52 protein-coding genes and 1 pseudogene (1 of these 53 only partly in view) are annotated in these 55776 nt (G+C 63.1%); 24 read left to right on the top strand and 29 right to left on the bottom strand.

What is annotated here, in order from left to right; all coding sequences use genetic code 11:
- Positions 1 to 73: 73 nt before the first annotated feature.
- Both NKH49_RS12290 and NKH49_RS12295 read left to right on the top strand, forming a co-directional pair.
- Positions 74 to 349 (top strand): annotated as a pseudogene (locus NKH49_RS12290) (TOBE domain-containing protein); the annotation flags it as partial.
- A gap of 246 nt (positions 350 to 595) precedes the next feature.
- The gene (locus NKH49_RS12295) at positions 596 to 877 is read left to right on the top strand and encodes a hypothetical protein (protein WP_352474067.1); all 282 of its coding nucleotides are present in this window, start codon (positions 596 to 598) and stop codon (positions 875 to 877) included.
- A 12-nt stretch (positions 878 to 889) separates the two neighbouring features.
- On the opposite strand, the gene NKH49_RS12300 is transcribed toward NKH49_RS12295, so the two are convergent.
- Entirely contained in the window at positions 890 to 1870 is a 981-nt protein-coding gene (locus tag NKH49_RS12300; RefSeq protein ID WP_352474069.1) for an AraC family transcriptional regulator, read from the bottom strand.
- Positions 1871 to 1961: 91 nt separating this feature from the next.
- On the opposite strand from NKH49_RS12300, the gene NKH49_RS12305 reads away from it, so the two are divergent.
- Positions 1962 to 3185, top strand: coding sequence for an MFS transporter (locus NKH49_RS12305; RefSeq protein WP_352448398.1), 1224 nt, complete (start codon positions 1962 to 1964; stop codon positions 3183 to 3185).
- On the opposite strand, the gene NKH49_RS12310 is transcribed toward NKH49_RS12305, so the two are convergent.
- The gene (locus NKH49_RS12310) at positions 3182 to 3529 is read right to left on the bottom strand and encodes a GFA family protein (protein WP_023675184.1); all 348 of its coding nucleotides are present in this window, start codon (positions 3527 to 3529) and stop codon (positions 3182 to 3184) included. The genes NKH49_RS12305 and NKH49_RS12310 overlap by 4 nt on opposite strands.
- A 120-nt stretch (positions 3530 to 3649) precedes the next feature.
- On the opposite strand from NKH49_RS12310, the gene NKH49_RS12315 reads away from it, so the two are divergent.
- A complete protein-coding gene (locus NKH49_RS12315; RefSeq protein WP_352613143.1) occupies positions 3650 to 4945 on the top strand; it encodes an amidase in 1296 nt (431 codons plus the stop codon).
- Between the two features lie 14 nt (positions 4946 to 4959).
- On the opposite strand, the gene NKH49_RS12320 is transcribed toward NKH49_RS12315, so the two are convergent.
- From NKH49_RS12320 to NKH49_RS12340, 5 genes are read right to left on the bottom strand one after another with little or no spacing between them, the layout of a single operon-like run.
- Positions 4960 to 5343 (bottom strand): hypothetical protein, encoded by a 384-nt coding sequence (locus NKH49_RS12320; RefSeq protein WP_352613141.1) that lies wholly within the window; start codon positions 5341 to 5343, stop codon positions 4960 to 4962.
- Between the two features lie 42 nt (positions 5344 to 5385).
- Entirely contained in the window at positions 5386 to 6366 is a 981-nt protein-coding gene (locus NKH49_RS12325) for a hydroxyacid dehydrogenase (RefSeq protein ID WP_352613139.1), read from the bottom strand.
- A gap of 1 nt (position 6367) precedes the next feature.
- On the bottom strand, positions 6368 to 7084 hold the full coding sequence (locus NKH49_RS12330) for a FadR/GntR family transcriptional regulator (protein ID WP_292661187.1): 717 nt from the start codon (positions 7082 to 7084) through the stop codon (positions 6368 to 6370).
- Between the two features lies 1 nt (position 7085).
- The gene (locus NKH49_RS12335) at positions 7086 to 8255 is read right to left on the bottom strand and encodes a mandelate racemase/muconate lactonizing enzyme family protein (RefSeq protein ID WP_352474076.1); all 1170 of its coding nucleotides are present in this window, start codon (positions 8253 to 8255) and stop codon (positions 7086 to 7088) included.
- 55 nt (positions 8256 to 8310) lie between these two features.
- The gene (locus NKH49_RS12340) at positions 8311 to 9198 is read right to left on the bottom strand and encodes a sugar phosphate isomerase/epimerase family protein (protein ID WP_352448392.1); all 888 of its coding nucleotides are present in this window, start codon (positions 9196 to 9198) and stop codon (positions 8311 to 8313) included.
- 393 nt (positions 9199 to 9591) lie between these two features.
- Here NKH49_RS12340 and NKH49_RS12345 point away from each other — a divergent pair, with 393 nt between their 5' ends.
- The 3 genes from NKH49_RS12345 (at position 9592) to NKH49_RS12355 (ending at position 13070) form a co-directional block, all read left to right on the top strand.
- A complete protein-coding gene (locus NKH49_RS12345; protein WP_352613137.1) occupies positions 9592 to 10647 on the top strand; it encodes a sugar phosphate isomerase/epimerase family protein in 1056 nt (351 codons plus the stop codon).
- Between the two features lie 156 nt (positions 10648 to 10803).
- Positions 10804 to 11991: a Gfo/Idh/MocA family protein gene (locus tag NKH49_RS12350; protein WP_352613135.1), complete on the top strand. Its 1188-nt coding sequence runs from the start codon at positions 10804 to 10806 to the stop codon at positions 11989 to 11991.
- A gap of 227 nt (positions 11992 to 12218) precedes the next feature.
- Entirely contained in the window at positions 12219 to 13070 is an 852-nt protein-coding gene (locus NKH49_RS12355; protein WP_352613133.1) for a sugar phosphate isomerase/epimerase family protein, read from the top strand.
- Between the two features lie 24 nt (positions 13071 to 13094).
- On the opposite strand, the gene phnE (NKH49_RS12360) is transcribed toward NKH49_RS12355, so the two are convergent.
- The 11 genes from phnE (NKH49_RS12360) to phnG all read right to left on the bottom strand — a co-directional run bounded on the left by phnE (NKH49_RS12360) (position 13095) and on the right by phnG (position 23239).
- On the bottom strand, positions 13095 to 14462 hold the full coding sequence (phnE, locus tag NKH49_RS12360; protein WP_352613131.1) for a phosphonate ABC transporter, permease protein PhnE: 1368 nt from the start codon (positions 14460 to 14462) through the stop codon (positions 13095 to 13097).
- Positions 14463 to 14529: 67 nt separating this feature from the next.
- Positions 14530 to 15486 (bottom strand): phosphonate ABC transporter, permease protein PhnE, encoded by a 957-nt coding sequence (phnE, locus tag NKH49_RS12365; protein WP_352613129.1) that lies wholly within the window; start codon positions 15484 to 15486, stop codon positions 14530 to 14532.
- Between the two features lie 159 nt (positions 15487 to 15645).
- Positions 15646 to 16554 carry a phosphonate ABC transporter substrate-binding protein gene (gene phnD, locus NKH49_RS12370; RefSeq protein WP_352474085.1) on the bottom strand — a complete coding sequence of 303 codons (909 nt, stop codon included), beginning with the start codon at positions 16552 to 16554 and terminating at the stop codon, positions 15646 to 15648.
- A gap of 90 nt (positions 16555 to 16644) precedes the next feature.
- Positions 16645 to 17493, bottom strand: a complete 849-nt coding sequence (phnC, locus tag NKH49_RS12375) for a phosphonate ABC transporter ATP-binding protein (RefSeq protein WP_352613127.1) — start codon at positions 17491 to 17493, stop codon at positions 16645 to 16647.
- A gap of 233 nt (positions 17494 to 17726) precedes the next feature.
- Complete coding sequence (locus NKH49_RS12380) at positions 17727 to 18344, bottom strand: DapH/DapD/GlmU-related protein (RefSeq protein WP_352613125.1); 618 nt, start codon at positions 18342 to 18344, stop codon at positions 17727 to 17729.
- A complete protein-coding gene (gene phnL / locus NKH49_RS12385; protein WP_352613123.1) occupies positions 18341 to 19048 on the bottom strand; it encodes a phosphonate C-P lyase system protein PhnL in 708 nt (235 codons plus the stop codon). Before phnL ends, NKH49_RS12380 begins: the two co-directional genes overlap by 4 nt.
- Before the next feature lie 175 nt (positions 19049 to 19223).
- On the bottom strand, positions 19224 to 20000 hold the full coding sequence (gene phnK, locus NKH49_RS12390; protein WP_352613121.1) for a phosphonate C-P lyase system protein PhnK: 777 nt from the start codon (positions 19998 to 20000) through the stop codon (positions 19224 to 19226).
- Positions 20001 to 20009: 9 nt separating this feature from the next.
- On the bottom strand, positions 20010 to 21059 hold the full coding sequence (locus tag NKH49_RS12395) for an alpha-D-ribose 1-methylphosphonate 5-phosphate C-P-lyase PhnJ (RefSeq protein ID WP_352926248.1): 1050 nt from the start codon (positions 21057 to 21059) through the stop codon (positions 20010 to 20012).
- Positions 21056 to 22168, bottom strand: coding sequence for a carbon-phosphorus lyase complex subunit (locus tag NKH49_RS12400; protein ID WP_352613119.1), 1113 nt, complete (start codon positions 22166 to 22168; stop codon positions 21056 to 21058). The genes NKH49_RS12395 and NKH49_RS12400 overlap by 4 nt, the downstream gene beginning before the upstream one ends.
- Position 22169: 1 nt before the next feature.
- Positions 22170 to 22778 (bottom strand): phosphonate C-P lyase system protein PhnH, encoded by a 609-nt coding sequence (gene phnH, locus NKH49_RS12405; RefSeq protein ID WP_352613117.1) that lies wholly within the window; start codon positions 22776 to 22778, stop codon positions 22170 to 22172.
- A complete protein-coding gene (phnG, locus tag NKH49_RS12410) occupies positions 22778 to 23239 on the bottom strand; it encodes a phosphonate C-P lyase system protein PhnG (protein WP_352613115.1) in 462 nt (153 codons plus the stop codon). Before phnG ends, phnH begins: the two co-directional genes overlap by 1 nt.
- Before the next feature lie 134 nt (positions 23240 to 23373).
- Here phnG and phnF point away from each other — a divergent pair, with 134 nt between their 5' ends.
- Positions 23374 to 24117, top strand: a complete 744-nt coding sequence (gene phnF / locus NKH49_RS12415; protein ID WP_352613113.1) for a phosphonate metabolism transcriptional regulator PhnF — start codon at positions 23374 to 23376, stop codon at positions 24115 to 24117.
- Between the two features lie 18 nt (positions 24118 to 24135).
- On the opposite strand, the gene NKH49_RS12420 is transcribed toward phnF, so the two are convergent.
- From NKH49_RS12420 to NKH49_RS12440, 5 genes are all read right to left on the bottom strand, one after another.
- Positions 24136 to 25152: a zinc-binding alcohol dehydrogenase family protein gene (locus tag NKH49_RS12420; protein WP_352613111.1), complete on the bottom strand. Its 1017-nt coding sequence runs from the start codon at positions 25150 to 25152 to the stop codon at positions 24136 to 24138.
- A gap of 70 nt (positions 25153 to 25222) precedes the next feature.
- Positions 25223 to 26188 carry an ABC transporter permease gene (locus NKH49_RS12425; RefSeq protein WP_352448376.1) on the bottom strand — a complete coding sequence of 322 codons (966 nt, stop codon included), beginning with the start codon at positions 26186 to 26188 and terminating at the stop codon, positions 25223 to 25225.
- Positions 26185 to 27738 carry a sugar ABC transporter ATP-binding protein gene (locus NKH49_RS12430; RefSeq protein WP_352613109.1) on the bottom strand — a complete coding sequence of 518 codons (1554 nt, stop codon included), beginning with the start codon at positions 27736 to 27738 and terminating at the stop codon, positions 26185 to 26187. The genes NKH49_RS12425 and NKH49_RS12430 overlap by 4 nt, the downstream gene beginning before the upstream one ends.
- 104 nt (positions 27739 to 27842) lie before the next feature.
- On the bottom strand, positions 27843 to 28838 hold the full coding sequence (locus NKH49_RS12435) for an ABC transporter substrate-binding protein (protein WP_023675208.1): 996 nt from the start codon (positions 28836 to 28838) through the stop codon (positions 27843 to 27845).
- Positions 28839 to 29153: 315 nt separating this feature from the next.
- Positions 29154 to 30659 carry a UxaA family hydrolase gene (locus tag NKH49_RS12440; protein ID WP_352613107.1) on the bottom strand — a complete coding sequence of 502 codons (1506 nt, stop codon included), beginning with the start codon at positions 30657 to 30659 and terminating at the stop codon, positions 29154 to 29156.
- Positions 30660 to 30913: 254 nt separating this feature from the next.
- Here NKH49_RS12440 and NKH49_RS12445 point away from each other — a divergent pair, with 254 nt between their 5' ends.
- The 7 genes from NKH49_RS12445 (at position 30914) to NKH49_RS12475 (ending at position 40211) form a co-directional block, all read left to right on the top strand.
- Positions 30914 to 31816, top strand: coding sequence for a GntR family transcriptional regulator (locus NKH49_RS12445; RefSeq protein ID WP_023675210.1), 903 nt, complete (start codon positions 30914 to 30916; stop codon positions 31814 to 31816).
- A 119-nt stretch (positions 31817 to 31935) separates the two neighbouring features.
- A complete protein-coding gene (locus NKH49_RS12450) occupies positions 31936 to 32292 on the top strand; it encodes a DUF2946 family protein (RefSeq protein WP_352613105.1) in 357 nt (118 codons plus the stop codon).
- A gap of 98 nt (positions 32293 to 32390) precedes the next feature.
- Complete coding sequence (locus NKH49_RS12455; protein WP_352613103.1) at positions 32391 to 32927, top strand: copper chaperone PCu(A)C; 537 nt, start codon at positions 32391 to 32393, stop codon at positions 32925 to 32927.
- 25 nt (positions 32928 to 32952) lie between these two features.
- Entirely contained in the window at positions 32953 to 33471 is a 519-nt protein-coding gene (locus NKH49_RS12460; RefSeq protein ID WP_352456800.1) for a YcnI family copper-binding membrane protein, read from the top strand.
- A 58-nt stretch (positions 33472 to 33529) separates the two neighbouring features.
- Complete coding sequence (locus tag NKH49_RS12465) at positions 33530 to 35155, top strand: copper resistance CopC/CopD family protein (RefSeq protein ID WP_352613101.1); 1626 nt, start codon at positions 33530 to 33532, stop codon at positions 35153 to 35155.
- 140 nt (positions 35156 to 35295) lie between these two features.
- Entirely contained in the window at positions 35296 to 36720 is a 1425-nt protein-coding gene (gene gnd, locus NKH49_RS12470; protein WP_352613099.1) for an NADP-dependent phosphogluconate dehydrogenase, read from the top strand.
- 236 nt (positions 36721 to 36956) lie between these two features.
- On the top strand, positions 36957 to 40211 hold the full coding sequence (locus NKH49_RS12475; RefSeq protein ID WP_352926253.1) for a hypothetical protein: 3255 nt from the start codon (positions 36957 to 36959) through the stop codon (positions 40209 to 40211).
- A gap of 155 nt (positions 40212 to 40366) precedes the next feature.
- On the opposite strand, the gene NKH49_RS12480 is transcribed toward NKH49_RS12475, so the two are convergent.
- Positions 40367 to 41416, bottom strand: a complete 1050-nt coding sequence (locus NKH49_RS12480) for a LacI family transcriptional regulator (protein ID WP_352613095.1) — start codon at positions 41414 to 41416, stop codon at positions 40367 to 40369.
- A gap of 394 nt (positions 41417 to 41810) precedes the next feature.
- Here NKH49_RS12480 and NKH49_RS12485 point away from each other — a divergent pair, with 394 nt between their 5' ends.
- The 7 genes from NKH49_RS12485 to mgrA all read left to right on the top strand — a co-directional run bounded on the left by NKH49_RS12485 (position 41811) and on the right by mgrA (position 49261).
- Positions 41811 to 43049, top strand: a complete 1239-nt coding sequence (locus NKH49_RS12485) for an ABC transporter substrate-binding protein (RefSeq protein WP_352613093.1) — start codon at positions 41811 to 41813, stop codon at positions 43047 to 43049.
- Positions 43050 to 43156: 107 nt separating this feature from the next.
- A complete protein-coding gene (locus NKH49_RS12490) occupies positions 43157 to 44050 on the top strand; it encodes a carbohydrate ABC transporter permease (RefSeq protein ID WP_352613091.1) in 894 nt (297 codons plus the stop codon).
- The gene (locus NKH49_RS12495) at positions 44043 to 44972 is read left to right on the top strand and encodes a carbohydrate ABC transporter permease (protein WP_023675222.1); all 930 of its coding nucleotides are present in this window, start codon (positions 44043 to 44045) and stop codon (positions 44970 to 44972) included. The genes NKH49_RS12490 and NKH49_RS12495 overlap by 8 nt, the downstream gene beginning before the upstream one ends.
- A 5-nt stretch (positions 44973 to 44977) precedes the next feature.
- Positions 44978 to 46090, top strand: a complete 1113-nt coding sequence (locus NKH49_RS12500; protein WP_352448362.1) for an ABC transporter ATP-binding protein — start codon at positions 44978 to 44980, stop codon at positions 46088 to 46090.
- An 87-nt stretch (positions 46091 to 46177) separates the two neighbouring features.
- Positions 46178 to 46924, top strand: a complete 747-nt coding sequence (locus NKH49_RS12505) for a sugar phosphate isomerase/epimerase family protein (RefSeq protein WP_023675224.1) — start codon at positions 46178 to 46180, stop codon at positions 46922 to 46924.
- Between the two features lie 12 nt (positions 46925 to 46936).
- A complete protein-coding gene (locus tag NKH49_RS12510) occupies positions 46937 to 48085 on the top strand; it encodes a Gfo/Idh/MocA family protein (protein WP_352613089.1) in 1149 nt (382 codons plus the stop codon).
- 129 nt (positions 48086 to 48214) lie between these two features.
- A complete protein-coding gene (gene mgrA / locus NKH49_RS12515) occupies positions 48215 to 49261 on the top strand; it encodes an L-glyceraldehyde 3-phosphate reductase (protein WP_352502630.1) in 1047 nt (348 codons plus the stop codon).
- A gap of 82 nt (positions 49262 to 49343) precedes the next feature.
- Here mgrA and NKH49_RS12520 read toward each other — a convergent pair whose 3' ends face one another.
- The gene (locus NKH49_RS12520; RefSeq protein ID WP_352613087.1) at positions 49344 to 49640 is read right to left on the bottom strand and encodes a DUF2934 domain-containing protein; all 297 of its coding nucleotides are present in this window, start codon (positions 49638 to 49640) and stop codon (positions 49344 to 49346) included.
- Positions 49641 to 49830: 190 nt separating this feature from the next.
- On the opposite strand from NKH49_RS12520, the gene NKH49_RS12525 reads away from it, so the two are divergent.
- The gene (locus tag NKH49_RS12525; RefSeq protein ID WP_352613085.1) at positions 49831 to 50181 is read left to right on the top strand and encodes a hypothetical protein; all 351 of its coding nucleotides are present in this window, start codon (positions 49831 to 49833) and stop codon (positions 50179 to 50181) included.
- 91 nt (positions 50182 to 50272) lie between these two features.
- On the opposite strand, the gene NKH49_RS12530 is transcribed toward NKH49_RS12525, so the two are convergent.
- Entirely contained in the window at positions 50273 to 51361 is a 1089-nt protein-coding gene (locus NKH49_RS12530) for a S1 family serine peptidase (RefSeq protein ID WP_352613083.1), read from the bottom strand.
- Positions 51362 to 51751: 390 nt separating this feature from the next.
- Here NKH49_RS12530 and NKH49_RS12535 point away from each other — a divergent pair, with 390 nt between their 5' ends.
- Positions 51752 to 52834 (top strand): trypsin-like serine peptidase, encoded by a 1083-nt coding sequence (locus NKH49_RS12535; protein WP_352613081.1) that lies wholly within the window; start codon positions 51752 to 51754, stop codon positions 52832 to 52834.
- A gap of 84 nt (positions 52835 to 52918) precedes the next feature.
- Here the strand turns inward: NKH49_RS12535 and NKH49_RS12540 are convergent, their stop codons facing one another.
- The 3 genes from NKH49_RS12540 to NKH49_RS12550 form a co-directional block, all read right to left on the bottom strand.
- Positions 52919 to 53623: a DUF4760 domain-containing protein gene (locus NKH49_RS12540; RefSeq protein ID WP_352613079.1), complete on the bottom strand. Its 705-nt coding sequence runs from the start codon at positions 53621 to 53623 to the stop codon at positions 52919 to 52921.
- Positions 53620 to 54000 carry a hypothetical protein gene (locus NKH49_RS12545; RefSeq protein ID WP_352613077.1) on the bottom strand — a complete coding sequence of 127 codons (381 nt, stop codon included), beginning with the start codon at positions 53998 to 54000 and terminating at the stop codon, positions 53620 to 53622. Before NKH49_RS12545 ends, NKH49_RS12540 begins: the two co-directional genes overlap by 4 nt.
- 102 nt (positions 54001 to 54102) lie before the next feature.
- Positions 54103 to 55776 carry the 3' portion of a caspase family protein gene (locus NKH49_RS12550; RefSeq protein ID WP_352613075.1) on the bottom strand. 528 nt of this gene lie beyond the right edge of the window, so the window shows 1674 of its 2202 coding nt (coding positions 529-2202); its start codon lies beyond the right edge, outside the window; the stop codon is at positions 54103 to 54105.

Raw genomic sequence — 55776 nt, forward strand, 5'->3', positions numbered from 1 at the left:
CCCCCCCCCCCCCCCCCCCCCCCCCCCCCCCCCCCCCCCCCCCCCCCCCCCCCCCCCCCCCCCCCCAAAGACGGGCGCGGCGACCGACGGTCGCCCGCTCGTCTTCGGAATTCGCCCTGAAGACGTCTATCTCGAGACCGGCGCGCCGGTCGAGGCGCGGGTCCACGATGTCGAGAACCATGGCGTCGAAAAGATCCTGACGCTGCGGGTCGGCGACACCATGCTGCGCGCCACCGTGCCGGCCAGGACCGACGTGCAGATAGAGCAGCCGGTGCGCTTTGCCTGGAACCCGGACAAGGTGGTGCTGTTCGACAAGGGCAGCGGAATAAGCCTGCGTCACGCCGGCTAAGTACAAGCCTCTTTGCTGCAGCTAGAACGGATGCGTTCAAATCGAGCCGTGCATACCGCTCTAAACCATGTGTTTTAGCCGCATTTGTGCGACGTCGAGTGATTCCCTTGGCTGCTAAATGCTCGAGTCTTCCCGTCATCCCCCATACGGGGGATGCGGATGCTCCGATTTGTCGAATAGGCTGATCCTTTGGTCCCAAACGGGCTTTGCAAGCCCAATTTGGAGGCCCAAAACGGAGGGTTGGCTATGGGAACTCTATTTCGCGGTTTTGCGACGATCCTACTCGTCGCCGGTATGGGATTGTCGGCGGCGCATCTGGGCGAGGCGCAGGCAGCCAAGAAAGTTGTCGCCGGCGCGAAGGTCGACGCCAAAAAGATCAAGGATCTCAACGGCACGGTCAATCTGTCCACCAGCGACTGCAAGCTGTTGTTGAGCGGCACCGTCGTGGAAGTCTCGGATGGCAGGTGCGGGGCTTCCGGCAAATATTGCAAGAGCAGCGCCGGCTCGGCCTGCATCACCGAGCAATAACCCGGCCAACGTTTAGCCGGCCTGGCGGATATCAGCCTGTTCCTCGGCCCGGAAATGGCTAGGCGGCGATCCGATGACCCGTTTGAAGGCGCGGCTGAAGGAGGCGTCGGATTCGTAGCCGAGACGAGCCGCGACGACGGAAATCTTGAGCCGGTCGCGGACCAGCCATTGCCTCGCCTGGTGCATCCGCACCTGCGTGACGTACTTTGCCGGTGTTTCGCCGACAATGGTTGCGAAGCGCTCGGCGAAACCTGATCGCGAGGCACCCATCATCTTCGCCAGAGCTTCCACCGTCCAGTCGCGGTTCGGTTCCAGATGGATCGCGGCCAGCACCCGGCCGATCTCGCGGTCCCTGACCGCCGCAATCCAACCGGAAGAGTCGCCGCAGCCGCGCTCGACCCATGAGCGGATGACGGTCGCGGCGAGCACATCGGCCAGCCGCGCCAGGATGCCGCCGGAGCCGACGCGCTCCATCGTCACCTCGCGGGCCATCGCTTCCAGCAAATGCGGGATACCTGGCTCATAGGCCTCCAACTCATGTGCGCGCATCACGTCCGGCATCATGCCGAGCAAGGGGTGCAAGCCATCGAGATTGAAATACATGCTGCCGAAAAACAGCAAGGTCCCCGGACGGCAGCCGGGCATGCCGTCATTCGACATGCAATAGACACCCTTGCAGATTTCCTCGACCTCATAGCCGTGGATCGGCGCCGCCTCGGTACCCGGCTCGCTCGCCAGCGTGTGGGCTGAGCCGCGCGGCAACAATACCGCGTCGCCAGCCTTCAGTTCCACCCATTCGCCGGACGGCTGCAGCAACCAGCAGCCTTTGCGGCCGATGAAATGAAACCGTGCCGCCGCCTGAGCCGGAAAATGGATGCCCCAGGGTTCCTTCATCTCGCAACGGCCGTAATCGACGCCTTCGAGGCGCAATCCGCGCAATATGTCTGTCAGCGGATCACCGGTGACGGGGATTTTGGACGAACGGTCAAGCATAATGGTGTTTCTAGCATGGAAACTCCAGACAGTCACTCCCTATGTTGCACTGCAGCCAGATGCTGCGCTGCAACCAGATCGGAGATCCCTCATGACCGAACCCGCGACAGGCGTCATGGACGCCGTTCTCGACCCATCGGAAACCGGCGAACGATCCGAGCCCGCATGGGGGGCAGTGGTCTCCCTGGCGCTCGGAGTCTTCGGCCTGGTGACCGCGGAATTTCTGCCTGCCAGCCTGCTGACGCCGCTTGCGCAGGATCTCGGCATCACCGAAGGCGCCGCCGGGCAGGCGGTAACGGCAACCGCCGTCATTGGCGCGATTGCGGCGCCGACCATGGCCATTGTCACCAAGCGGCTGGACCGCAGGTTGGTCATGTGGGCGCTGACGGTGCTGCTTGTGCTGTCAAACCTGGTGGCGGCGTTTGCGTCCTCGCTTCCCGTTCTTCTGATTGCCCGCATCATGCTCGGGATCAGTCTTGGCGGCTTCTGGTCGATGTCGGCAGCCATGGCGATGCGGCTCGTTCCGATGCGGCTGATGCCGCGCGCCATGTCGATCATTCTCACCGGCGTTTCGGTGGCGACGGTCTGCGCGGCTCCGGTCGGCGCCTATGTCGGCGACATCTGGGGCTGGCGGACGGCGTTCATGATCGCCGCCGTGGTCGGAGCGCTGGCGCTGCTGGTGCAGGTGGCTACCATTCCGAAGCTGCCGCCTGCAGGTACGGCAGGTTTTCGCACGCTGCTGGAGGTGATGAAGCGGCCGATGATCAGGGTGGCACTGCTGGTGGTACTACTGGTCGCCTCGGGACATTTTGCCGGCTTCACCTATGTCCGCCCGTTTCTCGAGAAGGTGCCCGCGCTGGACATCGAGACGATCTCGCTTGTGCTGCTCGCCTACGGCATTGGTGGCTTCTTCGGCAATTTTGCCGGCGGCTTCATTGCCGAACGCAGCCTCAAGGCAGCCGTCAGCCTGGCGCCCCTGCTGATCGCGTTTTCGGCGCTCCTGCTGCTGGTGGTCGGAGGTTCACCCGTCGTGGCTGCAATAGCAGTGGCCAGCTGGGGCTTTGCCTTCGGCGCCGTCCCAGTCGGGCTGCAGACCTGGCTGGTGCGGGCCGCCCCCGATCAGGCGGAAAGCGCCGGTGGGCTCATGGTTATGACGTTCCAGGTCGCCATTGCGTTGGGCGCCGTCTTCGGCGGCCTGCTTGTCGACAATACCGGCGTTGCCACCGCCTTCGCCTATTGCGCGGCGGCGACGTTGCTTGCGGCACTGGCGGCGTTCTTCCTTGGCCCCAAGCCGATCGACGACCCCAAGGCCTAAACGGAACGGCCGTCGAAGTCGAAGACCGGCACGGCGGCGACGTCCAACGCCTCGATGCAATTAATATTGATATAGGCACTTCGCCCGCTCCCTTCGCCGACATCCTCGGCGAAGGGGTGAATGCCGCAGCTGCGGCAGAAGCGGTGGGCGATGACATGGTTGCCGAAGCTGTAGCGGCCGAGATCATCGCCCCAGGCAAGCACCCGCATGCTCTCATGCGGAACTGCCCATAGCAGTGCACCCTTGCGCGAGCAGATCGAGCAATTGCACCGAACGGCTCCGGTCAGCTCGCCTTCGACCTCGAACGCGACCTTGCCGCAGTGGCAGCTGCCTTGGTAGAGCATCGCGCCTTCCTCCTTCGGTTCGACAGGTGCAAATCCGACCGTGCCGGGCTATGTCTCCTGCGGCCAGTTTCTGGCTGCTACCTTAAGACGTTGCAAGCGCGCGGAGTCCGACACCGAAAAATGCAATCAGCCCGCGATCACCTCGAAGCAATTCTTTCGTCTCTTGCCGCTCGCGTCGACGATGAGAGGGTTTTCGTAAAGCTCTACCCGGAAGCCGCCCGGGCGGCGGCGGACGCCACCGATGCGCGGCGAAAAGCCGGCGTCACGCTCGGGCCGCTCGATGGGGCGATCGTCTCGATCAAGGATCTGTTCGATGTCGCCGGCGAGCCGACCACGGCGGGCTCTCTGCTGCTCGCCAACGCAGCGCCGGCGCTGCGGGATGCCATTGTCGTGCAAAAGTTGCGCCAGGCCGGTGCAATCATCCTCGGCAAGACCAACATGACCGAGTTCGCCTTTACTGCGATCGGCGTCAATCCACATTATGGCACGCCCGGCAATGCTAGCGATGCCAGCCGTATTCCGGGCGGCTCCTCCTCAGGCGCCGGCGTTTCGGTGGGCGAAGGCACCAGCGAAATCTCCATCGGTTCCGATACCGGTGGTTCGGTGCGCATTCCGGCATCGCTGAATGGCGTCGTCGGTTTCAAGCCGACTGCGCGGCGCGTGCCGCTTGCGGGTGCGTTTCCGCTGTCAGCCACGCTGGACTCGATCGGTCCGCTGGCCCGCACCGTCGCCGAATGTGCGGCGGCCGATGCAGTGATGTCGGGCGAAAACCTGGCGGCACTGTTGCCGCTGCCGCTGGACGGCCTGCGCATCGGTATTGCGCGCGGCGTGCTGTTCGATGATACGCACGAAGAGGTCGCGACGACGTTCGACCGGTGTCTGCGCAAGATGGAGCTTAGCGGCGCACGGCTTGTGGAGCTGTCGATCGACGACCTGCTTGCCGATCTGCGCGTGGCAACCCAACGCGCGTCTATCGCGGCGATGGAAGGGGCGGAGATCCATGCCGACTGGCTGGCGGCGGGAGCGACGAGGCCGGTCGATCCGCGGGTAAGCGGGCCATTGTCGCGCGCCGCCGCCATTCCGGCCACGGTCTATATCAGGGCAATGCGCCGCCGCACGGCGCTGGCCGCCGCGATGGATGACCGGCTGGCGTCGGTCGACGTGCTGGCCCTGCCGACCACACCGGGGACGGCGCCGACGATCGTGTCGATGACCAGCGACGAGGCGCTGTGCAACAGGATGGAAGGCCTTCTGCTGCGCAACACGCAGGTCGCCAACCAGTTCGATCTATCAGCCATCTCGCTGCCGATGCCGGGAATGACGCGTCCGGCCGGGCTGATGCTGGTGGCGCGCAATGGCCATGACCACCACCTGCTGCGCATCGCAGCCGGCGTGGAGGGGCTGCTTGCAAATTGATCGCACAGCGCGTGTCAGCGCGACGAGCAGTGGCCGCGTTCGCTGTCCTTGGCGGCGCGTTCGATGCTGGTGGCGACCAGCCAAGGCAGGGTGTACCGCTTGCCGTTGAAGGTCCGGGTACGGTTCTCGATCGAGCCGACAACAACGACCTTGCCGGCATAGAGCTTGTCTGAAAGATCGAGCGCCTTGTCTTGTTGCGGCAGGCGATCGATGTCGATTGAAACGCCTTTGATGAGCTTCCCAGCAGCAAGGTCGAGTGCGCTGTTCGATGGACAGGGCGCCGCCAGGCAGCGTATGCCGTTGTCGCAGAACACGTAGCTGCCCTGTTCGTTGGCGAAGGGTTGCGCCGTCGCCACGCAGAAGCCGGCGGTCAGCAGGAATTTTGTGACGCTTGCCATGCCGGCACCATCGCCGGCGAATTCGGGAAAATTGGGGCGCTTTCAGAAATCGGCAGGGAACCGCCGCCGGTAGTGCTCGACCACTTCGGGGTTGCGCAGATTGACCGGCAATCTGTTGGCCAGCACCAGCAAGGCTTCGCCAGCCGCGCCGACGCCCATGCGCATCATCGACTGCTCGGTAATCCCAGCCATGTGCGGGGTGACGATGACGTTGTCGAAGCCAAAATAAGGATGGTTGGGCGGTAGCGGTTGTGTAGCAAAAACATCGAGCGCAGCGCCGCCGATGCGCCCCTTCTGCAAGGCCTCGATCAGCGCGTCGTCATCGATCACCGGCCCGCGCGAAACATTGATCAGCAGCGCATCCGGCTTCATCCGCTCAATGCGCTCGCGGCTGATCAGCCCCCGTGTTTCGGGCGTCAGCGGGCAGCACAGAACGATGATGTCGCTCTGCTCGATGAGTGCATCGATCGACAGGAAGCCGACCCTGTCCGGCGCCGGCCGCATGCTGCGCGTCGTCGCCACCACATTCAGATCGAACCCATGGGCGGCGATGTGGCCAACCGCCTGACCGATCGCGCCGAGGCCGACAATGCCGATCGTCTTGCCCGCGAGCTCGCTGGCTACCACCGTGTGTTCGCGGCCCGCCAGCCAGCCCTTCGCACGCAAGTCGCGGTCCAACACACGGAAGCGCCTAAGCAGCGCCAGCGCCGCGAACATCACATATTCGGCGACAGATCGCGCGTTCACCCCCGGCACATTCGACACCAGCACGCCGGCCGCATTGGCCGCTTCCATCGGTACCATGTCCAGCCCGGCGCCGTGGCGGATCGCGGCCCTGAGCTTCTTCGCGCCTTCGAAAAGCGCCGCAGGCAAGGGAGCGCGAACGATGATGACATCGGCGTTCCTTGCCTCGGCGGCCAGCGTGGCCGCATCGAGGGCGGAAGCAACGACGAGTTCGCCGGCCCCGGTCAGCATGGAAGCGGCACGAGGGTGCAGTCTGTGTGTTGACAGGATCTTGGGCATTTCAGGCCTTTTCGAGAGCAGGGCTTTCCGGTTCCGCCCCACGCCCCTCGATCAGCCCCTTCCAGTAGCTTTCCGCGCCTTGCAGGTGGGCGCTCATCAGCGCCTGGGCGAGATTGCCGTCGCGGCGCAGCAGCGCCTCGTAGATCTGGATATGCTCGGCATGGGAGCGCACGCTGCGTTCGGGATCGTTGAAATAGATCGGCAGGCGCAGTTCACCCATCATGTAGTAGACGCTGCAGATATTGTGGAAGACGCTGTTCTTGGTCGCCCGCACGATCTCGAGGTGGAACTCGCGGTCTTCCCGGGCAAGCCCTTCACCGGCGGCGATGCGATCCTCGGAGGCCTTCAGGATCTCGCGCAGCCGCTCGAAATTCTCCTCGGTGGCGCGTGAACAGGCAAGTTCGGCGGCCTTGATCTCGTGGATCTTGCGCAACTCGACCGTCTCGTAGATCTGGACGGGATCGAGCGGCAGGCCGGCGCGGGCGAACAGCGCCATCGCCTCGACGCTCGCCTGCTTCGTATCGATGTAGATCCCGGATTTCGCCCGTCGCTCGACGATGCGCATGGCCTCGAGAATGGCCAGCGCCTCGCGGATCTGGCCGCGGCTGACGCTGAAATGCTCTGCCAGTTCGCGCTCCGACGGCGTGCGGCCCGTCTCCTTGTCCGAATGGGAGAACAGATAGGCGGCGAGTTCCGCGAGAAGGTTCTTTTCTTTCATGTCAGCCGTGTTGCGCGTGCGCCTCCAGGAACCGCTCCGAAATGGTGAATCCCAGCCCGGGTCTATCAGGGATCGCTACCATACCGTCCTTTGCTTCGACAGTCTCTTCGATCAGATCGTGGATCATCGGGTTGGCGCCGAGCGAATATTCGACGGTGAAGCTCGCCGGTGAAGCAGCGCAGACATGCAGCCCGGCAAAGAAGCAGGGCGCGCCGGCCCAAAGATGCGGCGCAAAGCGCAGATTGAAGGCGCTGGCGATGGTGCCGATCTTCATCGCCTCGCTGATGCCACCGCAAAAGGCCGGATCCGGCTGGAAGATATCGGCGGATTTGAGCACGGCGAGGTCGCGGAAGGCATAGCGCGTCGCCTCGCTTTCGCCGGTGGCGATCGGGATCGAACCGCAGGCGCGCACCTCGGCCATGCCGGGCTTGTCGTCGGCGATCACCGGCTCCTCGAACCAGGCGAGATCGAGGTCGCCGGCGAGATGGATAAAGCGCTTGGCTTCGGCCACCGTGTAGGTGCCGTGCGCGTCGACCATCAGGTCGATATCGGGACCGAGCGCCCGTCTGGCGGCACGGACGCGAGCGGCCGAGATATGTGGGGCGCCGTCCATGGCGCCGACGCGCATCTTCAGCGCCTTGAAACCGCCCTTGGCGATGTAGGACTGCAGCTGGTCGCCGATGGCTTCCGCAGTGGCCCAGCCGCCGGAAGCATAGGCCGGCATGCGGTCCAGCTTGCGGCCGCCGAGCAGCCGCCAGACCGGAACGCCGAGCGATTTGCCAAGAATGTCCCACAATGCGATGTCGACGGCGCTGATAGCGGCGATGCTCATGCCGCGTCGCGCCAATTGCGGCATGGCGTGGCCGGCGCGAGCGGCGCTGTCGTGGCGCGTGCCATTATAGAGCATCTCCCATATGACGCCGATGTCGGCCGGGTCGCGGCCGACCAGCTGCGGGCCGACCTCGTAGTTCAGCAAATGGACAAGGGCGCCGTAGCTGCCGGCGCTGCCGGCGGCATTCTTGCCTTCGCCCCAGCCGACCAGCCCGTCGTCGGTTTCGATGCGCAGGATGGCGGCGTCGAACGTCGCCACCTGACCGAAGTCGCTGCGGTGCTGCTTCGCGGCTTCGATCGGTATGCGGACCCACCAGGCTTGGACCGTCTTGATGCGCATGTTCATCCTCGGCCCGGCCGCGGTGAGGCGGAAGGGCTCTTTCCAAACGGCTCGGCTACTTGATCAGCGGCAGCAGCGTTTCCGCGTTGATGCGCATCTGGTCGGTGTAGAATTTCTCCGTGAGCACGCTGGAGCCGTGGTCCTGAATGAATTTCAGCTGCTCCGGCGAGATGTCGACGGGGTTGCGTTCGACCATGTCGGGATAGGGGGCAGCCGGCGTGCGGTCGACGGGGGCGACGAATTCATTGGTCAGCGCGCCGTCATAGCCGATCTCCTTCAGCGTGCCGACGATCTTCGGCCAGTCGATCTGCCCGAGGCCGGCGGCGAAGCGGTTGTTGTCGGCGACATGGAAGTCGTACAGGCGCTTGCCGACCTGCCGGATGGCGTCGTAGACGTTAAATTCTTCCATGTGGATGTGGTAGGCGTCGAGGCAGACGCCGCATTCGGGGCTGACCGCATCGGCCAGCGCCAGTGCCTGGGCGCCGCGGTTGAACAGATAGGTCTCGAAGCGGTTGAGTGGCTCGACCGCGATCTTGACGCCGACCTTCTTGGCGTGGGTGAAGCATTCCCGGGTGGCGTCGACCACCCATTTCCACTCCTCTTCCTCGGTGCCGTCCGGCACCACCTTGCCGACGGTGGCCGGAACCAGCGTGATGATCTCGCCATCAAGTTCGCTGACCATGGTCAGCACGTCCTTGACATACTGCACCGAGCGCTCGCGTTGGCCCTGGTCCTTGGCGGCGAGATTTCGCTCGCCCAGCATCAGCGTCACCGCTCCCCAGCAGCGAATGCCGTACTCGTTCAACAGTGCGCGCGTCTCCTTGGGCTTGTACTGATCGGGTTCGCCGGAGATCTCGATCGACTCGTAGCCGAATTTCTTGATGCGCTTGAGCGTCGTTTCCAGCGGCTCCGCCCGCATCCAATTGTGCGTCGAAAGATGCATGGTCTATCCTTCCCAGAATCGCCTGTACCAGTTCGCCTGCGGCGCACTCTGCCGAAGCGTGCCGCATGATTCTTCCCCAAGGCGTCCCAGCATTTTTTTGCAAACTGGTTCGACCAATTGGGCCTGATGGGAGGTCTACAGTAATTTCATCTGGACGGCAAGAAGTGCTGCCATCAAGCGTTGGCTCCTGTCTATGCTATTGATTATACTTAAACATGTGGCCTAACTCGGCATGGTTGCAGGACCGCGGCAGCGCGTCAAATGGCTTGACCAGATTTCGGCATTTGGTAATACCAGAATAGCGGCGCTGAGCGCGCTGTGCAAAGAGACCAAAGACGCTGGCCCTGTTTTCAATCGGCGCTATGCTTGGTCGTGAAACATAGGGAGATGCCGATGCCGACGACGATGAAGGGGCCTGGTCTGTTCCTGGCGCAGTTTGCGGGCGACGCCGCGCCGTTCAATTCGCTGGCCTCGATCACCAAATGGGCGGCTGGTCTGGGCTACAAGGGCGTGCAGATCCCGACATGGGACGCCCGATTGTTCGATCTCGAGAAGGCAGCCTCCTCCATGGCCTATTGCGACGAGGCGAAGGGCATCTGCGCCGATGCCGGCGTCGAGATCACCGAACTGTCGACGCATCTGCAGGGGCAACTGGTGGCGGTGCATCCCGCCTATGACGCCCAGTTCGACGGCTTCGCGCCGGCTGCGGTGCACAACAATCCAAAAGCCAGGCAGCAATGGGCGGTCGAACAGATGAAGTTCGCCGCCAAGGCGTCGAAGAATCTCGGGCTCAAGGCGTCGGTGTCGTTTTGCGGCGCGTTGGCCTTCCCATACCTCTACCCCTGGCCGCAGCGGCCGGCGGGATTGATCGAGGAAGCGTTTGCCGAACTCGGCAAGCGCTGGAAGCCGATCCTCGACGTTTATGACGAGAACGGCGTCGATGTCGGCTACGAAATCCATCCAGGCGAGGACGTGTTCGACGGCGCGACATTCGAGATGTTCCTCGATGCGGTCGGCGGCCATAAGCGCTGCAACATCAACTACGACCCGTCGCACTTCCTGCTGCAGCAGCTCGACTATCTCGAATTCATCGACATCTACCACGAGCGGATCAAGGCGTTCCACGTCAAGGATGCCGAGTTCAATCCGACCGGGCGGCAAGGTGTCTATTCCGGTTACCAGAGCTGGACCAACCGTGCCGGGCGTTTCCGCTCGCTCGGTGACGGGCAGGTGGATTTCAGCGGCATCTTCTCCAAGCTCACCCAATACAATTACGATTCATGGGCGGTGCTGGAATGGGAATGCTGCCTCAAGCACCCGGAGGATGGTGCGGCCGAAGGCGCTCCCTTCATCCAGCACCACATCATCAGGGTGACGGAAAAAGCATTCGACGACTTCGCCGGCGGCACGACCGATAAAAAGGTGCTGCGCGGCATGATGGGGATCTAGCACAGATATCCCTCCCCCTCGAGGGGAGGGTCGATCCGCGCAGCGGATCGGGGTGGGGTCGCCGGGCGTAGAGCTCGGCATGAACCAACCCCACCCGGCCGTGCGGGCCACCTTCCCCTCAAGCGGAGGGGTATTTCAGTGACGAGGGAGAAAATCATGGTTGGCGCATCGAAGACGGAAACGGGAGGCGGTCCGATCCGCTACGGCATGGTTGGCGGCGGACAAGGCGCCTTTATCGGCGCGGTGCACCGCATCGCGGCGCGCATTGATAACGAGTTCGTGCTGGTTGCCGGGGCCCTCTCGTCGAATCCGGAGCGCGCCAAGGCCTCGGCGGCCGAGCTTGGGCTCGATCCGGCACGCAGCTACGGCTCCTATGCCGAGATGGCCAAGGCGGAGGCCAAGCGGCCGGATGGCATCGAGGCGGTGGCCATCGTCACGCCGAACAATGTGCACGTGCCGGCAGCCAAGGCTTTTCTCGAGGCCGGCATCCATGTCATCTGCGACAAGCCGCTGGCGACGTCGCTGGCCGAGGCGAAGAGGTTGGCCGCGCTGGTCGAGAAGACCGGCAAGGTGTTCGTGCTGACGCATAACTACACCGCCTATCCGATGGTGCGGCAGGCACGCGAGATGGTGGCCAAGGGACAGCTCGGCGATATCCGTATCGTGCAGTCGGAATATCCGCAGGACTGGCTGACCGAAGACCTGGCCGCCACCGGCCAGAAGCAGGCTGCGTGGCGCTCTGACCCGAAGCAGGCGGGTGCCGGCGGTGCGCTGGGCGATATCGGCACGCATGCCTACAACCTTGCCCGTTTCGTCTCCGGGCTGGAGCTCGATTCGTTGTCGGCCGATCTCGATGCCTTCGTGCCGGGGAGGCTGCTCGACGACAACATCAATGTGCTGCTGCGCTTCAAGCCGGTCGGCGGGTCGCACCCGGCCAAGGGAATGATCTGGGCAAGCCAGGTGGCGCCCGGCCACGAGAACGGGTTGAAATTGCGCATCTACGGCTCGAACGGCGGCCTCGAATGGGTGCAGGCCGACCCGAACTATCTCTGGTACACGCCGTTCGGCCAGCCGAAGCAGTTGATTACCCGTAATGGCGCCGGCGCGCTCCCCGTCGCCGGGCGCGTCAGCCGCGTTCCGCCAGGGCATCCGGAAGGCTATCTCGAAGGTTTCGCCAACATCTATCAGGAAGCCGCGCGGGCTATTCGTGCAGCGCGCCGGAAGGGCGGGAAGCCGGCCAAGGATGTCGTCTTCCCGACCGTGCAGGACGGCGTCGAGGGCATGGCCTTCATCGAGGCCTGCGTGAAGTCGTCGAAGAAGAACGGAGCGTGGACGAAGCTTTAATCGCTGCGCCCGGTTAATGGGAAGTCCCCGTCACCCGGATTGCCAGCCGAATTGCAAGGCAATTCGGGGCAATCCGACCTTTCCTCGTGGGGAGAGGAGATCGTTGGCGCTGGCGTTCACCTCTTTTCCCCGGCGGGGAGAAGGTGGCCACGAAGCGGCCGGATGAGGGGGCTTGTGGCGAAGTCGCCGGAGGAGCAAGCCCGGCCGTAAAAAGGGGAGGGGCGTCGATGAAAATCGGCATGTGCATGTTGTTGTGGACGACCAGTGTCTCAAAAAAACACGAGCCGTTGTTGAGGGACATCAAGGCGACCGGCTTCGACGGCGTCGAGATACCGGTCTTCTCCGGCACGCCGGACAACTACAGGAAACTCGGCGAGCTGCTCGACCGTATCGGGCTGCAACGCACCGCCGTCTCGGCGATGGGCGATCCGGCGATGAATTTGATCTCGCCGGATGCCTCGACGCGCAAGGCCGGTATCGACTACATGAAATCGACGATCGACTGCGCTCAGGCGCTTGGCGCGAACACGTTGAGCGGCCCGCTCCATTCGACACTCGGGGTCTTCTCCGGCAGCGGGCCGACGGCGGCCGAGAAAAAACGTTCGGTCGCTTCGCAGCGCGTCATCGGTGACCATGCCGGCAACAAGGGTGTCACCATCGGGCTGGAGGCGCTCAACCGCTTCGAATGCTATCTGCTCAACACGATGGACGATTTGTCGGCGCATATCGACGCGATCGACCGGCCGCACATCAAGGCGATGTACGACACGTTCCATGCCAACATCGAAGAGGCTGACCCGATCGGGGCCTATACGCGCAACCGCAAGAACATCGTCCATATCCACATTTCGGAGAACGATCGCGGCGTGCCGGGCCGCGGCCACGTCCCTTGGAAAGAGACGTTCTCTGCCATCCGCAAGAGCGGTTATGACGATTGGCTGACGATCGAGGCGTTCGGCCGCTCGCTGAAGGATCTGGCCGCGGCCACCAAGGTGTGGCGCGACTTTTCCGAAGGCCCGGAAGCCGTCTACCGCGAGGGCTACAGGCATATCAGGAATGGATGGAGGAAGGCGCCCTAACCGCACGCCTGCGCAACGCCTCTGTCAGCCCTGGCCGGCCTGGATCCGGTTGTAGTCGTGGATCGTCCTGCTCAAGCGGCGGCGCAGGAAATTGGAAATGTTGTCGAAGATGAAAACGACGAGCAGGACCAAGAGCACCATGTAGAAGACATTGGCCCAGTTGGAATTGGTGCGCATCGCCTCCCAGAGCTTCAGGCCGATGCCACCGGCACCGACGGCGCCGATGATCGTCGCGCCCCTGGTGTTGGATTCCCACTGATAGAGTGTCTGGCTGATGAAGACCGGGATCACTTCCGGCAGCACGCCATAGCGCTGCACCAGCAAGCCGTTGGCGCCGGTCGACTGGATGCCCTCGCGTGGCTTGTCGTCGATGTTCTCGAGGCCCTCCGAATAGACTTTGCCGAGCGTGCCGATCTCGGTGAAGAAAATCGCGGCGCTGCCGGCAAGCGGGCCCGGGCCGAAGGCGCGGGTGAAGAACAGCGCCCAGATCAGCATGTCGACCGAACGCATGAAATCGAAGAACCGCTTTAGCACCTGGCTAAGCAGGCCGCTCGGGGTGATGTTGCGGGCGGCGAAGAAGGCGAGCGGGAAGGCAACGATGCCGCCGAGCAAGGTGCCGAGAAACGCCATGACGATGGTCTGGAACAGCTTCGTCCAGACGTCGCCATGCTGCCATTGGGCGTTGTTCCAGATATTGTCGGCGGCCAGCGCAATGTTTGATGTGCCCGGCTTGAGCTGGGGTCCGGACATCAGCAACGAGACCACCTCGCCGGGCGACTTGCCGAAGAAGGGCGAGCGTGTGTCGAAGACGAAATTCGCCCAGCCGAGGAAGCGTTTGCGGACCTTGACGCGATCGACGGTTATGCGGACCTCGCCGGCAAAGCCCATCCTGGCGACGATCTCATCGTCATGCGCGGTGATCCACTCCGGCACCGGGCCGGATATTACCGGTTTGCCGCTGGTCAACGACATCGGCACCGCCTGGCCATTGGCGACAAGCGTCGCTTCGGCCTTGTCGAAGGTGACCGATTTGGCCCGGCCGTCGATCAGGACGGTGTAGGAGCCGTTGGCGTTGGTGATGACCCAATCGGGATGCGGGTCTTCGCCGAGCGCCGAAAAACGCGGATATCTGGGTGTGATCTGAGGCTGGTCGAGACGGAATTCCGGCTGCAGATCGTAGCTGATCCATTGCGTCAGGAAGAGCGGCAGGCGCTCCCAGTGCGATTCCCTCAGCACTTGCGGCAGGCTGAAGAACCACAAGGCGTAGAGGAGATAGAGCAGGATGCCGGTGAACAGGACCAGCGGGCCGAAGCGTTTGTACAAGGGCCGCCGGAACACTTGGGGGAAGCGCTCCTCGATCGACCGCATCTCATCGGCGGTCATTGCGGCCATGGGCAGTCTTCTTGTTGATTTGCCATGGTCTTTTCCAAAAACGGGAATCCACTTTTTGGGATCATGGTCAGGCACCCATCATGAATGCCTGCTCGCCGACGAGCTTGCGGCGTAGCCAGGCGGAAAACTGGTCGACGAGGAAGATCGTCGTGAACAGCAGCAGCACCAATGCCAGCGTCTTGGCGCCGAAGCCGCGCGAGATGGAGAGCTTCAGTTCCTCGCCGATGCCGCCACCGCCGACCGCGCCGATAATGGTCGAGATACGCACATTGATCTCGATCCTGAGCAGCGTGTAGGACATGAAATTGGGCAGCACTTGCGGCAGGCCGGCAAAGCGCACGCGCTCGAACCAGTTGGCGCCGACCGCGCGCAGGCCTTCTTCGGCGCGCATGTCGATGTTTTCGTTGATCTCGTAGAAGAGCTTGCCGAGGGCGCCGATGGAATGCAGGCCGATGGCGATGATGGCTGCGACCGGGCCGGTCGAGAGGATGGCTGCGAACAGGCCGGCAATGACGATCTCGGGGAAGGCGCGAAGCAGTTCCATGAAGCGCTTGACAACGAGCCTGAGCATCGGACTGGGCGTCAAGTTGCGCGCGGCGATGAAGGAAAAGGGCACCGCAAAGACAAAGCCGATGAAAGTGGAAACCAGCGCCACGTTAAGCGTGGTGAGCATCAGCTCGAAATATTCGGGTAGATAAAAGCCGCCCCAGAGATAGACGCGGCCAAGCGGGAAGTTGAACTCTTGGCTGCCCTTGTCATGCGGCGATGCGATGTCGAACAGCGCCCGCCAGACGTCGTTCCAGTCCTTGGGAACAAGCCAACTAAGGAAATCCAGTATGTGCGGCAGCCGATCGAAGAAATGTCCGGCATTGGCCTCGTCGGCGAACCACATGGCTGTGCACATGGCGACAAGCAGTGAGCCGATGCCGAGCGCCGTGTAGAACCGTCGCAAGGACGCCTGGCGTCGCCAGGCGTCTGCTGCCTGCCGGACCGCGTCTGAACGAATTGTAGCGGCGAAGGTCATACGGGGTCACGAGCGGACACACAAAAAGGGCGGCGACCGCATCGGCCCGAAAGTCGACTTTCGGAAAGCACGATGCGGCATCTAAGTGTTAGAGCGTACTTTGTGCGTCCAAGTGGACGCACGTCGCTCTAATGGACGCCGTCCTTTTCGAAATTGTCGTCAGCCGCCGATCGCGGCTTTGCGGGCTTCGACGATGACGCTGTAGAAGTCCGGCTTCACCGGAACATAGCCGGTGAAATCGCCGCCTTCGATGGCCTCGAAGCAAGGCTTGTCCTTGGCCGGCAGGCCGGTGAAGAAGTTGGCGAGCTTGGCGCTCATGTCGCCGCCGAGTGCGGTGCGCACGACCAGCGGGCCGTTCGGGATCAAGCCGGAGCGCCAGACTTCAACGAAATCGTTGGGGTCCACGGCGCCCTTGGCGACTTCCTTGTGGAAGGTGCCGGAGGTGTAGCCGTTCTTGAAGTCGCCGATGCCCGAGGAGTCGTCAACCGCAACATCGACCTTGCCGTCGCGAACCGCGAGAAGGTTGTTCTCGTGGCCGCCATTGAACTGGGTCGAGGCGAAGAAGGTTTCGTTCGAAGCGCCGGTGTCCTTCGGGATCTGGGTCAGCGGGATCAGGTAGCCGGAGGTCGAATCCGGGTCGGCATAGCCGAGCTTCTTGCCCTTGGCCGACTTGATGTCGGTGATGCCGGACGACTTCAGCGCAAGGCCGATCGAATAATAGCCGGTCGCGCCGTCGGTCTGCTGGGTGGTGAGGATCGGGGTCACGGCGTTCGGATCCTTGAGGTAGACGCTGGCATAGCCCGACGCGCCAAGCTCTGCGAAATCGAGCGTGCCGCCGAGCAGGCCCTGGATAACGCCGTCATAGTCGGCGGCCGGGAACAGCGAGACCTTCTCGAAGCCGAATTCGGACTTCAGGTGATCGGCGAGGCACTGAAAGTTGCGCAGCCGGTCCGCTTCGTTTTCACCGCCAAGGATGCCGATGCGGAATTCCTTGATATCCTGGGCGTGAGCGGCGCTTGCCGCGATGGCGAGCAATGAAACGGCGCCAAAAACCATCTTCCTGAACATTATCTCTCTCCTGTTGGTCCCGGCCTCGCGCCGGTAGCGTTAGAATTTTTTGACAGGTGCCTTTGACGCGGGCGGGCGATCAGGCCGTTCTCAATATCCCGGGAATGCGGGCTCGAGCGGTCCGGCGGATGCAGCGATTTTCTGTTTGATGGCGACACTGGTGGAGGTGATGGCCTCGGAGATTTCGCCGCCATTGCTGTCGGTGCCGTAGACCATGCGCACGGCCTCGCGGTTGAGGGCTTCGGGCGAGCCGTCGAAGACGACCTTGCCGGCGGCCATGCCGATGATGCGGTTGCAGTAGGTGCGGGCCGTATCCAGCGTATGCAGATTTGTGATGACGGTGATGCCCTCGCGCAAATTGATGTCCTGCAGCGAATCCATCACCACCTTGGCGTTGAGCGGATCGAGCGAGGCAATCGGCTCATCCGCCAGCAACACCTTCGGCTGCTGCATCATGGCGCGCGCAATCGCAACGCGCTGCTGCTGGCCGCCGGAAAGCGTGCCGGCCGGCTGCAGGGCGGTGCGGGCGATGTCGAGGCGCTCGAGGGCTGCAACCGCCTCGGCGCATTCACCGCGGGAGAACATGCCAAATAGGTTGGACAGCGTCGAGCGGTGGTTGAGCCGGCCGAGCAGCACATTGGTCAGCACATCGAGGCGCGGCACGAGATTGAACTGCTGGAAGATCATGGCGCAGTCGCGCTGCCATCGCCGGAGCGGCGAGCCGCGCAACCCGGAGACCTCGACGCCGTTGAACAGGATGGATCCCTGGCTGGGATCGATGAGGCGGTTGATCATGCGCAGAAGCGTTGATTTGCCGGCGCCTGAACGGCCGATGATGCCGACCATCTGGCCCTGCGGAATCGCGATGTGAACATTGCTGACGGCGGTGTTCTTGCCGAACCGGCGGGTGACGCCGCGGATTTCGAGCGTAGCTGACATGGTGCAGGCTCCAGTCCAATCGCAATTGAAGGTCTGTTAATCCTGGCTAGCGCAGCCGCATGAACCTGCGGTGTCGGAACGATGTCAGTTTTGTTACCGCCCACAGCCTGGAGCGGCGCGGCCGATCCAGCACGAGAAGCTCGAATGGTGAATGGTGGCAAGAGAGGCTTCCCTAAGCCTCGAAACCTATTCGTCCCGCCATTCACTACTCACCATTCACCATTCACGATCCCTTAGCCGCCATATTTCTCCAGAAACGCCTCCGCCGACAGCTCCCGAAAATCGTCGAGCGCGGCGCGCAGCCTTGCATGATCCCAGTCCCACCAGGCGAGCGCCTGGTAGCGTTCCGCGGTGCGGCGGTCGAAGCGTTCGCGGATCGGCTTGGCCGGCACGCCGGCGACAATGGTGTAGGGCGCGACGTCCTTCGACACCACCGCGCCGGCGCCGACCGCAGCGCCGTCGCCGACGGTGACGCCGGGCAGGATAGTCGAGCCGTGGCCGAGCCAGGTGTCGTGGCCGATGGTGACGCGTTTGGCGCGGCGCTTGGCGAAGAATTCGCTCTCGTGCTCGGCGTCGTCCCAATAATCCGAGGCGCGATAGGTGAAATGGTGCAGCGCCGGCCGCCAGGTCGGATGGTTGGTAGCGTTGATGCGCACGCTTGCGGCGATGTTGGCGAATTTGCCGATCGTTGCGCACCAGACGCCGCAGTCCTGCATCATGTAGGAATAGTCGCCGAGCGTGCTTTCGGAAACCCGGCAGCGCTCGGCGATCTCGGTCCAGCGGCCAAGCGTTGAGTTCTCGACTTCCGCCGTCTCGTGGATCAGCGGCGCCTCCGACAGTTTCCTCGTCATGCGGCAATTTTTCCGGCGGCGAAGGCGGTCACGTCGATGATATGGTCGGCCACCGCCTCACGCACGTCGTGGTCGTGGAAGATGCCGAGCAAAGCGACGCCCGCCGCCTTCTTGGCGGCGATCAGGGAAATCACCACGTCGCGGTTCCTGGCGTCGAGCGAAGCGGTCGGCTCGTCGAGCAGCAGGATCGGGTGCTCGGTGATGAAGCCGCGCGCGATGTTGACGCGCTGCTGTTCACCGCCGGAGAACGTCGCCGGCGGCAGCGCCCAGAGCTTTTCCGGCAGGTTGAGCTGCGCCAGCAAGGCACGTGCCTTGCCGTGCGCGACCTCGCGCTCCTCGCCGCGCTCGACCAGCGGTTCGGCCACGACATCGAGCGCAGAGACACGCGGCACGGTGCGCAGGAACTGGCTGACATAGCCGATGGTAAGCCGGCGCACGGCAAGCACGGTGCGCGGGCTGGCCGAGGCGAGATCGATGAGCCCGCCCTCGTGCTGGACGATGATCTGGCCTTCGTCGGCGGCATAATTGCCGTAGAGCATCTTCAGGATCGAGCTCTTGCCGGCGCCGGACGGGCCGCCGAGCACGGCGCATTCGCCGGCCCTGATCGCGAACGAGACACCAGCGACCACCGGCAGTTTGATGCCGTCGCGCAGATGCATGGTGAAGCTCTTCGCGACATCGGAGACAACGAGCGGGGTTGCCATCAGAGGGTTCTCCAATCGTCATTCGTCTGCGGGCCGGAGTACCCCCACCCGGACCTTCGGTCCGACCTCCCCACAAGGGGGAGGTAGGGCGCCGGCGTTTTACCCTCCCCCTTGTGGGGAGGGTCGCTGCGAAGCAGCGGGGTGGGGGTAGGTGCCAGGCAAATGCGTTCCATGGTCACACCTGCAGGATCGAGGAGACAAGCAACTGGGTATAGGGCGCGCGCGGATCGTCGAGGACGCGGTCGGTGAGGCCGCTTTCGACGACGCGGCCGTCCTTCATCACCATCATGCGCTGCGACAACAGCCGCGCCACGGCGAGATCGTGGGTGACGACGATGGCGGCCAGGCCGAGATCGGTGACCAGGCCGCGCAACAGATCGAGCAGGCGCGCCTGCACCGAGACGTCGAGGCCGCCGGTTGGCTCGTCCATGAACACCAGCCGCGGCCCGGTGACGAGGTTGCGGGCGATCTGCAGGCGCTGGCGCATGCCTCCGGAAAAGGCGCGCGGCTCGTCGTCGATGCGGTCTTCGTCGATCTCGACACGAGACAACCAGTCGACCGCCGTTTCGCGGATTTTTCCATAGTGACGGTCGCCGACCGCCATCAGCCGCTCGCCGACATTGGCGCCGGCCGACACCGTCATGCGCAGCCCGTCGGCCGGGTTCTGATGGACAAAACCCCAATCGGTGCGCATCAGGAAGCGGCGCTCGGCCTCGCTCATGCGGTAAAGTTCGCGAAACTGGCCGTCGCGCATCCGGTAGCTGGCGGTGCCGGAGCTGGGCAGCAGTCGAGTTGACAGGCAGTTGAGCAAAGTCGTCTTGCCGGAACCGGATTCGCCGACCACCGCCAGCACTTCGCCCGGCCAGAGGTCAAAAGTGACGTTCTCGCAGCCGACGCGCGAGCCGTAGAATTTGGACAGCGCCGAAACGCGCAGCAAAGGTTCGTCGGTCATTGCTTCTCCTTACCCTGCCCCTCGTGGGGAGGGTCGGCGCGTAGCGCCGGGGTGGGGGGTGAGGCGGTGGCAGTACCCCCACCCCCGCCCTTGGGGCGAACCCCCCCCCACGGGGGGGGATGGGCGGTGGGGGCGGCCGGGGGTGGGGGGTGAGGCGGTGGCAGTACCCCCACCCGCGCCTTCGGCGCGACCTCCCCACAAGGGAGAGGTAGGGGCGTTGCGCCGCTTCTCGCAATGATCGGTATCGGAGCAGACGAACATGTGGCCGCCATGGTCGTCGAGGATGACCTCATCGAGATAGACGTTCTCGGCCGCGCACAGTGCGCAGGGCTGGTCGAAGGTCTGCACCTCGAACGGATGGTCCTCGAAATCGAGGCTGACCACATCGGTGAAGGGCGGCAGCGCGTAGATGCGCTTTTCGCGGCCGGCGCCGAACAATTGCAAAGCCGGCGAACGGTGCATCTTCGGATTGTCGAATTTCGGCGTCGGCGAGGGATCCATCACATAGCGGCCCTCAACCTTGACCGGGTAGGCGTAGGTGGTGGCGATGCGGCCATGCCTGGCGATGTCTTCGTAGAGTTTTACATGCATCAGACCGTATTCCTCCAGCGCATGCATCTTGCGCGTCTCCGTCTCGCGTGGTTCGAGGAAGCGCAGCGGTTCGGGGATGGGCACCTGATAGACCAGCACCTGGCCGGCACTCAGCGGATATTCGGGAATGCGGTGGCGCGTCTGGATGATGGTCGCCTTGGCCGTCTCGGTGGTGACGGCGACATTGGCGACCTTCTTGAAGAAGGCGCGGATCGAAACCGCATTGGTGGTGTCGTCGGCGCCCTGGTCGATGACCTTGAGCACATCGTCCGGGCCAATGATCGAAGCGGTGACCTGCACGCCGCCGGTGCCCCAGCCATAGGGCATCGGCATTTCGCGCGAGGCAAACGGCACCTGGTAGCCGGGGATGGCAATGCCCTTGAGGATGGCGCGGCGGATCATCCGCTTGGTCTGCTCGTCAAGATAGGCGAAGTTGTAGGTGGCGATGTCCGCTGGTTGTGCACTCATTCCGCTGCCTCCCTCTTTTCTTCGGCCTTGCCGGCATTTTCGCGGGCATCATGCTCGGCGCGCATGCGGCGCACGAGGTCGAGCTCGGCCTGGAAGTCGACATAATGCGGCAGCTTCAGATGCTCGACGAAGCCGGTCGCCTGGACATTGTCGGAATGCGAGATGACGAACTCCTCGTCCTGCGCTGCGGCGATGACATCCTCACCCAACTCCGAGGCGCGCAGCGCGCGGTCGCATAGCGCCATGGCCATGGCCTTGCGCTCGCTCTGGCCGAAGACGAGGCCATAGCCGCGGGTGAATTGCGGCGGCGCCTTGGCCGAGCCCTTGAACTGGTTGACCATCTGGCATTCGGTGACGCGGATGCTGCCGAGCGGCACGGCAAAGGGCAGTTCCGGCACGTCCAGTTCCAGTTCGACCTCGCCGATGCGAACCTCGCCGACGAAGGGATGGTTGCGCGCGTAGCCGCGCTGGGTGGAATAGCCGAGCGCCAGCAGAAACCCCTCGTCGCCGCGCGACAGCGCCTGCAGGCGGATGTCGCGCGCCATCGGGAATTCGAGCGGCTCGCGGGTGATGTCGCCGGGGGTATGATCCCCAGGCATGTCGCCGTCGGGCTCGATCAGGCCTTCGCGGGCGAGGATGGCCGAGACGCGCGGCATGGCTTCCGCCTCGCCTGCGCGCTGCTCCGGTTCGGCGACATCGCCGCCGGCGGCGAGCTCGGGATCGAGCAGGCGGTGGGTGTAGTCGAAAGTCGGGCCGAGCAGCTGGCCGCCGGGCAGGTCCTTGTAGGTCGCCGACACCCGTCGCTCGACCAGCGTCGTGCCGGTGTCGATCGCCCTTGTGTAGCCGAAACGCGGCAGCGTCGTGCGATAGGCGCGAACCAGGAAGATCGCCTCGATCATGTCGCCGCGCGCCTGGACGATGGCGAGTGCCGCCAATTCCCGGTCGTAGAGCGAACCTTCGCTCATCACCCGGTCGACGCCGAGCGCCAGCTGCTCGACGATCTGGTCGAGGCGAAGTGCGGGCACCGAGCGGTCGCCGCGCCGGCGGTCGGCGAGCAGTTTGTGGGCGTTGCGAATGGCCGCTTCGCCACCCTTTACCGCAACATACATGCTACGCCTCCATCATCTTGATGCGCGTCGTACGCGGCAGGCAGGCAACGCTGTCAGGGGTGGCGAGGACGATGTCGACACCGCGGGGAAAGCGCTGGTTGTTCTGCTTCCATTGCTCGACGAAATGGCGCGGCATTTGCGCCGGCGCGATCGTCGCCGTCGTCTCGATGCCCGGGCCTTCGAGCAGCAGCGCAGCGCCGGAGACAAGATCGCCGACCTCGAGGATCAGCGTCGTGGAGCGATCGGGATAATCCTGGGTGCCTTGCGAAAACCCGTCGAGCGCCATCATCTCGGCCGGCGTGGCGATCAGCGCGAAATGCGCGTCGGCCGGGGTGTTGGCCAGCGGCGCGCCGGTATGGAAGCCAAGCCAGGATTTCACCGCCGACACCTGCAAAGCCGGGTCAAGCCAGAGCGGCGTGTCGTTGTCGCACAGCGCCAGCGCAACGGCGCCGGCGGTGGCCGACAGCGGCGCCGGTGGGTGGGCAAGGGCCGGCAAGGGCTGGACGCTGCCCGGCCGCGCCATCGCGTCCATCACGGCACGGAATACGGTCTGGGCATTGAATACCGGATCGGCGAAGCCGCCTTCAATGGATTGAGTGGCGATATCCATCAGTCTTCTCCGCGTACCATGGTGAAGAAATCGACCTTGGTCGCCGCCGTCTCGGCGCGGCGCTGTTCACGCGCCTTGGCCAGTGCCGCCTGCAAGGGCGCAACGATCCTGGTCTCGACCTCATTGCGGTGGGCCGGGTCCTGCCACAGCGCATCGGCGATTGCCGCCAGCCTTGCCTTCTGCTTGTCGCGGCCGAGCGCGTAGCAGTGGCCGACATGGCCGGACGCAAGCCGCACCGTGGCACGGGTGACCGTCGCCTCGCCGACATTGAAAGGGGCACCACCGCCGCCGATGCGGCCGCGTACCGTAACCAGGCCGGTTTCGGGGCCACGCAGAAGTTCCGCTTCGCAAGGCAGGCCGGCTTCGTCCCAGAGGCGGACGATGTCGTCGCCGGCCGATTGCGCCAGCGTCGCCATCACGGCCTTGCGCTCGGCCTGCTCTCGCGCTTCCCGTCCTCGCATGGCCGTACTCCTCGTTTGCGTGAATTTGTCTATTGATATAGACAACTATACAAATTATACTCGTTATCTAGCGCGTGTCCATGACGGGCACGTGACACGGGCCAAAAGATCGGAGCAAAGAATTGGGGCGGGAGATGATCGGACAAGCCAACCGCATCGAGCGGCGCAGCGGTGTCGCGCTGTGGCGACAGATCGCCGACCAGATACTGCATTCGATCGCCGTCGGCGATTTTCCCGAGAATGCCGCGCTGCCGCCGGAGATCGCGTTGGCCGGACGCTATGGCGTCAACCGCCACACGGTGCGTAGCGCTATCGCAGCGCTCGTGCAGGAGGGTGTGCTCAGGGCGGAGCAGGGGCGCGGCACCTTCGTGCTGTCGCGCAAGCTGCTGTCTTATCCGATCGGCGCCCGCACCCGCTTTTCCGAGGGATTGCAAGGACAGGCGTCCGAGCGGCATATCACCTTGCTCGCGTCATCGATCGAGCCGGCCAACCGTCGTGTCGCAGAGGGCTTAGGCCTTGCGACGGGGGCCGATGTGATACGCCTGGAAACGCGCGGCGAAGCCGATGGAATGCCGGTATCCCGCGCGGCCGGCTGGTTCGATGCCAGGCGCTTTGCCGGCATCGATGCCGCCATGGCGGAAACCGGTTCGATCACCGCATCGCTGGCACGTTTCGGCATCGACGACTATCTCAGGCAATCGACCGTGCTGTCGGCGCGCCATGCCGATGCCGCCGACCTTGCTGACCTCGACCTGCAGCCCGGCGCCATCGTGCTAGTGACGGTCGCCGTCAACGTCACGCCCGACGGTCAGCCGATACAGTTTTCGGAGTCGCGCTTCCCGGCCGAGCGGATCGAGCTCAAATTGTCGGCGCTCTGAGATGCGGCAGCCCTGGCATCATCCGACTTGAATGACGGCCTTGATCAGGCCGGACTTCTCATGCGCCCAGCGGGCGAGGTCGTGCGGCGTCTCGCCAAGCGTGGTGCGGTGGGTGACCAGCTTTGCCAGCGGCAGCGCGCCGTTGCGGATCGAGGCGGCGACATGGTCGAAATCGGCACGCAGGGCGTTGCGGCTGCCGATCAGCATCATCTCGCGCTTGTGGAATTCGGGATCGGAAAAGGCGATGTCGTCCTTGACGACGCTGACCAGGACCAGCGCCCCGCCGTGCGCGACATGGGCGAAGGCCGACTGCACCGACCGGGTGTTGCCGGTGGCATCGAAAACCACGTCGAAGCCGTCGCCGCCGGTTGCTTCCCGCACCAGGTCGGCAGCAGCGCCCCGCGAGCCGTCGAGGGTCGCGAAGCCGAGTTCGCTTTCGGCGAAACCCAGCCTCTCCGCACTCATGTCGAGCAGCATCACGTCTAGCCCGGCGATGCGGGCGAACAGCGCCGTGCCGAGCCCGATCGGGCCTGCACCGATGACCAGTGTGCGCGCACCTGGATCAGCGAGCGAGCGCCGCACGGCATGGGCGCCGATCGCCAGGAATTCGACGGCGGCAGCATCGGCCAGCGACAGGCCGTTTGCCGGATAAAGATTTTGCGCCGGCACCAGGATCTGCTCGCACATGGCGCCGTCGCGGTGGACGCCGAGCACCTCGATCATGACACAGCAATTCGGCTTGCCTTGCCGGCAGGCGATGCATTTGCCGCAGGCGAGATAGGGATTGACGATCACCGCTTCGCCGACGGCGAGATCGACGTCCTCGCCAACCTCGATCACGGTGCCAGAAACCTCGTGGCCCATGATGCGGGGATAGGCGAGGAACGGGTGCTTGCCTTCGAAGATGTGATAGTCGGTGCCGCAGATGCCGACATGGCTGACGGCGACCAGCGCCCAGCCGGCGGGGGGCGCGCCAGGCGCCGGACGATCTTCGAGGACAAGTTCGCCGGGCGAGCGGCAGACGACGGCTTTCATGCTTCAATCCAGTCGGTTCATGGCACCGCCGGCCCTGCTGTCGCGAGGCCGGCGGTTGTTGGGAGGCAGTCTATTTGCCGCGGCGGCGCAGCCCGTCGAAATAGACGATGACGATGATCAGCACGCCGGTGATGATGCGCTGCCAGAAGGCGTTGACGTTGAGCAGATTGGCGCCGTTGTTGATGGTGGCAAGGATGAAGGCGCCGAGCAGCGGTCCGTGCACGGAGCCGACAGCGCCGAACAGCGAGGTGCCGCCGATCACCGAGGAGGCGATCGCCTGCAATTCCCAGCCCTCGGCCTGCGTCGGATTGCCGATGCCGATGCGCGAGGCAAGCAGCACGCCGACGAAGGCCGCACACAGCCCCGACAGCGTGTAGGCCATGTAGATGGTGCGCTGGACGTTGACGCCTGACAGGCGCGACGCCTCGGCGTTGGAGCCGACCGAGAACAGATAGCGGCCCCAGCGGCTGTGGTGCAGGAAGATGTAGGCTGGGATACCGACCAGGATCACCATCCAGAACAGATTGGGGACGCCGGCGAAGGAACTGCGCGAGAACGTCTGGAAGGCGTCGTTGTTGATCGAGATCGAGTTGCCGTTGGTCATCAACAGACCGATGCCGCGCAGCGAGGTCAGCGTTGCCAGGGTGATGATGAAGGGCGGCAGGCCCATCTTGACGATGCCGAAGCCATGGAACATGCCGATGGCGACGCCGACCAGCAAGGTGATCAGGATGGCGAGGAAAACCGGTGTCCCGGCGTTGATCAGCATCGCGACGATGACAGTGGCGAAGCCGACCACGGCGCCGACGGAAAGGTCGATGCCGCCGGTGATGATGACGAAGGTCTGGCCGACCGCCAGGATGGCGATCATCGACCCTTGCCGCAATAGGTTCGAGATGTTGTTGGCCGAGGCGAAGCTCGGCGTCGCCACCGACAGGATGATCCATAAAAGAACCAGCAGCGCCAGCAGTGTCAGCCCGAACAGGGCGTTGTAGTTGCGTTTCGGCCTTTCGGCAGCGATCGCCTCGGTGCTCATATCCGTCCTCCCGGTTTTTCTTGTTTCTCGGCCAGCGCCTGGGTGAGGATCTCCTCGTGGTCAGCGGTACGAAAGCCGTGCGTGGCCACCAGCTTGCCGCGCCGGAACACGTGCAGCGTGTCGGCGAGTTCATAAACCTCGGGCAGGTAGGACGAGATCAGGATGATGCCGGCTCCCTTGGACAACAGCGCGCCGAACAGGCGGTAGATCTCGGCCTTGGTGCCGACGTCGACGCCGACAGTCGGCTCGTCGAAGATGAATAGCTTGGCGCCATGGGCGAGCCATTTGCCGATGACTATCTTCTGCTGGTTACCGCCGGACAGGCTGGAGGCCAGCGCGCCGCGCGTCGGCGTCTTGATGCGCAGGTCGGCGATCTGGCGATCGGCTTGCGCCTTTTCCTGCGCGCGGGAGATCAGCAGATTGCTGGAGATGCGCTTGTAGATCGGCAGATTGAGGTTGAGTCCGACCGGCAGGTTGAGGCAGAGGCCCTGGTCGCGGCGGCTTTCCGGGGCCAGCGCCATGCCGAGCCTGATCGCGTCGTGTTCGGAATTGACCTTGAACTCCTTGCCCTCCCAGAGGATATGGCCGGCCGATTTGCGGTGCCGGCCATAGAGCGTGGTGACGAACTCGCTGCGCCCGGCGCCGATCAGGCCGTAGAGGCCGACGATCTCGCCGGCGCGGACGGACATCGAGACATTTTCGAAACCCTTGCCGGACAGGTTCCTGGTTTCGACGATGGTCGCGCCGGGGGTGAAATGCTCCTTGTGGTAGACCTGCTCGATCGAGCGGTTGATCATCATCTTGACCAGCTCGGCGTCATTGGTCTCGGCAATGTTCCTGGTGCCGACCAGCGTGCCGTCGCGCAGCACCGAGACGCGGTCGGCGAGCTCGAACACTTCTTCCATGCGATGGCTGATGTAGATGATGGTGACGCCTTCGCCCTTCAGCCGGCGAATCAGCGTGAACAGCTGGTCGGCCTCCTTGCGGGTAAGATAGGCGGTCGGCTCGTCGAAGATCAGGAATTTGGTGCCGCGCACGGTGGCGCGGGCGGCGGCGATCAACTGCTGCTGGCCGATGGTCAGGTCACCCAGCATGACATGCGCCGGCAGGTCGAAGCCGAGATCGTCGATGATCTTCTGCGCCTGCCTGATCATCGCCCGCTGCTGCAGGATGCCGAAGCGGGAATTCTCCTCGCCGAGGAACATGTTGGCGGCGACGGTGAGATGGCGGCACAGGACGACTTCCTGATGCACGGCATTGATGCCGAGCGCCATCGCCTCATGCGGCGTTGCCAATGCGGCAGGTTTGCCCTCCCAGATGACGTCGCCGGAGGTGCGCGGCATGACGCCGGTAAGAAGCTTGATCAGGGTGGATTTGCCGGCGCCGTTCTCGCCGACGATCGCGTGGATCTCGCCGGCCTTGAAGGCGAGATCGACCGGCTTCAGCGCATGGGTGCCGGGATAGCGCTTTTCCAGCCCGCGGAGTTCGAGGATGGTCCTGCCCGGTTCCAGCGTTGGGGCCGGATGGAGTTCCTGCGCCGTCGACATCATGACAATCCTCCCAGATTGGCCCCCAAAGATTGGCCTCGCGATTGGCACGAGTGGGATGTTTCCGGGGCGAAAAGGCCCCGGAAACAGTTCACTTGCGGCTATGCTCAGTCGAGCTTCGGGTTGAGCAGCGCGTCGATCTTCGGATCCTTCATGTTGGCCTTGGTAACCAAATTAGCGCCCGTGTCGACATTGGCCTCGACCTTCTCGCCCTTCGAGGCGGCGAGCGCCGTCTTGATGCCGTCATAGCCCATCCGGTACGGATCCTGAACGACGAGAGCCGAAATGACGCCGTCGTTGAGGAACTTGATCAGCTTCTCGTCGCTGTCGAAACCGACCAGCCCGACCTTGCCGGCAAGACTGTTCTCGGCGATCGCCTGACCGACGCCCTGCGCCATGATCAGGTTGGAGGCGAAGATGCCCTTGAGGTTGGGGTTGGCGGTGATCAGGTCGGTGGCGATGTTGAGGCCGGTGGTGGCTTGGCCGTCGGCGTATTTGTCGGCGACCAGCTTGAGGCCCGGATATTTGGCAGCGAGCTGTTCCTTAAAACCCTGGGCGCGCTGTTCGAGCGAGCCGGCGCCCGGAAGCGCGGTGATCAGGGCGACGTCGCCCTCGACCTTGCCGCCATTGGCTTCGCCGATGGCTGCGGCAAGGCCGTCAGCGGCAACGCGGCCGCCCTGGATGTTGTCGGTGGTCAGGAACGAGGTGAAGGCCTTGGAGTCGGCGCCGGAGTCGATACCGATGATCTTGACCTTGGTGGCGGCCTCGTCGATCGGCTTGCCGAGCGCCTTGGCTTCGGTCGGCGCAATGACGACGGCCGCCGGGTTGCCGGCGACGGCATTTTCAAGGATCGAGATCTGGCCGTTGACGTCGGTCTCGGCCTGGGCGCCGAGCTCCGGCACGTTGACGCCGAGGTCCTTGCCGGCCTTGCGGGCTCCCGCCAGAACGATCTGCCAGTAGAAGGACGTGGTGTCCTTGACGATGATCGGAATGGTTGCGTCGGCCGCGGATGCCGGGGCCGAGTGCATCACGCCGGCAAGCATCGAGGCGGCTGCGAGTGCCACGAAGGCGCGGCGATTGAGAATGCTGGTCACGAATTTCATTAGGAGTCCTCCCTAAGTCGCCCGGTGAATGTTACGGAAGCTCCATTCGGATGGCGCGGCCCAAACGGAACTTTATCAATAAAAAACATTTACCGCATTTTGATAGTGCATCACCTCGGTCGGCGCAAGCGATGTTTGATGGCCGCTCGAATGGCTGGGCGGGAAAGCTTGCTCCCTCGGAACTCCGCTGCCAATCTCCTCCAATATGTCGCATGGAATATTAATTCCATCATACAGTCAATATGGAATGTTCATTCTTTTTCGGGGTGTACGAACTGTGACACCTGGCAATCACGTCAGGTGTTTGCGACCGGCTTAGAGCGTCGCTCCGAGGTGCCACGGCACGAACTCGTTGTCGCCGTAGCCGAACTCTTCGCTCTTGGTCTTGCGGCCCGAAGCCGTCTCGACGATCAGTTCGAAGATCTCGCGGCCCATGCCGGCGATGGTCTTTTCGCCCGAGGCGATGACGCCGCAATTCACGTCCATGTCCTCCTCCATCGTGTGATACATGGTCGAGTTGCTGGCGACCTTGATCGACGGCGTCGGCCGGCAGCCGAAGCAGGAGCCGCGGCCTGTGGTGAAGACGATGACGTTGGCGCCGCCCGCCACCTGGCCGGTGGCCGAGACCGGGTCGTAGCCGGGCGTGTCCATGAACACCAGCCCGTGCCCGGTGACCTTTTCGGCATAGCCGAAGACGCCGTTGAGCGGCGTCTGGCCGCCCTTGGCGACCGCGCCGAGCGACTTTTCCAGGATGGTGGTCAGGCCGCCGCGCTTGTTACCCGGTGAGGGATTGTTGTCGATCGATGCGCCATGCTTGGCGACGTGGTCTTCCCACCATTTCACATAACCGTCGAGCTTGGCGGCGATCTCGGGGGTTGCGGCGCGATAAGCGAGCAGGTGCTCGGCGCCGTAGATCTCCGTCGTCTCGGAGAGGATGCCGACACCGCCGACGCCGGCCAAAATGTCGACCGCGGCACCCAGCGCCGGATTGGCGGTGATGCCGGACATGCCGTCGGAGCCGCCGCATTGCAGACCGACGACGATCTCGCTGACCGGGATCGGCTCACGCTGAAGCTTGCCGACCTCCTCGGCGATCTCGGCCAGCACGACCAGCGCCTTCTCGACCGATTTGCGCGAGCCGCCGGCTTCCTGGATGTTGAAATGACGTTTTCCCGCGGCAACGCCCTTCTGGCCGTAGAGGGTGAGCTGGTTGACCTCGCAGCCGAGCCCGACCATCAGCACGCCGCCGAAATTCGGGTGACGGGCGTAGCCGGCCAGCGTGCGGTGTAGCACCATCATGCCGTCGCCGGTGGCGCTCATGCCGCAGCCCTGGCCGTGGACGATCGGGACGAAGCCGTCGATGCCGGGATATTGCGGCAAAAGGGTGCGGTTCGCGGCGTCGGCGATGGCATGGCAGACGGTGGCCGAGCAATTGACGCTGGCGAGAATGCCGACGAAGTTGCGCGTGCCGGCGCGGCCGTCGGCGCGGCGGTAGCCCATGAAGGTGCGGGCGCGGTCGGCCTCGGTCGCATGCACTGCCTCGCTCGGCGGCACCACCGGCAAACGCCCGCTTTCGAAGACCAGATTGTGCGAATGGACATGCTCGCCGGGCGCGATGTCTTGCGTGGCGCGGCCGATCGCCTGGGCGTATTTGACCACGGCCTCGCCGGCCGCAATCGGCTTGATCGCCACTTTGTGGCCCGGCTCGATCACTGCGGCGGCGACGGCGCCGCCCGGCAGCACGGTGCCGATCTCGATGCGGCCATTGGCGACCGCGACATTGTCGGCGGGAGACAGAAGAATGCTGTTTGCGGCGTTCACGGGAGCTTCCTGGGTGTGTTCCTGGGTGCGCGAGCGGATTGACACGCGGCTCTTAACATATAATGTCTTTTATCGTGAAAAAACATTTTGCGTCAATTGTTTTTTCGCCAGAGCGCGACGCGTCTTTGGATGCGAGAAGTAGGCTCTACAACCAAAACTAGCGTTGCGCATGATGTTTTCCGAAAAGGTACCGGTTTCATGCGCGAGAAACGCTTCACACTGGCCGCAAACGCCGATGCGCCACGGGGCAGGGGATGTCGAAGAGCAACAACGTTTACAAGGACGCCTATAATCGCGGTCTGAGGCTGCTCGACGAAACCAGGAGCCTGCCTTCGGAGCCGGAGCTGGGTACGCTGCTCGGCGTCAGCCGCACGACGGTCCGCACTATCCTTGCGCGCATGGAAGAAACCGGGCTGATCGACTGGAACAAGCGCAGCAAGACGGTCCTGCGCGAACCGCGACCGGACGATTTCTTCCCCGAGGAAGAAACCGACACGCTGGCCGAGATCATCGAGCGCTCCTTCATGCGGCGGCTGCTTGCCAGCGGTGCCGAAGCCGGCATGCAGATCAACGAGCTCGAACTGGCGCGCGAGATCGGCGTCGGCACCACCAGCGTGCGCGAATTCCTGATCCGCTTCTCGCGCTTCGGGCTGATCGAGAAGCGCCGCAACAGCCACTGGGTGCTGAAAGGCTTTACCCGCGCCTTCGCGCTGGAGCTGACCGAAATCCGCGAGATGTTCGAACTTCGCTCGGCCGCAGCCTTTGCCGCTCTGCCCGAGGACAGCCCGGTGTGGACCGACCTCGACCGCCTGGAAGACGAGCATCACCGGCTGGAGCGCGAGATCGCCGTGCGCTTCAACGAATTCTCCGAGCTTGACGAGCGCTTTCACCGGCTGATCCATCGGGCGTCGCACAACCGCTTCATCGTCGATTTCTACGACGTCATCGCCATGATCTTCCACTACCACTACCAGTGGAACAAGGCGCAGGAGCGCGAGCGCAACGAAGTCGCGGTCCAGGAGCATCTCGCCTATATCGCCGCGCTCAAATCGCGCGATCTCGCCAAGGTCGACGCCGCCTGCCGCAAGCACCTGAAATCGGCCCGCCACACGCTGCTGACGTCCATTCCCGAGGGCAGGCAGCCGCAACGCGCGTGATTGTGTTGCGTTGCCGCAGCAGCGTTTTGGCGATTTTCCGGCCGCCGGCTCCGTGCTAGAGAGCTGACGTTGCTGCGTGAAGAGGCTGGTTCTTGACCATACGCCGGAGACGATGGAGCATGCCGGTCGCGTTCGCCGCGGCGTGGCTTTTCATGCTCCAGTCGATATTCGGCGCGTTTGCTTCCGGCGTCGCACCCAACGCCTCGCAATTCGATGCTTTCGGCAACACGATCTGCACCCATGACGGTGCGGCGCAACTCCCCGCCGGCGATCCGCATCAGCAGCACATGCCGGCTTGCTGCATGCTTGGCTGCAACATCGTTTCGGCGGTCTACGTGCCGCTGGATGCAGCCGGGAGCCTGGCTCGCAGCCTTTCCGTCGAAACCATCGCCTTTATCCTGCCGGCCTTCCGGCATCGCGATTTCGCCCGCGCCCGCACTCCGTCCAATCCGCGCGCACCACCGGCGACGGCCTGATCCGTTCTGGTTCGCGCCGCGCAACGCTTTGCGGCGCGTTTATCGACATCGTTCGCGACCGGCCATCGGCGCGATCCCCTAAAGTCCACGGAGCAATCATGTCTCACTCTTTTCGCGCTGCCGCATCCAGCCGCAGGCGCTTCGCACTGGGTCGTTTCGAGCAGCGTCTCGGCGTCGCCCTTTGCGTTCTTGCCCTCCTGTTCGCCAGCGCCCAGACGGCGTTGGCACACGAGTTCAAGCTTGGCGATCTCGAGATCGGGCACCCCTGGTCGCGCACCACGCCAGCCGGCGCCAAGGTGGCCGGCGGCTACTTCACCATCACCAACACAGGCAGTGCGGCGGATCGCCTGCTGTCGATCACCTCCGACATTTCGGCCAAGGCCGAACTGCACGAGATGGGCGTCAGCAATGGCGTCATGACCATGCGGCCGGTCACCGGCGGCCTCGAAATCCCGGCTGGCGGCAAGGTCGCGCTGGCGCCCAACGGCTATCATTTGATGTTCATGGATTTGAAGCGGCAGCCCAAGGAGGGCGAAACGTTCTCCGCCACGCTGACCTTCGAAAAAGCCGGGCCCGTGCAGATTGAATTCGCCGTGCAAGGCATCGGCAGCGCGGCGCCCCAGGACGACGACTGACTTGGCCGCTTCGAGAGGTACCGTCATGAAGAAATCTCTTTTGCCCGGCTGCGTGCTTCTTGTCCTCGGGACCAGCGCGGCCTTTGCCCACATCACGCTCGAAACGCCGGAGGCGGCGGTGGGCTCGACCTACAAGGCGGTTCTTCGGGTGCCGCATGGCTGCGAGGGCAAGGCGACGACCGCGCTGCGCGTGCAGATCCCGGAAGGAGTGCTCTCGGTCAAACCGATGCCGAAGCCGGGTTGGACACTGCAGGTCAAGAACGGCAAATACGAAAAGTCCTACCAGCTCTACGGCCAGGCAGTGACCAGCGGCGTCAAGGAGATCGACTGGAGCGCCGGCAGCCTGCCGGACGAGTTCTACGACGAATTCGTCTTTCGCGCGACGCTGGCGTCCGACCTGCCGGCAGGCCAGACGCTGCATTTCCCGGTGGTGCAGGAATGTGACGGGGTTGCCGATCGCTGGATCGAAATTCCGGCGGCCGGGCAGGCTGAGGACGCGCTGGAATTTCCGGCACCCGGCCTCAAGCTGCTGCCGAAGAAGTGATCTCCTTACGCGGCGCGCTCTATCCGAAAGAGCGCGCCGCTGTCTTTGTGGCGGTGACATGAGCGCGGCATCCATCCTGCGAACGGCCTGCACAACCGGCCGGCTTGCCATCGGCCTGCTGGCTGCGATTGTGCTGCTTGCCACCATTGCCGCGCCAAACGCAGCCTTCGCCCACGCGGCGCTGATCAAGGCCGAGCCGGCTGACGGTGCGGTGCTGGCGCAGAGCCCGTCGCAGATGTCGCTGACCTTCAGCGAGCCGGTTTCGCCGCTGGTGCTGACGCTGGTGCGGCCCGACGGCACGTCGATCCCGCTGAGCTCCTTCCGGCTCAGCGGCCAGACCGTCGAGATCGACAATCCGCAGGCGCTGACGTCGGGCACGCATGTGCTGAGCTGGCGGGTGATTTCCGCCGACGGGCATCCGGTCGGCGGCTCGGTGCTGTTCTCGGTCGGTGCACCGAGTGCTGCGCCGGCCCCTTCCGAAGCTGTCGACCGGGCGCTTCGAACGGCGATCTGGATCGGCAAGGTTTTTCTATACATCGGCCTGTTTTTCGGTGTCGGCGGTGCCTTTGCGCTAGGCTGGCTGGCGCAAGGCGGCCGATCCGGCCAGAACATGATCGTCGCCGCGATCCTGTGCGGGCTGGCCGCCGCACTTTTGTCGCTCGGTTTCCAGGGGCTGGATGCACTCGGCGCGCCGCTTGCCCGGCTGGCGCAGCCGGTCATCTGGCAGACCGGGCTTGGCACCAGCTTCGGCTGGACGGTGCTGATCGCGCTGATGGCGCTCGGCCTGAGCCTATTATCGCTGGTCGTGCCGCCCGCCGACGCAAAGCCGCTGGCCTTGGCCGGACTGGTTGGCGTTGGCGCAGCACTTGCCGCCAGCGGGCATGCCAGTGCCGCCGAGCCGCAATGGCTGACCCGGCCGATGGTGTTTCTGCACGCCACTGGTATCGCGATTTGGTCCGGGGCGCTGGCGCCGCTCGGTCTTGCCTTGAAACGGCAGCCGGACAAAGCCGGGCCGTTGCTGCGCCGGTTTTCACGAGCGATCCTGTTCGTCGTGGCGGTGCTTGCGGCAGCCGGCATCGTGCTCGCCGTCATCCAGGTGCAAACGCCGTCGGCGCTGGTCCATACCGCTTATGGCCGGCTGCTGCTGCTCAAGCTGGTGCTGCTCGTCTTTCTGTTCACGCTCGCCGCCGTCAATCGCTTCAAGCTTACGGCTCCGGCTGAGGCGGGCGAAACGGAAGTCCAGAGGCGACTGGCCCGCTCGATCGGCATCGAGGTGCTGATCGTGGTCGCGATCTTCGGCATCGCCGCCGGTTGGCGCTTCACGCCGCCGCCGCGCGCGCTGGCGATCGCCGCGGCACAGCCGGCATCGGTGCATATCCACACGCTCCAAGCGATGGCCGATCTCAGCATTGCGCCCGGGCACACCGGACCTGTTGCCGCTTCGATCTTCATCATGACCGGCGATTTCGGCCCGCTCGACGCCAAGCAGGTAACGCTGGTCCTGTCAAAGCCCGATTCCGGCATCGAGCCCATCAAACGCCCGGCGACGAGGCTTGGCGACGGCACCTGGCGCGTCGACGATCTCGTCATTCCGGTCGCCGGCCGGTGGACGGCGCGGCTCGATATCCTGGTCTCGGATTTCGAGATGGTGAAGATAGAGGCGCCGATCGACATCAGGCCGTGACGAGAGCGCTGGTCCACGCAAGACAATTCGGCGAGGCGGTTGACGCGGCCGCGAACCCCCGTCAATCATCGCCATCAAGAATGGGCGTCCAACCCAATCGCGGGCTCAAACCAACAAGATCCGAAAGCAGGGAAGAAACGATGGAAAAAGCCGAAATCGGCCTGATCGGCCTTGGCACGATGGGCTCCAACCTGGCGCTCAATATCGCCGAGAAGGGACACCGCATCGCCGTCTTCAATCGCACCGCGGCGCGCACCGATGCCTTCGTCGAAAATGCCGGCGCACTTCGGGATAGGGTGGTGCCCTGCTACAGCCTCGAAGAACTGGCCGCCGCGATCCGGCCGCCGCGGCCGATCATCATCATGGTGCTGGCCGGCAAGCCGGTCGACGAGCAGATCGGCGCATTGCGCGGCGTGCTGTCGGCCAACGACATCGTCATCGACGCCGGCAATGCCAATTTCCGCGATACGATGCGTCGCTTCTCCGAGCTTACCGATTCGGGCCTGACCTTCATCGGCATGGGCGTGTCCGGCGGCGAGGAGGGCGCACGCCACGGTCCCTCGATCATGGTCGGCGGCACCGAAGAGTCCTGGAAGCGCGTCGAAAAGGTGCTGACCGCGATCTCGGCCAAGTTCAAGGGCGAGCCTTGCGCGGCGTGGCTTGGCACCGACGGCGCCGGCCATTTCGTCAAGACCATCCACAACGGCATCGAATATGCGGACATGCAGATGATCGCCGAGATCTACGGCATCTTGCGCGACGGGCTCGGCATGGGGCCGAAAGAGATCGCCGAGGTGTTTTCCCAGTGGAACACGGGTCGGCTCAATTCGTACCTGATCGAGATCACCGCCAAGGTGCTGGCCGCCGACGATCCCAAGACCGGCAAACCGGTGGTCGACATCATCCTCGACCGCGCCGGCCAGAAAGGCACCGGCAAATGGTCGGTGATCGAGGCGCAGCAGCTAGGCATCCCGGCCACCGCGATCGAGGCGGCTGTGGCGGCACGCGTGCTGTCGTCGATCAAGGACGAGCGGCTGGCCGCCGAAAAGGTCTATGGCGGCGGCGTGAGCAAGATTTCCGCAGACAGGGACGCCCTGCTCGCCGATCTCGAGCTGGCTCTGTTTGCCGGCAAGATCGCCGCCTACGCGCAAGGCTTCGCGGTGATGAGCGGCGCGTCGAAGGAATTCAACTGGAACCTGCCGATGCCGGTCATCGCCAAGATCTGGCGGGCCGGCTGCATCATCCGCTCGCAATTGCTGGATACGATGGCGGAGGCCTTCGGCGGCGGCGGCGCAGCCACCAACCTGTTGATGGCGCCGGCTTTCGTCTCATTGATGCAGGAGGCACATCCGTCGCTTCGCCGTGTCGTCGCAAGGGCGGCCGAAGCCGGCTCGCCGGTGCCGGCCCTGTCATCTGCACTTGCCTATTTCGACAGTTACCGGCAGGGCCGGGGCACCTCGAACCTGATCCAGGCGCAGCGCGATTTCTTCGGCGCGCACGGCTTCGAGCGCATCGATGGGCAGGGCGCTTTCCATGGGCCCTGGGGGAGCGGAGCGGCAGATTAGCGCCTCATCCCGGCTATAGCTTGTATCCTTGCCGCGTGCCGGAAGTGGTCGTTCGGTGGATCGGAGCCGCAGTAGGTTTGCGTCATGAAGCAGTCTTGGATTGATCCGAGTGCTAGTGACGGGCTCATGCTTCGCGACTTGCGGTGGGACTAAATATAAATGTGCAATAAAACCGGACTGCAATCATGGAGTGAGCGTAATGGAATCTGCTTTGCTTTCGAGTAGAGGAAACAAAGATGAGTCGATTCTCCGCACCGTCTGAAATGATGCGGGTCAGGCGCCCTTATCTTTATTCAGATAGCGAATGCACTGACGCCTACAGGCTGAGCGAATCCGAGCTGAGCCACCATCTGGACACGCTCACCGATCGCAACCAGCACAAGGATTTCGAAATCTTCTGCCGCAAATTGAGCGAGCGGGAACTTTGCCCCAACTTGCGCCCCCAAACAGGGCCGGAAGGCGGGGGAGATGGCAAGGTGGACACCGAGACCTATCCGGTTGATGAGCGAATTTCAGAACGTTGGTATGTTGGCGACGGGAAAAGCGGCACAGAGCGATGGGGATTTGCATTCAGCGCAAAGAAAGCCTGGTCCGATAAGGTGCGTTCCGATGTCAAAGGGATCGTTGGAACAGAGCGTGGCTATGACCGGATCATCTTCTTTACAAACCGCCCAGCACGGCAGCGTGATCGTCTTCGGATAGAAGACGAATTGCATCAGGAACATGGCGTTAAGGTCACAATTCTCGACCGGGAGTGGATCATTGACCGCATATTTTCCCACGGTCATAAAGACCTCGCCTACGAGCACTTGAAAGCCGGAGAACATCAACCCGACAACATCAAGCTCGGACCGAGAGATTTCAAGCGCCAGCAGGCACTGGATGAACTGGAAGCCGGCCTGAAAAAACTGGGCTCAACCGCTCAAGAGCAGACGCAGGCGGTCTCTGATACATTTGAAGCTGCACGGCTCTCAAGAGAACTCGAAAGGCCTCGGTTTGAGACAGAAGGCCGCTTTAAGCGAGCAATTGACCACGCAAAGAAATACGGCGCGAGCTACCAGCATCTACGCGCTGTGTACGAGCATGCCTGGACGGCGTTTTGGTGGTTCGATGATGTCGAGATCATGCAGGATAAATACGAACAGGTCGAGGCCATTGCCTTTGCGAGCGGGCACGCCGTCCACATCAGCAAAGTCTGCAATCTCCATCAGCTTTTGGTGGGCAGGGTCTTCCAAGGTCATGAAACCCCCGAAGAATTATCCTTTGCCGATAGGTCAAAACGGCTGAAGGAAAAGCTCTTAGAACTGGCTGCCGATAAATCCCGACCCAACAATGCCTTGCATGCGGAGACGCTACTTGTCTTTCACGGCATGAGTGAAATGTCCCTTTCGGGGGAGCGGGAAAATCTGGACGAAATTTGGCAGGCCCTCTGCGGGATTATCGAAAGAGCAGAGGGCTTGGGAGAGTTTCCGGCTGATATGCTGGAAACCATGGTCGAGGCAATTGGCGAAAGCGTGCCCGATAGCCAGTCTTTCGATACCTTGGTCGAAAAGCTTGCGGAATTCATGGCCGAGCGCAGCAAAGAGATTAAGGCCGGAAGCCTTTATTTGCAGCAAGGTGAACGCAAGCTCGATGCTGAAAAGCCTATCGACGGCATAAAATGGCTTGGCCGTGCCGTCATACATCTTTCGAAAGACGAGAGCAGGAACGATCAGGCCAAGGCGCTTTACTACCTGGCGGTAGGCTATCGCGGAGCCGGTCTTCGTTGGGCGGCCCGCGCTACTGCTCTGGCATCAGTCATCCAGTATCTGGCAATGTCAGAAACTGAAGGGGATTTGCGGGTCGAAACGATCCCGGCGCTGAACCTGTTCGCAATGCTGTCTTTGCAGCTAGGCCATATCGTGGATGTCCTCAGCGCCATTCGTTTTCTACAGGCTATCGGAAGCAATGCTCCGCTGGATGATGAAAGCGGGGAGAGACTGAAGAACCAGATCACCCAGTTTGATCAGTTGCTTGCTTGCCTGCTCATAATTCAGCCGCCCGAAGAAATCCGCAGATTGGAAAGCTTGCCCGATGTTCTGGACGGGTTGACACTGTTTTCAGCACGTATGGCCCTGCTTTACCGCCTCGGACACATTGATGAGCTGAAGGCGGACGGTTCAATTCCCGAAGAGACTGACGATCACGAAATCCATGAAATGATGACGTTCCTGGCTTCACAGCCCGCATGCGGCAGCCTCCCGAACAAAGTCGTACTCTTTGATGAGGCGTTTAGCGGCGTTCGAACCAAAATACTGGGTGTGGAGATTGAAATCGAGGCCTCGAACACGCTTGAAGGGGTTCTACAGGCCGAAACGTATGCCGCAGCATTTGAGGGATTTGCGGCAACGCTGCTCAACGCCGGGGCGTTTCCGCATACAGAAAAGTTCACGGTTCGGATTCGGCAACTCGACAACATTCAGGAAGCATCGGTCGCCGGAGATGATGATTTCATGATGGAGGTTTGTGTCCCAGCGAATTGGCGGCTTGCTGAAGTAATCCATATTGGGAAGTACAACGAACACCTCATTTTCTCCTGCATCCATGCTTTGGCGAGCGTGGCTATGCTGCGTGATGCTACTGAGACCATCGGAGAATTGGTCAGAACCGAGAATGTCTTCGAGCGCGCCACATTGTTTTGCCGAGCCGGCATTTCCAGAAACAGGGTGTTCGGCACCCATGCGGGCCGTATTTCCGATTGGGGTGACTGCATCAATCAGAATTTTCCAATGGCACCGGATGCACCTGCGAGGCCAGCAGCAATGGAACTACCGGCGCTCGCAGGCGACGATGAAGAAGAGATGCCGCAGGTTTTCGGTGAAATTCGCAGCCACAGTGATGTGGTCGTTCGAGCAATCATCAATCCACGGCTTTGGGACGCTGCCGAGTGGAAAGGTATGATGTACGGCGTGACAATGCCGGGCCAACCACCGTTTCTGGGCTTGATGTTCGCAAATGCACCAAAGGGCGAAGCAATTTTCAAGGACTGGCATGCCCGGTTTGGCAGAGAAGACAGCCAAGATGAAATTCATATTTCGGTCATCAAAGGCATAGATCGCCAGAACCCGTTTCATTATAGAGGGCACATTACACAGGACTTCGACACGCTGTCAGGAGAACCCGGGAAGGTATTCGTCAATACCTCCCGTATGAATACGATGACGGTGGATAATCATCGGAACCTTGAGATGTTCTTCGAATACCTGAAGGCCTGCGGAGCTTATTTTCTCGTTCCCGCTGTTTTTGGTGAGTCGGGCCTGCCGGAACTTCGCATGGAACTTGCGATCCTCAAGCAAAAATTCCATGTGCGGGAAGCTTGGCAGGTCGGTCCACATGACGTCGATATGATGGCCGTACGGCCCGACGACGACGTTATCATACCGGAAGGGGAAACCGCTCCACCTGTTCACGAGCTTGCCAAAATCCGTGAGAAATCGCGTCGGAAAGGGTGAGATTAAAGCTTCGCTTCTTTGCCTTCGGGGAAGGTTGAATGACAGCTATCTGCCGCACTCTGCCAGATAGCGGACCTTCAGCAAACGGCTCCAAGGTTGCCGGTCAGCAGCGCGCATTGGAGCCGGATGCTAGTTCAATCTGAACATATCCCGCTCTAGTCGGGGCGGCGATAGGCCTGCACTTCGCCCGGCTCGCTCAGGCTTTGCAGGGTGCCGGGTGCGGCGCCGCCGATCCAGCCCAGCACCGAGCGGGCGAGTTCGGCGCCGGCCAGCCGGAAGTTCTCGTTGACGACCAGCAATTCGCTGCGAAACAGGTGCAGAAGCTCCGACGATTGTTTGGACACCACATCGACATCGCTGCCAAGCTTGAGGCCGGCGTCTTCGATGCCGGCGACGATGGCGAGCGTCGCGGCGGCGGCGCTGCTGATGAAACCATCCGGGCGGTTTTCGCGGCGCATCAGCTGCGCGGTCCGCATTCTGATCTGCTCGATCGAATGATCGATCGAAACGGTGTTGAACGGAATCTCGCTGGCGCCGACCTCGCTCAGCGCATCGGCAAAGCCGGCGAGCGTGTGGCCGTGATAGGTCAGCTCGACCGGCGGCGCCAACAGAGCCAGGCGGCGGCGGCCGAGGCCGGCCAGATGGCGCACTGCCTCGGCTGCGAAAGCGTAATTGTCGAAATCATGGTAGGGATGGATCAGCCCCATATCGGTGCGGCCATGCGTGGCAAAGGGGATGCCGCGCTCCAGCATATAACGGGCCCTCGGATCGTTCGGCTGCGTGCGCGAAATGATGACGCCGTCGGCTGAACCGGTTTCCACGAGGTAGCGGATCGGGTCGAGCGGATCCTGCGAGCGCGAGTAGGGTGTCACGATCAAATGGTAGGGCGTGTCGGCAATGACTTCGGAAACGCCGTAGATGATATCCGAGACAAAGCTCATGATCTCGTGCTCGGTGTTGAGCACCAGGCTGATGACATTGGTCTTGCCGGTGCGCAGGCGGACGCCGGCACGGTTGGGCCGATAACCGATCTGCTTGGCGACAAGCTGGACGCGCCGCCTGGTCTCGGCGCCGATCTCGGGCGCATCCTTCAGCGCGCGCGACACGGTGGTGACGCCCAGCCCGGTCATGAAGGCGAGCGTCTTCAGTGTCGGCCGGCCCGGGCCCGACGCTTCGTCGGCCTTCTCTTTTTGATGCCTGTTCATTCATCCCGCCCCGTCAGGCGCATAGCAGTTGCCGGGCAGGCCGGCAATCGGCGGGCCGCGGGTACGCCGCGGGCCTTCACCGAATGAGACCGCTATATACTGAAACGTTACAGATTGTCACTGCCGTGGCGATATCACTGGTGACAGGCGCGAAACGAGCGGCACTCCGGTCGGCGCAAAAAAGAGCGACAGAAGGAGCTTTTCCGGTTTTCTGGCGTCGCAGCATTGCATTTTGCAGTGCAACCCCTCTTGTTGCGATGCGGTAGGCCGACGAGCCGCGCGATTTTATTCGCGCTTCGAAAAAACTTGATGCCACCTTCGCCTGAGGGGTTGCGCGCCTTAAGCAATTGCCGTATCGAAAATCTGTAACGTTTCAGATTCTGGGAGGAACGAAATGCGATACCAACTCATGACTGCTGCGCTGGCTACGACGGTCGCGCTGCAATTTGCCGGCCCGGCGGCCGCGACGGATCTGGAAGTCACCCATTGGTGGACCTCCGGCGGCGAGGCGGCAGCGGTCGCCGAACTCGCCAAGGCTTTCGACGCAACCGGCAATCACTGGGTTGACGGCGCCATCGCCGGCTCCGGCGGCACGGCGCGGCCGATCATGATCAGCCGCATCACCGGCGGCGACCCGATGGGCGCGACCCAGTTCAATCACGGCCGGCAGGCGGAAGAATTGGTGCAGGCCGGGCTGATGCGCGACCTCACCGATCTCGCCACCAAGGAAAAGTGGACGGAAATCGTGCAGCCGAAGAGCCTGCTCGACGGCTGTACCCTCGACGGCAAGATCTATTGCGTGCCCGTCAATATCCACTCCTGGCAGTGGCTGTGGCTGTCGAACGCGGCCTTCGAAAAAGCCGGCGTGCCGGTGCCGAAGAACTGGAATGAATATGTCGCTGCGGCGCCCGCGCTTGAAAAGGCAGGCATCCAGCCGCTAGCGGTCGGCGGCCAGCCCTGGCAGGCCTCCGGCGCTTTCGACGTGCTGCTTGCGGCGGTCGGCGGCACCGACGCCTTCCTCAAGGTCTACAAGGACAAGGACGCGGAATTCGCCGCTGGGCCCGAGGTCGCCAAGGTCTTCAAGGCCGCGGACGACGCCCGCAAGATGGCCAAGAACACCAATGTGCAGGACTGGAACCAGGCCACCAATCTGGTCATCACCGGCAAGGCCGGCGGCCAGATCATGGGTGACTGGGCGCAGGGCGAGTTCCAGGTTGCCGGCCAGACCGCCGGCAAGGACTATACTTGCCTTCCGGGCCTCGGTCTCAACGAGGTCATCGCCACCGGCGGCGACGCTTTCTACTTCCCGCTGCTGAAGGATCCCGAAAAATCGAAGGCACAGGAAGTGCTGGCCCACACGCTGCTCGATCCCAAGACGCAGGTCGCCTTCAATCTCAAGAAAGGTTCGCTGCCGGTGCGCGGCGACGTCGACCTCAAGGCGGCGAACGACTGCATGAAGAAGGGGCTCGAAATTCTCGCCAAGGGCAATGTCATGCCCTGGACCGACCAGCTGCTTTCGCAGGATACGCAGAAGCAGAAGGAGGATCTTTTCTCCGAGTTCTTCGCCAAGCAGGACATGACCGTGGAAGATGCGCAGAAGCGCTTCGCCGCCATTGTCGGTTCGGCCGATTGAGCGATCGACCGACCGCCTCACTCCCGCCCCTGCAAACGCAGGGTCGGGAGCTCGGGTCAAGGCCTCTTGACCCTCCGGCCCTTACCCGATCCAGCGCGGCTGTGCAGATGAGCAAGAGCGAACGCCCTAGCCAACTCTTTCGCAACCTCAATGCGAAAATCGCCTCGATCCCAATGATCCTCACCGCGCTGGTGATCTTTGTCGGCGGCAGCGCGTGGACGGTGCTTTATTCCTTCACCAGTTCGAAGCTGCTGCCGCGGCTGCATTTCGTCGGGCTCGACCAGTACTACCGGCTGTGGTCGGTGCCGCGCTGGCTGGTCTCGATCGAGAACCTGCTGATCTACGGCGTGCTGTCGCTGCTGTTCTCGCTGGTCATCGGCTTCCTGCTTGCCGCCCTGCTCGACCAGAAGATCCGGTTCGAAGACACGTTCCGGACCATTTTCCTCTATCCCTTCGCCCTCTCCTTCATCGTCACCGGTCTCGTCTGGCAGTGGCTGCTCAACCCCGAGTTCGGTGTCCAGGCAGTGGTGCGCAGCCTCGGCTGGACGAGCTTCAGCTTCAATCCGCTCTATGATTCCAGCATCGTTATCTACGGCATATTGATCGCCGCTCTCTGGCAGGGCACCGGGCTCATCATGTGCCTGATGCTGGCCGGCCTGCGCGGGATCGACGAGGATATCTGGAAGGCAGCGCGGGTCGACGGGATCCCGACCTGGAAGACCTATCTGTTCATCATCATACCGATGATGCGGCCGGTCTTCATCACCACGCTGGTCATCATCGCTGCCGGTATCGTCAAGATCTATGACCTGGTTGTCGCCCAGACCAGCGGCGGGCCCGGCATCGCCTCCGAAGTCCCGGCCAAATATGTCTATGACTACATGTTCTTCGCCCAGAACCTCGGTCAGGGGTTCGCCGCCTCGACGATGATGCTGCTGTCGGTGATCATCGTCATCGTGCCGTGGGCCTATCTCGAGTTTGGAGGCAAGAAGCGTGTCTGACCATACCGTTTCCTTGCCGGCCGGCCCCGGCACGCTCGAAGCCTACGGGCCGAGCGGGCCGAAGCCGCGGCATATGTTCTCGCGCCGCAACATCTTCCTCTACGGCACGCTGATCGTGGTTGCGCTCTACTATCTTTTGCCGCTCTACGTGATGGTGGTGACATCGCTCAAAGGCATGCCCGAGATACGCCTCGGCAACATCTTCTCGCCGCCGATGGAGATCACCTTCGAGCCGTGGGTCAAGGCCTGGTCGAGCGCCTGCACCGGGCTCAACTGCGACGGGCTGTCGCGTGGCTTCTGGAATTCGGTGCGCATCACGATCCCGTCGGTGATCCTGTCGATCGCGCTCGCCTCGGTGAACGGCTATGCGCTTGCCAACTGGCGCTTCAAAGGTGCCGACACCTTCTTCATCATCCTGATCGTCGGCGCCTTCATCCCCTATCAGGTGATGATCTATCCGATCGTCATCATCCTGCGCGAAGTCGGCCTCTACGGCAGCCTCAGCGGCCTGGTGATCGTCCATTCCATCTTCGGCATGCCGATCCTCACACTGTTGTTCCGCAACTACTTTACCTCCATGCCGGAGGAGCTGTTCCGGGCAGCGCGTGTCGACGGCGCCGGCTTCTGGGGCATTTATTTCCGCATCATGCTGCCGATGTCGCTGCCGATCTTTGTCGTCGCCATCATCCTGCAGGTGACCGGCATCTGGAACGACTTCCTGTTCGGCGTCGTCTACACCCGCCCCGACACCTATCCGATGACGGTGCAGCTCAACAACATCGTCAACTCGGTGCAAGGCGTGAAGGAATACAACGTCAACATGGCAGCCACCATCCTGACCGGCCTGGTGCCGCTGATCGTCTATTTCCTGTCCGGAAAATTGTTTGTGCGCGGCATCGCCGCCGGCGCGGTGAAAGGATGATGGCGATGAACGCAAACGGCAGCATTGCGGCAAACGGCACCAGCGTCTCGATCCAGAACCTGTCGCTGAATTTCGGTGCGATATCGGTGCTGCAGACGCTCAACCTCGATGTTGCCGAAGGCGAATTCATCGTGCTGCTCGGCCCGTCCGGCTGCGGCAAGTCGACCTTGCTCAACTGCATTGCCGGGCTGCTCGACGTTTCCGAAGGCCGCATCTTCATCAAGGGCAAGAACGTCACCTGGGAAGAGCCCAAGGATCGCGGCATCGGCATGGTGTTCCAGTCCTACGCGCTCTATCCGCAGATGACGGTGGAGAAGAACCTGTCGTTCGGGCTGCGCGTTGCCGGCCTCGCCAAGGACGAGATCGCCAAGCGCATCGCCCGGGCCGCCGAGATCCTGCAGATCGAACCGCTTTTGCATCGCAAGCCGGCGGCGCTGTCCGGCGGGCAGCGCCAGCGCGTGGCGATCGGGCGCGCACTTGTGCGTGACGTCGATGTCTTTCTGTTCGACGAACCGCTCTCCAACCTCGACGCCAAGCTGCGCGCGGAATTGCGCGTCGAGATCAAGCTGCTGCATCGCAAGCTCGAGAACACCATGATCTACGTCACCCACGACCAGATCGAGGCGATGACGCTGGCCGACCGTATCGCGGTGATGAAGGGCGGCGTCATCCAGCAGCTCGATGCGCCGCAGACCATCTATAACCGGCCGGTCAACCGGTTTGTCGCCGGCTTCCTCGGCTCGCCGGCAATGAACTTCCTCGACGGCAGACTGGAGCAAGCGGCAGGCGACTGGCACTTCGTCGCCGAGGATGTGCGGATACCGCTTGCCACCTATGCTTTCGAGAAGGACCCGGTGCCAGGGCCGGCCGTGTTCGGCATCCGCCCCGAGCACGTGGCGTTCAACAGCGGCACGGGATGGCCATTCGCAGCCACGGCAAATGTCGAGGTCGTCGAGCCCATGGGTTCCGACACGCTGGTCTGGCTGAAGCTCGCCGGCCAGAATTTCACGGTGCGGGTGACGGCCGAGCGCACGCCAAACAACGCCGAGGCGGTCGGCATCGGTTTTGACCCGATGCGCGCCTCGCTTTTCGACGCCGCCACAGGTAACCGCCTCTAGAGCATGATTTAGCCTCCCAAGACTCTTCTACTCCCGCAAGACTCATCCCCCCAAAACTAACCATCCACAAGAAAACGGACAGAGACGATGAACTGGTCATTCCAACTTTACAGCGCCCGCAATTTCCAGCCCTGGGAGGGCGTGCTCAAGATGCTGGGGGAGCTTGGTTACAGCCAAGTCGAAGGGTTCGGCGGCGTCTATGACGATCCCAAGGCGTTCCGTGCCGAGCTCGACAAGAACGGGCTCGCCATGCCGACCGGGCATTTCTCGATCGACGCGCTCGAGAAGGATTTCGACGGCGTGCGCAGGACGGCCGACGCGCTCGGCATCACGCTGCTCATCTGCCCGTTCCTGAACGCCGAGTTCAGGCCGGCCGACACAGCCGGCTGGCGCGGCTTCGGCGAACGCCTGGCCAAGGTCGGCGAGACGGCCAGGAAAGCCGGCTACGGCTTTGCTTGGCACAACCATGATTTCGAGTTCAAGGCGCTTGCCGACGGTTCGGTGCCGCAGGACCATATCCTGTCCTCCGCGCCCGACATCGGCTGGGAGATGGACGTCGCCTGGGTGGTGCGCGGCGGCGTCGATCCGCTGCCCTGGATCGAGAAGCACGGCAAGCGCATCGTCGCCGTCCATGTCAAGGACTTGGCCAAGCCGGGCGAGGGCCTCGACGAGGACGGCTGGTCGGATGTCGGCCACGGCACCATCGACTGGCCCGGCCTGATCAAGGCGCTGCGCGCCAAAAGCGCCGCAAAATACTACGTCATGGAACAGGACAATCCCAATGATATCGAGCGCTTCGCCCGCCGCTCGATCGCAGCCGCCAAGACCTATTAGGAGCACACCAGCATGGCAACAAAACTTGGCATCGGCGTCATCGGCTGCGGCAACATCTCGAAGGCGTATTTCTCGCTGGCACCGCTGTTTCGCGGCATCGAGATGCGCGCCTGCGCCGACATCAACATGGAAGCGGCGAAAGCGCGGGCAAAAGAGTTCAAGCTGCGCGCCGAGACCGTCGAGGGGCTGCTCAAGGCCGACGATATCGACATCATCGTCAACCTGACCATTCCGGCGGTGCATTACGAGGTTTCGAAGCAGATCCTCGACGCCGGCAAGCACGTCTATTCGGAGAAGCCCTTCGTGCTGTCGGTCAAGGAAGGGCTCGACCTGAAAAAACGGGCGGAAAGCAAGGGGCTGCGCATCGGTTCGGCGCCCGACACCTTCCTCGGCGGCGCGCACCAGCTTGTCCGCGACCTGATCGACACCGGCAGGCTCGGCAGGATCACCAGCGGCACCTGTCATGTGATGAGCCATGGCATGGAGCACTGGCACCCCAATCCGGACTTCTTCTTCCAGCCGGGCGCCGGGCCGGTGCTCGACATCGGACCCTATTACATCACCAACCTGATCCAGCTGATCGGGCCGGTGAAGCGGGTCGCCGCCTTCGCTTCGATCCCGATGACGGAACGCATCATCAGCTCGAAGCCGCGCGCCGGCGAAAAGATCCCGGTCTCCACGCCAACGACGATCCACGGCGTGCTGGAATTCGAGAACGGCGCCGTCGTGACGCTCAACACCAGCTGGGATGTCTGGAGCCACGGCCACGCGCCCATGGAGCTCTATGGCGAGGCGGGCACGGTGTTCGTGCCGGATCCGAACTTCTTCGGCGGCGAGGTGCGCTACACCGATGCCGCCAAGCCGGTGAAGAAGCTGCCGAAATGGCCGCATCCGTTCGGCGTGCCCAACGAGATGCATTCGCAAGGCATGATGGCCAACTACCGCACCGCCGGTTTGGCCGACATGGCGATCGCGATCAGGGAAGGCCGGCCGCACCGCTGCTCGATGGAACTGGCGCTGCATGCCGTCGACGTCATGACCGGCCTGTTGCGTTCGGGCGAGACCGGAAAGTTCGTCGCCATGCAGACCAGCTGCGAGCGGCCCGCGGCACTCGGCGTCAAGGCGGCGAAGGAGCTGCTGGCGAAGCAGAAAACCAAGTAGGCGGCGCGCCTCCCAAGCACCGCAAAAAGCCTCTCCCCGTTTGCGCGAGGAGAGGCTAAGGGTGGCAAGCTCGACTGCCCCACTGTCGCGGCGGCAGCCGTCGGGCTCGTTTCGATTTGAGGATTTCCCATGCCGTATGTCCCCGCCGAAAACCGCTATGACAAGATGGTCTACAATCGCTGCGGGCGGTCCGGCCTGAAGCTGCCGGCGATCTCGCTTGGGCTGTGGCACAATTTCGGCGACGACACGTCGCATAGAACCAAGCAGGCGATCACGCGCAGGGCGTTCGATCTCGGCATCACGCATTTCGACCTCGCCAACAATTACGGCCCGCCGCCCGGCTCGGCGGAGCGGGCGTTCGGCGAGATCCTGCGGACGGACTTTGCCGGTTATCGCGACGAGCTGATCATTTCGACCAAGGCCGGCTACGAAATGTGGGCAGGGCCTTATGGCGAGTGGGGCGGCCGCAAATATGTGCTGGCCAGCCTCGACCAGAGCCTGAAGCGGATGGGGCTCGACTATGTCGACATCTTCTATTCGCACCGCTTCGACCCCGACACCCCGCTGGAGGAAACGATGGGCGCGCTCGATCACGCGGTGCGCTCGGGCAAGGCGCTCTATGCCGGCATTTCCTCGTATAATTCGCAGCGCACCCGCGAGGCCGCCGACATATTGAAGCAGCTCGGCACGCCTTGCGTGATCCATCAGCCGAGCTATTCGATGCTCAACCGCTGGGTCGAGGATGATGGCCTGCTCGATACGCTGGAGGGGCTCGGTGTCGGCTCGATCGTGTTCTCGCCGCTGGCGCAAGGCATGCTGACCGACAAATATCTCGGCGGCATCCCCGACGGCAGCCGCGCCAGCCAGGGCAAGTCGCTGCGCCCGGCATTCATCAACGACAAGTCGATCACCAATATCGAGGCGCTGAACGTCATCGCCCGTCGCCGCGGCCAGACGCTGGCGCAGATGGCGCTGGCCTGGGTGCTGCGCCGGGGCAGGGTGACGTCGGCGCTGATCGGCGCCAGCCGGCCGGAACAGGTCGAGGATTGCGTCGGCGCGCTGAAGGCGCTCGACTTCAGCGATGCCGAGCTCGCCGAGATCGACACCTTTGCCCGCGAGTCGGACATCAATCTCTGGGCGGCATCGGCCGAGCGCAAGGGACCGCCGAGGAAGTAGGCGACGACGGTCTGCGGTCCGGTTTCATCGAAAAGACGCGGCAGCGCGAACTGGTAGCTGTCTTCGACACGGTGGCCAGCGGCTAACTTTCGGCTGCCTTGAGGTTCCGCGCGGCTTGCTCGAGCGTCGCCCTGTCGTTGCCCAGCCTGTCGATCAGCTCTTGCGCCTGATCACCGGTTATCCCGGTGCGCATCGCCAGTGCCTCGACCGTCAGAACGTCGGAGCTGGCGATCGTTCCCGCCGGAACGTCCGCGTCGTCGAGGCCAAGCTCTTGCTTCGCCTGCTGCCAATGACGCTCATGCGCGCCATCCGGGCGGCCCTCGCGTACCCAGATTTCATAGGCTCGCTGCCGAATCTTTTCATGCCGATCGTCGTCCATGGCGGTTCCTCCCTTGTGGCGTTTTCACCAACGCGGGGAGCGCCGGAACGATCCGATGTTGATGCCGAATTCGCAGACATGCCGGACAAAAGCCGGTTTCTCACCGAACAAACACCGGACATACGCGTTTTGCGGAGGAACCTGCACAGTGGGCCGGCCGTTGAGCCGAGCCTGAGCAAAGGAGATTACAATGGCCGACGAACCAAACGAATCCGCAGCACCGAAGATGACTCAACGTGAAGCTCAGGAAGCCCTGGAGAAGCAGGTCGCGCAGCTGAGGCGCGAGATCAGCAAGATCAACCGAACCTTGGCGGAACGCGCGGAAGAGGCGATCGAGGACGCCGGCGATTGGTATGGCAACGCTGCCGAGCGCGCCTCTCGGACAGCACAAGCCCTGCGCAACAGGGCGCAGACGGTGTCGGGGGTGGTCCAGGAGAATCCCGGCACAATATCGTCGGCATTCATCCTCGGAGCGGCCGTAGGAGCGCTACTCGGCCTCACCCTGGCCGCCACAGATCAGCGCCGCGATCGCTGGTTCTAGTCCCGACCCCAGGTTTTTGGGACAGAACCGGGTTTTGGGACAGAAACAGAGGGATTGCTCCCGCTGTTCATTGGTTCAGCAATGACACCGGTCAGGGCGTGGCGGGCTTCTGCGCCGTGCCGAGGGCTTTGGGCGCTGCGGGCGCCGCCGTCTTCATCTTCTCCTCGATCCAGCCGGTGTAATTGGCCAGCCGCGTGTAGATGCCGTAGGCGTTCTTGTGGCCGCAGGCGGTACCGCCGTCGGCCGGACCTTCGCCCCAGCTGACGACGCCGACCTGCACCGGACCATCGGCGCCGGTCATGAACAGCGGTCCGCCGCTGTCGCCATTGCAGGCGTCGCGCTCGCCGCTGGCCGTGCCGGCGCAGATCATGTTGCCGGTCAGCGGATCGGCCATATCGGCTGCAATCGCGTTGGCGGCCGCCTCGATGCCCCTTTCCGAATAACGCATGCGGCGGGCGAGTTCGCCGAGCGCTGCCTTCAAATCATGCGCATAAATCGCCTTGATGCCGCTGTTGCAGGTTGCGTTCGGCTGGAGGTCCAGGTCGGCGACCATCAGTGCGGTGGGAAACGTTCCGTCCTGCATCTTGCCCCAGCCGGTGACGGTCGTCTTGCCGGCGTCTGGTGTCGGCTCACGGGCAATTTTGATGGTCGGGGCATCGGCCGGCGCGGCCAGCCGGATCAAGCCGAGATCGTTGTCCAGCGTCTGCTCGCTGTAGCCCTCGTTGACGATGATTTCCACCGCCTTGTAGCGCTTGCCCTCGCTCAGATCGGTGGCGCCGGTGAGCACGGTGACCACATCAGGCGAAATCGGCTCGCCGTCGTCATTGAGGCAGTGCGCCGCCGTCAGCACCCATTGCGGCGCGATCAGGCTGCCGCCGCAGAACTGCGCATTCGCCTGCGAGGCCGGGCTTTTGTCCAGTTTGCCGGTGGTCAGCAATGCCACCTGGAACGGGTAAGCGCCCTTCTCGGCCTCTTTGCCGCCGTAGACGCGATCGGCGCCGTCGGGGTTCTCCGCCCTGGCCTTGGCCCTGGCCTCGGCCACGCGTTTCATCGGCGAGATCGCCGCCTCCGGCCGAGCGGCCGCGTCCGTGGCATGAACGGATTTGACGGCCGGCAAGGCCGCCGCGATGCCGAGCAGCGCGGCGGCGGCAATCGGTCTGAACCTATGGATGATCTTCACCTCGAACCCCCTGAGACGATGTTCCCGACAGGTCAGTCGCCGACGCATGGTCCACTGAAATGGAACCGGCCGGTGAGATCATGCTCCACGGCGAAGCACGATCCGTCACAAAGCCGAGCACCATTTCTGCTAGTCGTGCTGTCGAGCCAACCCGCCCAAAATCCTATAGCCCCCCACGGGCTATGTGGAAGCAATTTGTCGTTGCCAATGTTGGATTATTTTAGGCAGTATACCGTTGCAGGCATTTTTGGCGGGGACCTAAACTGGCTGCACTGAATAATGGCCCGGTAAAGGCACCGGTAACCAATTTCATTTTTTTGCGCCACCACGATCTCGACAATATTTCTGTATCTTGATCCAGTCCTTGCTGACTTTTGGGAGAGTCTCACCATGACAAAACTGACACATAGCATTATTGCGTCCGCGTTGCTTTCCACCGCAATGTGGGCGGTTCCTGCCTTGGCTGCCGATCCAGGTTCCGCCAATGCCGGCAACGGCGAAAGCATGCGGGATGTAACATCGGGCGATTACAAGCCCGGCCGGGCGAAACCAATCGCCCCGCCGAAACTGACCGACGACGAGGCCAACCGCGCCGCGCCGCTCACCGACGAAGCAACGGCCGTCAAATCCTATGGCATCGTCGGCCGCTCCGCCGATGGCAAGGACATCAAGATTGACCCGAACGAGGCGCTGAAGGACCTTGTCATCAAGGACATGAACGCGCCCGCCGACGGGCAGAAGTCCGACAATTCCGGACTGAGCGGAGGCGAAGAGGCCGGCCGTCAGGTGTTCGGCACGGACGACCGCGAGCAGATCAAGAATACCAAAACCTACCCGTTCACCGCGATCGGCTATCTCGAAGGCAAATCGAAGAGCGGCAGCTATGGCAGCTGCTCGGCGACGCTGATCGGCCCGCGCACGGTGCTCACCGCGGCGCACTGCCTCTACAGCCACGAGGACAAGGCCTGGCTCGACGATATCCTGTTCGTGCCGGCTCTCAACGGCAAGACTGCCGACGACGCGCCGTTCGGCGCCTTCACCTATGAAAGCGCTTATGTCATCCAGGGCTTCATCGACAATTACCAGGGCTTTTACGGCTCGGTCGTGCCGTGGGATCTCGGCATCGTCACCCTGAAGCAGGATGTCGGCACCAACCTCGGCTGGCTCGGCTATGCCAATTATGACGACCTCGGCGATTTCACCGCCAACATCATCGGCTATCCCGGCGACAAGCCGATGGGCACGATGTGGAAGGCGACCTGCGAAGTGCACGCCGAAAACATCGCCACCGAGTATTTCCAGTACGACTGCGACACCTATCCCGGGTCGAGCGGCAGCTCGGTCTATGCCTATGACAATGGCTCCAAGCAGCGCGTCATCACCGGCGTGAACGTGGCCGAGAGCCCGGATGCCAATACCGCCGTGCGTCTGAACGCCATCAACGTCCAGTGGATCAACAGCCTGTACAAATAGGCCTGCAGAGTTTCCGCCGCGATCATCGCGGAAAACCGGCCGGCGGCGGAGCATTTCCGTCGCCGGCTTTCGCATTTTCGGGAATTATTCGGACTGGGCCGAGGATGGCGCCTGGCGGACATAGTTCTCGATCGGCTGGGCGAAAGTCGGTGAACCGGCCTTGCGCTCCTTGTCGATATAGCCGGCAAAATAGCTCCAGAAGGAAGCGGCATAGTCGCGGAAATAGGAGTCGGCGACGTCGCGCGAGCACAGCCTGCCTTCGACGCAGAAGGAAAGGCGGTTGAGGAAATAGACGACGCGGTCGAAATTGTCGCTGAAGTCGGCAAGCGGCATGTCGCCGCCGGTAGCGCTCATCGCTTCGATGCCGATGCGCTGTCTGAACACCTGTTCCTCGGTCGGCGTCGGATTGGCACTGAGCAGATTGCCGTATTTGGCGTTGAGCGCCGCCAGGCGTTGCTTGAGGGCCCGTTGCGCCTGCTGGTAATCCTTGCTTTCCCAGAGCTCGACCAGCGACATCGTCTGCTCGACGCGCTTCTGCTCCTGGTTCGCCAGGAACTGGTAGACCGAAAAGATCAAGGTGAAGATGATCGCCAGGCGCACCAGCAATCCGGACCAGGCATAGACGAGCATGCGCCAGTCGCGATCGGTGAATGGGTTCGCCTCCTTCTTGACCTCGTGATTGCTCACCCACGGCAGGCCTTCGACGGTTTCCGGCAGCGACACCGGCTTCTTTTGCGGTACCGGCGCCGTCACTGCCTGCTGCGTTGCGTTGCCCCCCGCTTTCGTCATCCGCAGCTGTCCAGTTCTATGGTGGCGGACGGGTCGAGCACGATGCCCGGCATCTCCAGCTTCTTCTTCAGGCAATCCAGCTGCGTGCGCGAAACGATGAACTGCAGGTCAGGCTCCACCTGCGCCTTGCCCGGCGACGGCAACGGCTCGACCACGCCGCGCGAGGCGCAGCTGCTGAGATCGACGACAACGGCGGTGTTGCCGGTTTTGGCGATCCGGTCGTACTGGTCGAGAAAGCAGCTCGCCAGTTCGGAATTGATGACGACCTCCTTGGCGCAGAGGCCGCAAGCCTCGTCCGCCGAAGCATTGGCGGCCAGCAACAGCCCGGCGACAAGGCCGGCGGTTGTTGCGCGCCACGAAAATACGATCCTGTTCACGAACGCCCTCACCCGTTCCGTTCGGCCGCCGACAGCGGTGGTCGAAGAATGTTCATTATCAGCCGATTAGGCAAGAGGCCCGGCCGGGCACCTGACCGCGCCTCAGGCGCGCGGCACGGTCTCCATCGGAAAAATCATCACGGCGCCCTTCGACCCCTTGTCGTCGGTCAGCCGCATGGCCGACCGTGTCGCCGGCGCCATGCCGATATCGGCCAGCATGTCGGCGAAGCTTGGCTGTCCCAGTCCCCGCGTTACCGAGACAACGCCCTCTTGCGCCAGGAAGCTCAGATCCTGCTTCTCGCTCTGCGGCGGTGCTTCGGTCAAGACGGCGATCGTCCGCTCCATGCCGAAGCTGGTGTCGGTGAATTTGAACAGGCCTTCCTCGAGCACGGCGCCTTCGGTCAGGCGCTCGGCAAGAAAATGCTGGATGGAATAGTCGGAGCCGACGTAGAGCACGTTGATGTCGACCAGGTTGGTCGAACCGTTCCTGGCCAGTACGTGGACCTGATCGTCGGGCGAAACACGCGGCACCGTCGACGCTTCGATCGGCTGCAGCGTGTCGCTGTCAAAACGCTTGATCCGGAACTCGACGCTGACCTCTTCCGGCCGATAATCGGAGGCGGCGGCCAGCCTCGACAGGCCAATGGCGCGGAAGAATTTCGTCAGATTCCCTGCGGCGGCCTCGATCAACTTTTCGCGGCCGTCCGGATGAATGACGATCAACGGCGGCTTGCTGCCGCCCTTGAGCGTCATGTCGCCCGAAGCCGGCAGGAACCACAGCGCCGGCGCGTCGGTGGCATCTTCTGCGGCGCCGGCAATGGCGTTCTCGCGCAGCACTGCGAGACGCAGATCTGCGCTCTTGCCCGGCTCGACCAGCGCGATGTGAAACCCTGAGCTCTTCCTGGCCGCCAGTTCGTCGAGAACCGAGTTCGCCAGCGCGGCCTCTTTCTCGAGGCCTTTGGCCGCAGCCGGCCGCGCGACCACGAGCTTGTAGTCGACGGCGAGCTCGGCCAGCCGTGCATAGGCATTGGCGGGGATATCGGCCAGCTTGAGCGCCGGCTTGCCGCCGAACTCGACCGGCTTGACCCGGCTTTCCAGGTTTTTCGCCGACTGAACCTGGAGATAGCCAAGCGCCTCGGACAGCGGCGACAGCGCCGACGGCAATATTGCGAGCCTGCTGCCGGGGGTGAGGCGTTGCAGCAACCCGGCGCCGATCGTGGCTTTGTCGTTCTCGATGACGATCGGCCATTGCATGACCGCGTCTGTCTTGTCGGTGCCGAAGACGCGTGCGTCGAGTTCTCCCTCGAACAGCGGCGTTGGCCGGGTGCGGCCGTCCGCCGAATATTGCTGCAGCACGGCCTGGCCGAGCTGGCGATAGGTGATGTTGGGGTTCTCGGCCAGTTTCGACAGGATGGTGAAGGTGAACAGGCCGAAACGCGGTGCATCGGCCGTGCCCTTGGGCAGCGGCATCTCGGGCGTCGTCTCCACCGTCTGCGCCGCGTAGAAGGCGACCAATTTGCCCTTGGTGGTCGGCTCGGCGCCGGTCGGCGTCAGCTTGAAGGCCGGCTTGCGCTGCCCGTCCTCGTCAAAGCCGCGCGGCGCGGCCGACGCAATCTCGTCATAGGCTCTCACCGCAGCCGCCCTGGCAGCGTCGTCGCCGCCGACCAGATCGGCGAACTCGACCTTGCGTTCCAGCTCGTCGTCGACCTCGGCGGCGCGCGTCGCAGTGCCGGAATGGCAGCAGTCGAACACGGCCCAGATAAAGGCGCCCTTGTC

The sequence above is a fragment of the Mesorhizobium sp. M1088 genome, assembly GCF_040318575.1.
In the GTDB taxonomy this organism is placed as follows: domain Bacteria; phylum Pseudomonadota; class Alphaproteobacteria; order Rhizobiales; family Rhizobiaceae; genus Mesorhizobium.

What these genes read in the sequence shown, in the direction of transcription:
- mgrA (WP_352502630.1), top strand. Translation starts at nt 48,215, where the DNA reads ATGCCGTATGTCCCCGCCGAAAACCGCTATGACAAGATGGTCTACAAT.
- NKH49_RS12355 (WP_352613133.1), top strand. Translation starts at nt 12,219, where the DNA reads ATGAAAATCGGCATGTGCATGTTGTTGTGGACGACCAGTGTCTCAAAA.
- phnL (WP_352613123.1), bottom strand. Translation starts at nt 19,048, where the DNA reads ATGGCAACCCCGCTCGTTGTCTCCGATGTCGCGAAGAGCTTCACCATG.
- phnH (WP_352613117.1), bottom strand. Translation starts at nt 22,778, where the DNA reads ATGGATATCGCCACTCAATCCATTGAAGGCGGCTTCGCCGATCCGGTA.
- NKH49_RS12455 (WP_352613103.1), top strand. Translation starts at nt 32,391, where the DNA reads ATGTCTCACTCTTTTCGCGCTGCCGCATCCAGCCGCAGGCGCTTCGCA.
- NKH49_RS12325 (WP_352613139.1), bottom strand. Translation starts at nt 6,366, where the DNA reads ATGCCCAAGATCCTGTCAACACACAGACTGCACCCTCGTGCCGCTTCC.
- phnG (WP_352613115.1), bottom strand. Translation starts at nt 23,239, where the DNA reads ATGCGAGGACGGGAAGCGCGAGAGCAGGCCGAGCGCAAGGCCGTGATG.
- NKH49_RS12460 (WP_352456800.1), top strand. Translation starts at nt 32,953, where the DNA reads ATGAAGAAATCTCTTTTGCCCGGCTGCGTGCTTCTTGTCCTCGGGACC.
- NKH49_RS12340 (WP_352448392.1), bottom strand. Translation starts at nt 9,198, where the DNA reads ATGCATCTTTCGACGCACAATTGGATGCGGGCGGAGCCGCTGGAAACG.
- phnK (WP_352613121.1), bottom strand. Translation starts at nt 20,000, where the DNA reads ATGACCGACGAACCTTTGCTGCGCGTTTCGGCGCTGTCCAAATTCTAC.
- phnD (WP_352474085.1), bottom strand. Translation starts at nt 16,554, where the DNA reads ATGTTCAGGAAGATGGTTTTTGGCGCCGTTTCATTGCTCGCCATCGCG.
- NKH49_RS12445 (WP_023675210.1), top strand. Translation starts at nt 30,914, where the DNA reads ATGTCGAAGAGCAACAACGTTTACAAGGACGCCTATAATCGCGGTCTG.
- NKH49_RS12485 (WP_352613093.1), top strand. Translation starts at nt 41,811, where the DNA reads ATGCGATACCAACTCATGACTGCTGCGCTGGCTACGACGGTCGCGCTG.
- NKH49_RS12420 (WP_352613111.1), bottom strand. Translation starts at nt 25,152, where the DNA reads ATGAAAGCCGTCGTCTGCCGCTCGCCCGGCGAACTTGTCCTCGAAGAT.
- NKH49_RS12345 (WP_352613137.1), top strand. Translation starts at nt 9,592, where the DNA reads ATGCCGACGACGATGAAGGGGCCTGGTCTGTTCCTGGCGCAGTTTGCG.
- NKH49_RS12500 (WP_352448362.1), top strand. Translation starts at nt 44,978, where the DNA reads ATGAACGCAAACGGCAGCATTGCGGCAAACGGCACCAGCGTCTCGATC.
- NKH49_RS12465 (WP_352613101.1), top strand. Translation starts at nt 33,530, where the DNA reads ATGAGCGCGGCATCCATCCTGCGAACGGCCTGCACAACCGGCCGGCTT.
- NKH49_RS12335 (WP_352474076.1), bottom strand. Translation starts at nt 8,255, where the DNA reads ATGCGCATCAAGACGGTCCAAGCCTGGTGGGTCCGCATACCGATCGAA.
- gnd (WP_352613099.1), top strand. Translation starts at nt 35,296, where the DNA reads ATGGAAAAAGCCGAAATCGGCCTGATCGGCCTTGGCACGATGGGCTCC.
- NKH49_RS12510 (WP_352613089.1), top strand. Translation starts at nt 46,937, where the DNA reads ATGGCAACAAAACTTGGCATCGGCGTCATCGGCTGCGGCAACATCTCG.
- NKH49_RS12505 (WP_023675224.1), top strand. Translation starts at nt 46,178, where the DNA reads ATGAACTGGTCATTCCAACTTTACAGCGCCCGCAATTTCCAGCCCTGG.
- NKH49_RS12535 (WP_352613081.1), top strand. Translation starts at nt 51,752, where the DNA reads ATGACAAAACTGACACATAGCATTATTGCGTCCGCGTTGCTTTCCACC.
- NKH49_RS12295 (WP_352474067.1), top strand. Translation starts at nt 596, where the DNA reads ATGGGAACTCTATTTCGCGGTTTTGCGACGATCCTACTCGTCGCCGGT.
- phnE (WP_352613129.1), bottom strand. Translation starts at nt 15,486, where the DNA reads ATGACCTTCGCCGCTACAATTCGTTCAGACGCGGTCCGGCAGGCAGCA.
- NKH49_RS12320 (WP_352613141.1), bottom strand. Translation starts at nt 5,343, where the DNA reads ATGGCAAGCGTCACAAAATTCCTGCTGACCGCCGGCTTCTGCGTGGCG.
- NKH49_RS12350 (WP_352613135.1), top strand. Translation starts at nt 10,804, where the DNA reads ATGGTTGGCGCATCGAAGACGGAAACGGGAGGCGGTCCGATCCGCTAC.
- NKH49_RS12380 (WP_352613125.1), bottom strand. Translation starts at nt 18,344, where the DNA reads ATGACGAGGAAACTGTCGGAGGCGCCGCTGATCCACGAGACGGCGGAA.
- NKH49_RS12305 (WP_352448398.1), top strand. Translation starts at nt 1,962, where the DNA reads ATGACCGAACCCGCGACAGGCGTCATGGACGCCGTTCTCGACCCATCG.
- NKH49_RS12490 (WP_352613091.1), top strand. Translation starts at nt 43,157, where the DNA reads ATGAGCAAGAGCGAACGCCCTAGCCAACTCTTTCGCAACCTCAATGCG.
- NKH49_RS12520 (WP_352613087.1), bottom strand. Translation starts at nt 49,640, where the DNA reads ATGGACGACGATCGGCATGAAAAGATTCGGCAGCGAGCCTATGAAATC.
- phnC (WP_352613127.1), bottom strand. Translation starts at nt 17,493, where the DNA reads ATGTCAGCTACGCTCGAAATCCGCGGCGTCACCCGCCGGTTCGGCAAG.
- NKH49_RS12475 (WP_352926253.1), top strand. Translation starts at nt 36,957, where the DNA reads ATGAGTCGATTCTCCGCACCGTCTGAAATGATGCGGGTCAGGCGCCCT.
- NKH49_RS12300 (WP_352474069.1), bottom strand. Translation starts at nt 1,870, where the DNA reads ATGCTTGACCGTTCGTCCAAAATCCCCGTCACCGGTGATCCGCTGACA.
- NKH49_RS12525 (WP_352613085.1), top strand. Translation starts at nt 49,831, where the DNA reads ATGGCCGACGAACCAAACGAATCCGCAGCACCGAAGATGACTCAACGT.
- NKH49_RS12435 (WP_023675208.1), bottom strand. Translation starts at nt 28,838, where the DNA reads ATGAAATTCGTGACCAGCATTCTCAATCGCCGCGCCTTCGTGGCACTC.
- phnF (WP_352613113.1), top strand. Translation starts at nt 23,374, where the DNA reads ATGATCGGACAAGCCAACCGCATCGAGCGGCGCAGCGGTGTCGCGCTG.
- NKH49_RS12400 (WP_352613119.1), bottom strand. Translation starts at nt 22,168, where the DNA reads ATGTATGTTGCGGTAAAGGGTGGCGAAGCGGCCATTCGCAACGCCCAC.
- NKH49_RS12310 (WP_023675184.1), bottom strand. Translation starts at nt 3,529, where the DNA reads ATGCTCTACCAAGGCAGCTGCCACTGCGGCAAGGTCGCGTTCGAGGTC.
- phnE (WP_352613131.1), bottom strand. Translation starts at nt 14,462, where the DNA reads ATGGCCGCAATGACCGCCGATGAGATGCGGTCGATCGAGGAGCGCTTC.
- NKH49_RS12540 (WP_352613079.1), bottom strand. Translation starts at nt 53,623, where the DNA reads ATGACGAAAGCGGGGGGCAACGCAACGCAGCAGGCAGTGACGGCGCCG.
- NKH49_RS12330 (WP_292661187.1), bottom strand. Translation starts at nt 7,084, where the DNA reads ATGAAAGAAAAGAACCTTCTCGCGGAACTCGCCGCCTATCTGTTCTCC.
- NKH49_RS12430 (WP_352613109.1), bottom strand. Translation starts at nt 27,738, where the DNA reads ATGATGTCGACGGCGCAGGAACTCCATCCGGCCCCAACGCTGGAACCG.
- NKH49_RS12450 (WP_352613105.1), top strand. Translation starts at nt 31,936, where the DNA reads ATGCCGGTCGCGTTCGCCGCGGCGTGGCTTTTCATGCTCCAGTCGATA.
- NKH49_RS12425 (WP_352448376.1), bottom strand. Translation starts at nt 26,188, where the DNA reads ATGAGCACCGAGGCGATCGCTGCCGAAAGGCCGAAACGCAACTACAAC.
- NKH49_RS12315 (WP_352613143.1), top strand. Translation starts at nt 3,650, where the DNA reads ATGCAATCAGCCCGCGATCACCTCGAAGCAATTCTTTCGTCTCTTGCC.
- NKH49_RS12395 (WP_352926248.1), bottom strand. Translation starts at nt 21,059, where the DNA reads ATGAGTGCACAACCAGCGGACATCGCCACCTACAACTTCGCCTATCTT.
- NKH49_RS12480 (WP_352613095.1), bottom strand. Translation starts at nt 41,416, where the DNA reads ATGAACAGGCATCAAAAAGAGAAGGCCGACGAAGCGTCGGGCCCGGGC.